Origin of the sequence: Streptomyces sp. NPDC001410, from assembly GCF_042895235.1 — a bacterium.
Lineage (GTDB): Bacteria > Actinomycetota > Actinomycetes > Streptomycetales > Streptomycetaceae > Streptomyces.
Genome location: NZ_JBIAWE010000020.1, coordinates 109,989 through 166,832 on the forward strand (window position 1 = coordinate 109,989; position 56,844 = coordinate 166,832).

Here is a 56,844-nt window from a genome sequence, read left to right on the forward strand (position 1 = left end):
AGCACGAAGAGGACGACCGAGCCGAGTGCAGCCCGCCACCACACGCCCGCCGGACGCCAGTTCCGCCTGCGGACGAGGCCGACCCAGAGGGTGGGCAGGAGCCCGAGGGCTGCCAGGCAGGCGACCGTAGTGCCGAGCGGCCACCCGAAGAGCACGGCGGCCGGTACGCCCCAGATGAGGGCGGGGACGACCGGGGCCAGCAGATGCCAGACCCACCTCGGGCCGGGAAGGCGCCGGCCCGCGAGCCGCGCGAGCACCACCGAGGGCAGGGTCAGCGCGAACGCCGACACCATGCCGAGGATCGGCAGCAACAGTGGCGCGAAGAGGAGGAAGCACAGCGCGCCGAGGGCCCCGCCCAGCCCGGCCCCGTAGTCGTCCTGCGTGGTGGTCTCGTAGATCCACCACAGCAGTCCGGCCGCCGGCAGCTGGGCGCCCCCGAGGGCCGCCGCCGCGCTCAGATCATCGGGTGCCCAGGTCAGCCTGGCACTCGGCTGCGTTCCATGCGTCTTTTCCCACCCCATGGGCGCAGCGTACGGGCGCGCTTTCGGCCATCCGCCGACCCCTTCCCATCTGACACACCGTCAGCTTCAATGGAAGGGTGATGGGACACGCAGGGGCGGCGGCCGCCGCCGTCCGTTACCTCAGGTCGGCTCCGGCACCAGGGCCCGTGGAGGCGCTGCCGCGCCCGGAGTTGCGGTGCGTGCGCGAGGACGAGCGGGCGCCGGTGGACCCGGCGGAGTTCCGGCGCGTGCTGGGGCACTTCGCGACCGGGGTGACCGTGATCACGGCACCGCCGGCCGACGGTTCGGCCTCCCCCGCCGGCTTCGCCTGCCAGTCCTTCTCCTCCCTCTCCCTCGACCCGCCCCTGGTCTGCTTCATGGTCGGCCGTACGTCGACGACCTGGCCGCGCATCGCCCGCGCGGGCGTCTTCTGCGTCAACGTGCTCAGCGCCGGGCAGGGCGGACTGTGCCGCGCCTTCGCGATCAGCGGCGCGGACAAGTTCGCGGGGGTGGCGTACGACACCGCAGCCTTCTCCGGTTCTCCGCGCCTCGCCGGCGCCGCCGCCTGGATCGACTGCACGATCCACGCGGTGCACACCGGCGGCGACCACCTCATCGTCGTGGGCCGGGTGGTCGCCCTCGGGGCCGCCGAGCAAGGGGATCCGCTGCTCTTCCATCGGGGGCGGTTCGGGCGGCTGGACGGCGACTCCTCATGAGCCGGGTCAGCTGGCACTCATTCCGCGTTCCGGCCAGCTGCCCCTCTCCTTGTACAGCGAGTTGATCTTCCGCGAGGCCTTGAGGAACAGGTGGTCGACCTCACCATCGGCCGGTTCCGATGAACGAGTGGCCGTGTTCAGGGAGAGTCGGCGATCCATCTCCGCCGGGTCGGCACCGAAGGAGTAGCAAATGACTCCTTGTTCTTCGGTCTCTTTCTTGAAGTAGACCAGTGCGGCCACTACCACTCACCTTCCAAATATTTCCCTCGCCCCATTCAGGACAGCGCGGGCACGGGAGCCGACGTGCGCCTGATCACCAGGGCCATCAGGGCCGCCGCCGCGCACAGGGTGCCGGAGGCGTACCAGACCATGTCGTAGGTACCGAAGACGTCGCGGGCGACACCGCCGAGGAAGGCTATGAGGGCCGCGCCGACCTGGTGGGAGGCGAGCACCCAGCCGAAGACGATGGCGCTGTCCTCGCCGTAGTGCTCCCGGCACAGGGCCAGGGTGGGCGGGACGGTGGCCACCCAGTCGAGGCCGTAGAAGATGATGAAGAAGATCATCGGGGGGTGGACGGACGGCCCCAGCAGCATGGGGAGGAAGAGGAGCGAGATGCCGCGCAGGGCGTAGTAGACGGCCAGCAGGCGGCGCGGTTCGAAGCGGTCGGTGAACCAGCCGGAGGCGATCGTGCCGACGACGTCGAACACGCCGATGACCGCGAGCAGCGAGGCCGCCGCCGTGACGGGCATGCCGTGGTCGTGGGCTGCGGGCACGAAGTGGGTCTGGATCAGGCCGTTGGTGGAGGCACCGCAGATCGCGAACGTGCCGGCGAGCAGCCAGAACGGACCGGTGCGCACGGCCGAGCCGAGGACCTTGAGGGTGCGGCGGGCGGCCCCGGTGACCGGCGCCGGCTTCGGCACGAACTCCTGGGCGCCGTACGGCTTCAGGCCCACGTCAGCCGGGTGGTCGCGCAGCAGGAGCCACACGAACGGGACGACGGCGAGGGCGGCGAGTGCGACCGTCACTGCGGCCGGGCGCCAGTCGTAGGACTCGACCATCCACGACAGCAGCGGCAGGAAGATCAGCTGGCCGGAGGCGGAGGCGGCGGTGAGGATGCCGCTGACCAGCCCGCGCCGCTCGGTGAACCAGCGGTTGGTGACCGTCGCGGCGAAGGCCAGGGCCATCGACCCCGAGCCGAGGCCGACCAGCAGTCCCCAGCACAGCAGCAGCTGCCAGGCCGCCGTCATCCACACGGTGAGGCCGGAGCCGAGCGCGATCACCGTCAGCGCCACGGCGACCACCTTACGGATGCCGAAGCGGTCCATCAGCGCGGCGGCGAAGGGCGCGGTCAGCCCGTACAGCGCGAGGTTGATCGAGACGGCCGCGCCGATCGTGCCGCGCGACCAGCCGAAGTCCTGGTGCAGGGGGTCGATGAGCAGGCCGGGCAGGGAACGGAAGGCGGCCGCGCCGATGATCGTGACGAACGTGACGGCGGCGACGAACCAGGCCCGGTGCACACGGTGGCGCCGGCCGGGCGGGGCCTGGACGGGAGCTGCGGCTTCGGTTGTCTGAGTCACGTCATAGAGGGTCCTGTTTCGGACCCCGCACATCGAGTGGCCCGAAGGCCAGCATTCGTTAGGATCGGGCCATGACTGCCGGCCAGGAGTTCCGTCCGCATCGGATCGTCGTCCTCGCACTGGACGGCCTGCTCCCCTTCGAGCTGGGCATCCCGCACCGGATCTTCGGCCGCCCGCGGGACGCCGAGGGCCGCTACCTGTACGAGGTCGTGACCTGCTCGGTCCGCCCGCCCGGCCCGGTCGAGACGGACGCCGACTTCGCGGTGCACGTCCCGCACGGCCCGGAGGCGCTGGAGACGGCCGACACGGTGATCGTCCCGGCGTCCTACGAACTCGGCCCGGTCTACGAGGAGGGCAGGCTGACCGAGGAGCTGACCGCGGCCTTCGCCCGCATCCGCCCCGGCACCCGCCTCGCCTCCATCTGCACCGGTGTCTACGTCCTCGCCGCCGCCGGCCGTCTGGACGGCCGCCCGGCGACGACCCACTGGGCGGACGCCGAACGCTTCCAGCGCATGTTCCCTCGGATCAAGGTGGACGCGGACGTCCTGTTCATCGACGACGGGGACGTGCTGACCTCGGCCGGCGTGGCCGCCGGGATCGACCTGTGCCTCCACATGGTGCGCCGCGACCACGGCACGGCCGTCGCCAACGACGTGGCCCGCCGCACGGTCGTCCCGCCCCACCGCGACGGCGGCCAGGCCCAGTACATCCACCGCCCCGTCCCCGACCCCCAGGTCGCCACCACCACCGCGGCCCGCGCCTGGGCCCTCGGCCGCCTGCACGAGCCGATCCAGCTGCGGGACATGGCCGAGCAGGAGGCCATGTCGGTCCGCACCTTCACCCGCCGCTTCCGCGAGGAGGTCGGCATCAGCCCCGGCCAGTGGCTCACCCAGCAGCGCGTCGAACGCGCCCGCCACCTCCTGGAGTCCACCGACCTCTCGGTCGACCAGGTCGCCCGCGACGCCGGCTTCGGTACGGCCCAGTCGATGCGCCAACACCTGCAGCAGGCCCTCGGGGTGACCCCGACGGCTTACCGGCGGACGTTCCGGGCGGGGGTCGACGACACGGGGGGCAACGACGGGGCGGGGACCCCCCGATGACGGAGCCGGCCGGAAGAGACCGGAGTAGACGGAGTAGATCGGAGTAGATCGGAGCAGATCGGAGCAGATCCGAGTAGAGCCGAGTAGAGCTGTCACGGGGCCGTGGGCATCTTGCTGCGGCCGCTTCCGTCGGCCACCCCGGCCTCCCTCCAACCCCTCGACCGCTCCCTGCGTATCTCGCCCCACCAGCCGATCCCGGTGAGGACCAACGTCAGCCCCACGCCTGCCAGGACCGCCGTGGAGGGGGCCGCCAGCTGCAGCAGAGCGCCCGCCAGGGAACCCGTGGCCGCGTATCCCGCGCCCACGGCCGCGTACATGACCGAGTAGCCCGCGGCCAGCGCACTCGGCGGGAGGGCCTCGCGCAGGGACAGGTTCCGGGTGAGCATCGCTGCGGACTGGAGCAGCCCCGCCACGGTCAGGGCGGCCGCGATGCCGACTGCGCCCGGTATCAGCGCGACCCCGGTCACCGCCGCCGACATCGCGCACAGCAGCACCACACTGCGGGTGGCGAGGCGGCCCGGCCAGGACCGCAGCCCGTACAGGAACGCGCCCACACCCGCGGCCGCCGACATGCCGAGGAGCAGCGGGCCGGACCAGCCGACGGCGATGCCGCGCTGTTCGAGCAGGGCCGGCAGGACGAGTTCGGCGAGGGCGAGCAGGGACAGGCCCGCGGCGCCGGTGACGTACGCCGGCCAGGCCCCGGCCAGAACGCGGAGCTTCGACGTCCCACCGGCCGTCCCTCCGGCCCGCTCCTGAGCCTGCCAGCCCTCGGGCAGCAGCCACAGGCCCGGCAGCGAGGCCCCCATCAGGGCCGCCGCGAGCAGCAGCGGCACGCCCGGGGCGACGCCGAGCGCGAGTCCGGTGACCGCGGCCGGGGAGAGCGCCCAGATGCCGGACGTCAGCATCGACTCCACCGAGAGCGCCTGCGCGGCCGCGAGCCCGGGCACCAACGAGGTGAGCAGGGCCCGCAGGCCCCCGGCGGCCGCCGCCGGGGCGGCACCGGCGAGGATTGCGAACATCCCGAGTATCACGGGGTGTGCGCCCGGCAGCGCGCCGAGCCCGGCGAAGCCGACTGCACCCGCGGCGAGGCCCACCGCCAGATGGGGACGGGCCCGCCGCGGGTCCAGACGCATGCCGAGGACGGGAGCGCCGAGGATCTCGCCGAGGACGTAGACCGCGGCGAGCGCGGCGCCCAACGAGTAGCCGCCCGGGCGTTCGCGGACCAGGAAGACCAGGGCGAGCGGCGCCATGGCCACCGGCATGCGGGCGCCGACGGCCACCAAGGCCCAGGTCAGGACCGGTCGGGAGACGACATCGCGGTAGCTCATGCGACGACGGTAGGGGGCGGCACGGACAATCGCCGCCGGATTTCCCGCCGCCTGTGGACAACTCGCGGAAGCACAGCCCGCGCAGCACTCACGAGGCTCGGACAAGCGAGCTCAGAACGTCAGCACCCCGCGCGCCACCCGACCCGCCTCCGCGTCCGCCCGCGCCTTCTCGAAGTCCTCCACCGGATAGGTCGCCGTCACCAACTCATCGAGAAGCAGGCGGCCTTGGCGGTACAGCTCGGCGTACAGGGGGATGTCCCGCTGGGGGCGCGAGGAGCCGTAGCGGCAGCCCAGGATGGCCTTGTCGAGGAACATCGAGGAGACGACGAAGGACGCCTCCGCGGTCGCCCGGGGCATGCCGAGCAGGACGGCCTGGCCGTGGCGGTCGAGGAGGTCGATGGCCTGGCGGATCAGCTCGACGCGGCCCACGCACTCGAAGACGTGGTCGGCGCCCGTCGGCAGGAGGTCCCGCACGCCCTCGGCCGTGGTGAGGAAGTCGGTCGCGCCGAACTGCCGGGCCACCGCCTCCTTCGCCGGGTTGGCGTCCACGGCCACGATCCTCAGGGCCCCGGCAAGACGCGCTCCCTGCAGGACGTTCAGGCCGATACCGCCCGTGCCGATGACGACCACGGTGTCCCCCCGGTCCACCCGGGCCCGGTTCAGGACCGCACCGACCCCGGTCAGCACCCCGCAGCCGATCAGCGCGGCCGACGACAACGGAATGTCCTTCGGGATGCGGACCGCCTGCACCGCCTTCACGACCGTACGTTCCGCGAAGGCCGAGTTGCAGGCGAACTGGTGGACCGGCCGGTCCCCGCGGCTGAAGGGCCGGCCCGGGCGGCCGATCGCCTGGCGGCACATGGTCGGGCGCCCCCGGTCGCACTCCGGGCAGGTCCCACAGTTGGCCAGCGTGGACAGGGCCACATGGTCACCGGGCGCGACATGCGAGACGCCCGCACCGACCGCCTCCACCACGCCCGCGCCCTCATGGCCCAGCACCACCGGCACCGGGAAGGGGATGGTGCCGTCCACCACCGAAAGGTCGCTGTGGCACAGCCCGGCCGCCGAGATCGCCACCAGCACCTCGCCGGGCCCGGGCTCCCGTACCGTCAGATCGTCCACCACCTGCACCTGCTTGCCGTCGAACACCACACCGCGCATCACACGACCCCCTTCGGCTCTCTCGGCAGACCGAGCACCCGCTCGGCGATGATCGTGCGCTGGACCTGGTCCGAGCCGCCGTAGATGGTGTCGGCCCGGGAGAAGAGGAACAGATGCTGGTCGGGGTCGAGTTCGTACGGCGAAGCCGGCGCCCAGTCGCAAGGCCCCGCGGAGGCCTCCGCACCGCGCACCTGCACCGCCAACTCCCCAAGGCGCTGGTGCCAGTTCGCCCACAGCAGCTTGGCCACACTGGGCGCGCCCGCGTCACCGGAGCCGCCGAGGGTGCGCAGGGCGTTCCAGCGCATGGCGCGCAGCTCGGCCCACTGCCGCACGAGCCGGGCCCGTACGACCGGGTCGTCGACGGCACCGGTACGCACGGCCGCCCGCACGACCCGCCCCAACTCCTGTGCGAATCCGATCTGTTGGGCCAGCGTCGACACCCCGCGCTCGAAGCCCAGCAGGCTCATCGCCACCCGCCAGCCCTGGCCCTCTCCGCCGACGACGTGCTCCGCGCGCGCCTGTGCCCCGTCGAAGAAGACCTCGTTGAACTCGCTCGTGCCGGTCATCTGGCGTATCGGCCGCACCTCGACACGCCCCGGCTGGTCCATGGGGACGAGCAGAAAACTGAGGCCCTGGTGACGACGGGACCCGGCATCGGTCCGGGCCAGCACGAAGCACCAGTCGGCCTCATGGGCGAGAGAGGTCCAGATCTTCTGGCCGGTGATCCGGTAGGACGCCCCGTCACGCACCGCCGACGTCCGCACCCCGGCCAGGTCGGACCCCGCACCCGGCTCGCTGTACCCCTGACACCACAGCTCCTCCCCGGCGGCGACCGGCGGCAGGAAACGGCTCTTCTGCTCCTCGGAGCCATGGATGATCAGGGTGGGGGCAAGCAGGTTCTCCCCGATGTGCCCCGAGCGCGGGGGCGCACCCGACCGCGCGTACTCCTCGGCCCAGGCGACCTGCTGGGTGAGGGTGGCGGTCCGATTGCCGTAGCCGTCCTCGGGCCAGCCGATCCCGATCCAGCCGGCTTTCCCGAGCGTACGTTCCCAGGTTCGACGGTCCTGCGCGCCGTCGGCATGCGCCGCGAGCCAGCCGCGAGCCTCGGTACGGAACGCCTCGTCCTCGGAGGTGAATTCAAAGTCCATGGGGCCTCCTCATCACGCCGGTCGCTGCAACTCCCTCAGGGGCGCTACTGGGCGTTGGGCCGAGCCCCACCCCGCGCCGCTTCTTCCATCGCCAGAAGCTGGGACAGCATCGGCATCGGATCCACCCCCACCGACCCCGGCAGAACCTCCGCGATCTTCTCCGGTGTCCAGGCGCCCTCCCCGTAAGCCGAACGGAGTTCCCGGGGCTGCGCCCACACCGCGATCTTCGGCCCGGCGATCGTGTACACCTGCCCGGTGACCCCCTGCTCCTTCGCCGCGTCGGACAGCAGGTACACCACCAGCGCGGCGACGTCCTCCGGCTCCCCGATCTCCTTCAGCTCCATCGGAACGTTCGCGGACATCCGCGTACGCGCCACAGGGGCCACCGCGTTCGCCGTCACCCCGTACTTGTGCAGCCCGAGTGCCGCGCTGCGGACGAGCGAGATGATGCCGCCCTTGGCCGCGCTGTAGTTGGCCTGGGAGACGGAGCCCTGGTGGTTGCCGCTGGTGAACCCGATCAAGGTCCCCGCCCGCTGCTTGCGCATCACGGCGGAGGCGGCTCGGAACAGCGTGAACGTGCCCTTGAGGTGGGTGGCGATCACCGGGTCCCACTCCTGCTCGGACATGTTGAACAGCATCCGCTCACGCAGGATCCCGGCCACACACACAACCCCGTCGATGCGGCCGTACGACGCCAGCGCCGCGTCCACGACCCGCTGCCCGCCCGCCATCGTGGAGATGTCGTCGGCCACGGCGATCGCCTCGCCCCCGGCCGCCTCGATCTCCTTGACGACGGCCTCGGCGACCTCGCTGGTCGGCGAGGTCCCGTCCATGGAGACGCCGTAGTCGTTGACGACGACCTTCGCGCCCTCGGCCGCGGCCGCGCGTGCGACCGCTCGCCCGATGCCCCGTCCGGCGCCCGTCACGGCGACCACCTTGCCTGCCAAGAAGTTCCCCACGTCCGGCCCCTTCCCGCGGTTTCTGACGGACCGTTAGATTTTATGGCGCGTCGGATGTGCGGACACAAGCCCCGGGGAGGCATCGGATGTCACTGCCCGCCGAGTTCCACGAGATCGCCAAGCGCGTGAACAACTGGGGGCGTTGGGGGGCGGACGACGAGATCGGCACCCTGAACCTGATCACCGACGAGGTCGTCCGCGAGGCCGCCGCCTGCGCCCGAACGGGCCGGCGCGTCCCCCTCGCCCTCCCGCTCCAGCAGGACGGCGTGCAGACCGGGATGATCCCGGGGCGGGTCAATCCGCTGCACGCGATGGTGCAGATCAACCAGGAGCTGTTCGGTCCTGGCACGGTGGCCTGCAGCGACGACGCGGTGACCATGGGTCTGCAGGCGGGCACCCACTGGGACGCGCTGACCCATGTCTCGCACTCCGGGAAGCTCTACAACGGCCGCCCGGCACACACGGTCACCCCGCACGCCGGCGCAGAGTTCAGCGGCATCGACAAGGCGCGGCACGTCGTCTCGCGCGGGGTGCTGCTGGACGTGGCACGCGCGCGTGGCGTGGACCGGCTGGCGGGAGGGCACGCGGTCACGCCGGAAGACCTGGAGGCGGCCGAGGAGTTCGGCGGGGTGCGCGTGCGGGCCGGGGACGTGGTCCTGGTGCGGACCGGGCAGGTGCAGGTGTATCTGGCCGGGGACAAGCACGGGTACGGCTATCCGTCGCCGGGCCTCTCGGTGCGCTGCCCGGAGTGGTTCCACGCGCGCGATGTGGCCGCGGTCGCGAACGACACGCTCACTTTTGAGATCTTTCCGCCCGAGATCGAGAATCTGTGGTTGCCGGTGCACGCGCTGGACCTGGTGGAGATGGGGATGCTCCAGGGCCAGAACTGGAATCTCGAAGAGTTGTCCACAGCCTGTGGAGAAACGAACGGGTACGCGTTCCTGCTGTCGGCGATGCCGGAGCCGTTCGTCGGCGCGACGGGGACACCCGTGGCACCGATCGCTGTTCTCTGAAGCCCGGTTGGCGGCGCGCCCCCCTGCGTCGATCACGCGCCGCCACCCGGCGCGACCCACACTCGACGAGGACCGCCATCACCCGGATCCTCGCCGTCCCCTCACGGCGAATCGTTGACCACAAGCGTGTTCAAACGGTCACAAGCCGTCAACGCCGATACGGCGATTCATGACGTACGCCCGATTCACGGTGGCCGCGCACGGATGCGCCCCCGGCGCACGCCACACGGGGACCTACACCGCTTCGAACGCGAGGTCCTCGTACGCGGACCGCCCGCCCCCGTACGCCACGGCTGCGCCCTCCCGGGGCTGCGAGCAGCGGTCCAGCTCGCACCAGATGCTCTTGCCGGCACCCTCGGGGCTCCAGCCCCAGCGGTCGGCGAGGCAGTCGACGAGCGCCAGGCCCCGGCCGCCGGTTGCGTTGCTGCCGGCGCAGCGCGGGACGGGTGCGCGGGGGCTGGTGTCGGCCACCTCGAGACGGACGGTGGCGGATTCGGCCGTGCCCGGGGGCAGGGACAGCCGCAGCACGGCCGGACGGCCGGTGTGCACCACGGCGTTGGTGACCAGTTCGGAGACGAGCAGGATCAGCGTTTCAGCGAGCGGCTCGTCGGCTTCTATACCGGACCCGAGCAGGCGTGAACGGGCCCATCTCCGGGCTCGCCCCACCTCCATGGGGTCGGGTCGGACTTCCAGTTGCACCTGAAGCACCTGCACCGCTCACACCATCCGAACCGGCGGACACATGACCCCGCGCCACGCACACGCCGCGACGAGGGCCACGATCGTAGCCATTCTCTGCATGGCCAGGACAACGGCCAGAGCAAGGGTCACGGAACGTGACTCCCTTACGAGACAGCATGGTTGACGTACAGTCACCCCAACAAGCGCTTCGGGCATATTCCAGCGCGAAGGATTACCCGTGCGGCATACTGTGCGACGCTCGCAGCGGGGAGTCGAACAGGCCTGTTCCGGCGTCACCCCGGGGGCATCACCGGCACGGCTCGGGCTCGCAGCCACTCGCATCCCACAGAAGGTACCGGAGTGAGGCGCCGACTCCAGGACGTGACGGGTCACGCGATGGACACAACCCGATATCGACGCTCCGTGATTCCGGTATGCCACGATCCGCGACATCTTGGGCCATGGCTTTGCGCACCGCCCAGACCAGCGCGTCGCCGTACGGTCAGGCCACCAGATCGACGGCCAACACTTCCTCACTCTCCGTACTCCCCCCGCCGCGCTGGGCCCGCGCCCAGGCCCGTTTGAGATGCAGATGGACCTCTGCTTCCCAGGTGAAGCCCATGCCGCCGTGCACCTGGAGGCAGTCGCGGGCCCCGCGCACGGCGGCCTCGTCGGCGAGCAGCCGGGCGGCGGCGATGTCCGCGGGGTCGGCGGTCACGGCGGCCGCGTAGACCGCCACCCGGGCCGTCTCGGCGCGCACCAGCAGGTCGGCGCACAGGTGTTTGACGGCTTGGAAGGCCCCGATCGGCTGCCCGAACTGCTTTCGCGCCCGGGCGTGTTGCACGGCCAGCTCGCACGCCCGCGTGGCCGTGCCGAGCTGCTCGGCGGCGGTGAGGAGCACGGCCTCCGGGTCCGGCCCGCCTGCGTCGTGCCCGGGGACGCGGTGCAGGGGCGTCAGCGGGTCGACCGACCGCAGGGGTACGGCACCGGAGGCGTCCCCGGTCACGGTGTCCGCCGCGTCCAGCCACTCCACCAGGGGGCCGTCCACGCGGGCCACCACGGTCTCCCCGGTGGCCGCCCCGGGTACGGTCCCGGCGGCGAGGTGGGTGGCCAGCACCGGCCCCGGCAGCAGTGCGCGACCGGTCTCCTCGAAGACCAGCACGGCCTCCGGCAGCCCGAGGCCGACCCCGCCCGCGGCCTCCGGCACCCGCAGCGCGAACAGGCCGGCAGCGCCCAGCTCCCGCCACAGGTCCCGGTCCAGGTGCCCGGGCCGGGCCACGGCCACCCGCAGCGCGTCCGCGCCGAACCGGCGCTCCAGCAGCTGCCGTACCCCGGCCCGCAACGCCCGTTGCTCCTCGGTGAGTCGGAAGCGCACGGTCACCGTCCCTTCGGCAGGCCGAGGATGCGCTCGGCGACGATGTTGCGCTGGATCTGCGAAGTGCCGGCGGCGATCGTGTACGACAGCGAGGAGAGCCGGTCGAGGACCCAGGGCCGGTCCAGGTCGAGACAGTCCGGGCCGAGCACCTCGGCGGCGGTGTCGTACAGCTCCTGACGGGCGTGCGAATACCTCAGTTTGAAAACCGAACCCCCGACGCCCGGTACTCCGCCGCCGGCCTCCGCCTCGCTCACGTTCCACTGGGTCAGCCGCCACAGCGCCCGGAATTCGGCATTGAGCCGCCCGAGCCGCCGGCGCAGTACGGGGTCGTCCCAGCGGCCGTTCTCCCGTGCGGTGCGGGCGAGTTCGCCGAGCACCCGGCGGCAGGCGACGACCTCGCCCACGAAGGCCGTGCCGCGCTCGAAGGAGAGCGTCACCATGGTCACGCGCCAGCCGTCGTTCTCCGCCCCGACCCGGTTGCCGACCGGCACCCGGACCTCGTCCAGGAACACCTCGGCGAACTCCGCCGACCCGGCGAGCGTGCGCAGCGGCCGTACGGTGACGCCCTCGGCGTCCATCGGCATGGCCAGCCAGGTGATGCCCTTGTGCCTGGGCGCCTCCGGGTCCGTACGGACCAGCAGTTCGCACCAGTTCGCGACCTCGGCGTGCGAGGTCCAGATCTTGGACCCGCTCACCACGTAGTCGTCGCCGTCCCTACGCGCGCGCGTGCGCAGCGCGGCGAGGTCGGACCCGGCGTCCGGTTCGCTGAACCCCTGGCACCACACCTCGTCCCCGCGCAGGATCGGCGGCAGCCAGCGGGCCTTCTGCTCGGTCGTGCCCTCGGCGGCGATCGTCGGCCCGGCATGCAGCAACCCGACGAAGTTCGCCCCCACATAGGGCGCGCCCGCCTTCTCCGTCTCCTCCAGGAAGATCAGGCGAACGCTCGGTGATCCGTCCCAGTGGACGTCGGCGTACCCGGCGTCGTACAGCATCCGCTGCCAGCCGAGGTCGTAGGCGCGGCGGCCGGGCCAGTCGTCCGGGGACGGCTTGGCGGGCAGGGTGGGCAGCACCTTGGCGAGCCACTCCCGCAGCCGGGCCCGGAACTCCTCCTCCTCGGGCGTGTACGAGACGTCCATCACTGGTCGAAGTCCAGGCCCAGCATGCGGATGGCGTTGCCCCGCATCAGCTTGTACACGGTTTCGTCGTCGAGGCCCTTCACATGGTCGAGGGCGACCTCCTTGGTGTGCGGGAAGGTCGAGTCGACGTGCGGGTAGTCGGTCTCGAAGGTGGCGTTGTCGCGGCCGACGACGTCCAGGGACGCGACCCCGTGCTTGTCGCGGAAGAAGCAGCAGAAGATCTGCCGGTAGTAGTACGTCGAGGGCGGCTCCGGGATCAGATCGCGCACCCCGCCCCAGGCGCGGTGCTCCTCCCACACGTCGTCGGCGCGCTCCAGGGCGTACGGGATCCAGCCCATCTGCCCTTCGGAGTAGGCGAGTTTCAGGGTCGGGAACTTCACCAGCACCCCGCTGAAGAGGTAGTCCATCATCGAGGCCATCGCGTTGTTGAAGCTGAGCGAGGCCTGGACGGCGGGCGGCGCGTCCGGGGAGGCGGCGGGCATCTGCGAGCTGCTGCCGATGTGCATGTTGACGACGGTCCCGGTCTCCTGGCACACCGCGAAGAACGGGTCCCAGTAGCCGGAGTGGATGGACGGCAGCCCGAGATAGGTGGGGATCTCGGAGAAGGTCACCGCCCGCACCCCCCGCGCGGCGTTGCGCCGGATCTCCGCGACGGCCAACTCCACGTCCCACAGCGGAATGAGGCACAGCGGGATCAGCCGTCCCCCGCTGCCCCCGCACCACTCCTCCACCATCCAGTCGTTGTAGGCGCGGACGCACGCGAGCGCGACCTCCTTGTCGTGCGCCTCGGCGAAGGTCTGACCGCAAAAGCGCGGGAAGGTCGGGAAGCAGAGGCTGGCCTCGACGTGGTTGAGGTCCATGTCCTCCAGCCGCGCCTTGGGGTCCCAGCAGCCACGGCGCATCTGCTCCCGTGTGATCCCCTCCAGGGTCATCTCGTCCCGGTCGAAGCCGACGGCGGCGATGTTGCGCTTGTACGGGAACTTCAGGTCCTCGTAGATCCACCAGTCCGTCGGCTGGCCCTCCGGGTCCATGGTGATCTGGTACTTCCCGCCGACGTACGCCAGCTCCCCGATCCCGGCGGTCAGCGGCTTGGGACCCCGGTCCCGGTACTTCGCCGGCAGCCAGGTCTCGAAGAGGTGGGCGGGCTCGATCACGTGGTCGTCGACGCTGATGATGCGGGGCAGTTCGGTCACGATGGTCCCCTCCGCCGGACAGCACTTATCTGATGGTCCGTCAGATAGCATGGCACCTGACGAGTCGTCAGCCAAGCAGGGGGCATACGTGAACGAGACCCCGCACTCCCTGAGTTCCTCCCGCACGCTGTGGGAGCTGGTCGCACGCCGCGCCGACCTCACCCCCGACCGCCCCGTCCTCCTCCAGGACGACCGCCGGCTGACCTTCGGCGAGCTGCGCGAGCGGGCCGAGCGGGTGGCTGCGGGCCTGTACGGCATGGGCGTCCGCCCCGGCACGGTGGTCGCCTGGCAGCTGCCCACGCGCATCGAGACAGCCCTGCTCTCCTTCGCCCTGGCCCGCCTGGGCGCCGTCCAGTCCCCGATCATCCCCTTCTACCGGGACCGCGAGGTCGGCTTCGCGCTGCGCGAGTCCAGGGCCGAGTTCTTCGCCGTACCGGGCGTCTGGCGCAGCCACGACCACACGGAGATGGCCCGCCGCCTCGGCGCGAAGGGCGTCTTCGAGGCGTACGACACCCTGCCCGAGGCCGACCCGTCCGCCCTGCCCGCACCGCCCGCCGAGGGCACTTCGGTCCGCTGGATCTACTGGACCTCGGGCACGACCTCAGACCCCAAGGGCGTCCTGCACACGGACCGTTCCCTGATCGCGGGCGGCTCCTGCCTGGCCCACGCCCTGCGCCTCACCCCGGACGACGTGGGCTCGATGGCGTTCCCGTACGCGCACATAGCCGGCCCGGACTACACGGTCATGCTGCTGCTGTACGGCTTCCCGGCGGTGATGTTCGAGCAGTTCGCCCTGCCGGACGCGCTGGAGGGGTACCGGCGGCACGGGGTCACGGTGGCCGGCGGTTCGACGGCGTTCTACTCGATGTTCCTGAACGAGCAGCGCAAACAGCCGGACACGAAGGTGATCCCCTCCCTCCGCCTCCTCGCGGGCGGCGGCGCCCCCAAACCCCCGGAGGTCTACCACTGCGTCGTCCGGGAGATGGGCGTACAGCTCACCCACGGCTACGGCATGACCGAGGTCCCGATGATCACCATGGGCGACCCCGAGGACACCCCCGAGAACCTCGCGACGACCGAGGGCCGCCCACCTCAGGGCATGGAGATACGGATCGTCGACGGCGAGGTCCGCCTGCGCGGCGAGGCCGTCTGCCAGGGCTACCTGGACCCGGGCCAGACGGCCGCGGCCTTCGACCCGGAGGGCTTCCTGCGCACCGGCGACCTCGGCCACGTCACCGACTCCGGGCACCTCGTGCTCACCGGTCGCCTGAAGGACGTGATCATCCGCAAGGGCGAGAACATCTCGGCCAAGGAGATCGAGGACCTGCTGGCCGCACATCCGGCGGTGGGAGACGTCGCGGTCATCGGCCTGCCGGACGCGGAACGAGGGGAACTGGTCTGCGCGGTGATCGAACAGCCGCCCGGCACCGAAGAGTTGACGCTGCCATCGGTCGTCTCGTACCTGCGCACGGAAGGGCTGTCCGTCCACAAGCTGCCGGAGCGGCTGGAGGTGGTGGACGCCCTTCCACGGAACGAGACGCTGCGGAAAGTGCTGAAGTACAGGCTGCGGGAGCGGTTCTCGCAGCCGCCGGACGCTACTCCGGGACGGTGAAGTAGCGCGCGAACGCCGGGATGATCTCCGCCTCGCCGACCCTGCCGTCGCCGTCCGTGTCGAGGGCGGTGGCGGTGGTGCGGGCGATGTCGGCCGGTACGTGGAAGACGCGCAGGACGCGGGCCGCGTCGGTGAGGGTGGCGTGGCCGTCCGAGTCCGGGTCGGCCACGGCCAGGGCCGCGTGCAGGAAGGGGCGGGCGATCTCGGCGAAGCGATCGGGGTTGTCGCGCAGGCGCTTGACCGCGCCGGTGACGAACTCCTCGCGGGTGATGCGCTGGTCGCCGTCCCGGTCGGCGATGCCCGCCATGCCCTGCCAGAAGGCCTCCGCACCGGCGTACAGCGCCTGGCCCTTGTCGGAGCGGGCGGCGACGGCGAACTCGGCGAGCAGCGCCTTGGCCGCCGCGTTGAAGTCCTCGCGGTCGATGTAGCCGTTGCCGTCCTGGTCGAAGGTGGCGAACCGGGCGGCGATCCTGCGCTCGTACTCGGTGCTGACCATGTCTGTTCGAGCCGCCTTACGTTGACGTGGGGGTGGATCTGGCAGGGAGCGTACGTCGCGGGAGGCGGTGAGGTGACGGAAAAGCGGGGGATGTGCCAAGACCGGGGGAATTCTGCGACAACCTTGTGGCATCGGCGCGGCGCGGCTCAGGCCGAGAGGGGTCCCGCCTCGTCGGTGGTGGCGGACTCGACGTCGGGGCGGACGTCGAAGAGGCGGCGGACGCCGAGCGCGCCGAGGACCCGGTTGACGTGCGAGCCCTCGTCGGCACCCCGGTCCGGCAGGATCAGCCGCAGCCTGCCCTGGCAGGAGCGGATCAGCCGGCGGGCGGCGATCAGGACGCCGACCCCGCTGGAGTCGCAGAAGAAGACCTCGGAGAGGTCCAGGATCAGGCTGTGGTGACCCTCGGCCACCACGTCATGGACCCGCTGGCGCAGCACCGGCGAGGTCATCAGGTCCAGCTCCCCGGACACCCGGAGCACGGCCCACTCGCCCTGTGCACCCTGTTCGGTGCTGGTCACCTTGAACGCCACGGCCACGCCCCTCCGCTCGCCGGATCTCCCGGAACCGCCCGGAAACGGAAGCAGTTCCTACGTTTCTCTCCGCGCGGCTGCCCAGCGGCGGTTCCCTGAAACTTCGGGCAACAAACCGCGAGCGATCGACAAGGGGCTTGTTTCAGTCACTACCGATCCTGTTCGATCGGAGTTGGACACGTTTTGAGTGAAGATTGTGTGAAGAGGGCACTATCACCTGCGGCGCCTCGGGGGGCGCACATTGACACAAAGGGGCGTGCGTAGTCAGGGGTGCCGACTACATTCGAGACGAGGGTGCAGAGACGCTGGACACGTCGGACGACGAGGGGAGGGGCAACATGGCGCAGAAGGACGTACCGCCCCGCTGGGACCGCAAGATGCAGCAGCGGCTCGCGCGCGGTGAGGCCGCCGCGCTCGGCGAGCTGTACGACCGGTTCGCCTCCCTCGTGCACAGCCTCGCCCACCGCGTCCTCGGCGACGAGCGGGCCGCCGACGGCGTCACCCGCGAGGTCTTCGCCCACGTCTGGGAACACCCCGACAGCTACGACCCCAAGGAGGGTCCGCTGCGCTCCTGGGTCGCCGCGGTGACCCACCGGCTGGCCGTGCAGCGGCTGCGCGCCACCGAGACCGCCGCGCTGACCGGGGGCGAGAGCGGCTCCGCGGAGGAGCTGGAGGGCCTGGAGAGCAAGGTGCACCGCGCCTCGGTCGCCGCCCGCGCCGACTACATCGTCCACTCCATGCCCGCTCCGCTGCGCGCCGCGCTGGAACTGGCCTATTTCCAGCGCCGCGACTACCGCCAGACCGCCACCGACCTCGGCGTCACCGAGGACGAGGCCCGCCGCCGGCTCCGCCTCGGCCTGCAACTGCTGTCCACCGCCCATGACGTCGGCACTCCGCCGGGATACGGGGGTGCGGTGTGAACTGGCCGGGAGGGTTCGAGGCGCACGACGGGGACGACAGGGACGACAAGTACGACGGTGGCGGCGGGGACGACGGGCACGACGCGTACGAGGGCGCCGCGGGGGCGGGCCCCGGTGACGGTTCGGCTTCGGGTTCTGGCTCGGGTTCCGGCCAAGGTTCCAGTTCGGGTTACGGCTCCGGCTTCGGTTCCGGTTCCGGTGACGGGCCGCCGGGTGGCGGTGGGTCCGGAACCGGCCGGTCGCCCCGGATACCGCTGCCCCGCGCCTCCGTCGAGGACAGCGGGTTGCCGCTGCCCGACCTCGCCGACCTGGGGGACCTTCCGCCCGTGCCGCTCGACCTGTCGCACGACGTCCTGAAGTCACTTCTCGGCGCCTGGGCCCTGGCCGCCTGCTCGGCGGCCGAGACGGCGGCCGTGGAGGAACACCTCGGCAGCTGCGGGTCCTGCGCCGAGGAGGCGCTGCGGCTGCGCGAGGCGGTCGGCCTGCTGCACCAGCCCGAGAGCCTCGACCTGGACCCCGCCCTGCGCACCCGCGTCCTGGACAGCTGCCTGGACCGCCGGCCGCCGCGCATCCCGGTGCCCGAGTGGGCGGCTCCCTACGACGCCGAGAGCGCGCGACTGGACGCGCTGCTGCAGGACTTCGGCGACGCGGAGTGGCATGCGCCGGTGCGGCTGCGGTGGTTCAGGGGCGACGCGCCGACGAGTCGTCGTACCACCGTGGCCGGTGTGATCGCGCATCTGCTGTCGGTGGACGGGCTGGTCGCGGTGGCGCTAGGTCTGGAGGATCCGCTGGCGGAGGTCTTCGCGAAGGGCGAGAAGAGCGAGGTCGGCGGGCAGGGTGCTGTGGGGCCGGCCGGGCGTACCGAGGCGTTCTGGCGGGCGTCCCACTTTCCGCCGACGCGGTCGGTGCGGGGGCCGTGGCGGGAGCAGAGCCACAACGTCGTACGGACGGTGTCCTTCACGGGCAGCACCGCCGGCGGGCTCGCGGTGCCGTACGGCCCCTTCGAACTGCCGTTGCACGACGCCATGCTGGACCGCGCCTTCGAGTGCTGGGTGCACGCGGAGGACATCGCGGAGGCGGTGGACTATCCGTACGAGCCGCCCGCGCCGCGTCACCTGAACAAGATGATCGACCTCGCGGCGCGGATGCTGCCGCTGGCGCTGGCCGGGCGGCGCCGGGCGGGGTTGTCCGCGCCCGGGCAGACCCCGCACCTCGTTCCCGCGGGCGCGCCCGGGCGCAGCCTGCGGCTGGAGATCGAGGGGGCGGCCGGCGGGGAGTGGCTGATCCCGCTGGACTCGCCCGGGGCGGTGGGCTCCGCGGAGTTCGAGGTGGCCCATGTCGCCCTGGACGGCGTGGAGTTCTGCCGGCTGGCCGCGGGGCACGTGCCTCCGGAGGAGGCTGCGGCGGGACAGGTCGGCGACCGCGAGGCGATCAGGGATGTGCTGTTCGCCGCGGCGGGGCTCAGCCGGATGTGAACTTGGCTGTGCAGCTTGCCGGTGTTGTTGCCGGGCGGGGGTGGGTTTCGCTTACCGGCGCTAGCAGAGTGCCGCTGCGCCCACCCTCCCCCAAGCTCTCGGCTTCGCTCGAGCAGGGGGGACCCCCATCGCCCCAGCGGCACGACTGCCCGCAGCTACGTGGGGACAGCCGGGGCCGCGGCTGTCTGCGGCTGCGTGGCTACGGCACCTATGCGGCCGACGGCACGGCAACTTCCTAGGGGCGCGGGGAACTGCGCGACCAGCCCCCACGCACCCGCAGCCGAAGAACGACCCAAACCGGCCCCCCGGCTCAGTGGACCGAGAACCCACCGTCCACGAAGATCGACTGCCCGGTGACATAAGCAGACGCACCGCTCGCCAGAAACACCACCGCCCCCGCGAAGTCCTCCGCCAGCCCGTTCCGGCCGATCATCGTGCGTGCGGCCAGTGCCGCCACCCGCTCCGGGTCGGAGGACAGCCGCGTGTTCAACGGGGTCATCACGAAGCCCGGGACAAGGGTGTTGGCGGTGACGCCGTGTGGGGACCACGCCTCGGCCTGGGAGCGGGCCAGTGACTCCAGTGCGCCCTTGGAGACGCCGTAGGCACCGCTGTGCACGAAGGCCCGGTGCGCCTGCTGGGAGGTGATGTGGATGATCCGGCCGTAGCCCCGCTCGGCCATGCCGGGACCGAACCGCTGCCCCAGCAGGTAGGGCGCCTCCAGGTTCACGGCCATGGTGGTGTCCCACACCTCCTCGCCCAGCTCCCCCATCGGCGGCCGCAGGTTGATCCCGGCGCAGTTGACGAGGATGTCGGGCTCCCCGAACTTCCCGGCCGCTTCCTCGGCCGCCGCGCGCACGCCCTCGCGGGTGCTCAGGTCGGCGCTGACCCAGGCGGCCCGGCAGCCGTCGGCGGTCAGCTCGTCGACCGTGGCGGCCAGCTGCTCCTTCTTGCGCGCCACGACCACCACGCTCGCCCCGGCCCGCGCCAGTGCCCCGGTGATGGCCCGGCCGATGCCGGAGCTGCCGCCGGTGACCACGGCGACGCGGCCGTCCAGCGAGAACAGTTCGGAGAGGTACGCCTGTGAGGTCATGCCGGAAGCCTAGAGGGCACGGCTCAGGCGAAGATCACCGTGCGGCGCCCGTTGAGCAGGATCCTGCGCTCGGCGTGCCACTTCACCGCGCGCGCCAGCGCCTGGCACTCCACGTCCCGGCCGATGGCGACGAGTTGGTCCGGCGTCACGCCGTGGCTCACCCGCTCGACCTCCTGCTCGATGATCGGGCCCTCGTCGAGGTCGGCGGTCACGTAGTGGGCGGTGGCGCCGATCAGCTTGACGCCCCGCGCGTGCGCCTGGTGGTACGGCTTGGCGCCCTTGAAGCTCGGCAGGAAGGAGTGGTGGATGTTGATGATCCGGCCGCTGAGCTGCTTGCACAGGTCGTCCGAGAGGACCTGCATATAGCGGGCGAGGACGACCAGTTCGACGTTCTGCTCGCGCACGATCTCCAGCAGCTGCGCCTCGGCCTGCGCCTTGTTCTCCTTCGTCACCGGGATGTGGTGGAAGGGGACGTGGTACGAGCCCACCAGCTCCTGGAAATCGGTGTGGTTGGAGACCACGGCCGCGATCTCCACCGGCAGGGCGCCGATGCTGGCGCGGAAGAGCAGGTCGTTGAGGCAGTGGCCGAACTTGCTGACCATCAGCACGATGCGCATCTTCTCGTCGGCCCGGTTGAGCTGCCAGTCCATGTGGAAGGTGTCACCGATCGCCGCGAAGCTCGCCCGCAGCTTGTCCACCGTCAGCGGCGCGTCCGCGGAGAAGTGGACGCGCATGAAGAACAGTCCCGTGTCGTGGTCGCCGAACTGCTGGCTGTCCTCGATGTTGCAGCCGGTCATGAACAGGTAGCTCGACACGGCGTGCACGATGCCCTGCTTGTCCGGGCAGGAGAGGGTGAGGACGTACTGGTCGGCCGGGGCGGCGGCCGGGGCGGACTGCTCGTTCATGCACCACAGGGTCCCATACGGCCACGCGCCGTGGGCAATCGTCCCGCGGGTCGGGACGGCCGGGACGGCCTGCCGTGCGGGCGCCGCCCCGGGAGGGTCCGGCCCCCGCCTACGCGGCCCTCGTCATGATCCGCAGTACCTCCAGGCTCCGCGGGGGCGCGTCGGGATCGTCGCCGTCACTCGCCGCGAGGCGTATGTGCGCGTCCCGGGCCGCCCGCACCGCCTCCGGCCACCCGTGGTGGTCGACGTAGGCGGAGACCGGCGCGTCCGGGCCGACCTGGTGCATGATCCGCAGCACCCGCAGGACGGCGGTGTCGACGAGCGCCGCCTCCTGCGAGTCCCGGAATATCGTGCCGACGTACTTCTCGGCGGACCAGTTGTCCAGCCAGGTGTCCTCCACCAGGCGGTACACGGCGTCGGTGACGTCGCCGTACCCGTCGACGCCGGCCAGCCAGACGTCGCGTTGGAACTCCGTATCGGAGAGCATGTGCAGCGCGGAGCGCACATTGCTGCGCCAGCGCCACCACGGCATGTCGTTCAGTGGCATGCCGCCCATGGTGGAGGAGCGACGGCCGCGACGGGAAGAGTTCTCCGAACCTTGCACGGTCATCGATCGTACGTTCCTCGCCACACGAGTCTCACCAGCCCCTGTAATTCACCTCAGTGTCACCTTTCGTTGACCAAGGGTCACTCCCGGGTTAGTGATGTGACGGAATCGTGCTTGTCATGACCGGCAGGCCACGCATCCGCAGCACCTTCCTCCCCTTCCTCTCCCGGCCCGTCAGAGCCACCGCCCTGTCGGCGGGTGCACTGGCCGCGTGTGCGTCGCTCACCGCCGGATGCGGGGCCATCCCCGGTGCCACGGGGGGCTCCGGGGATGGCCCGATCAAGGTGATGACCTGGGCGCCCCAGAAGACCGACTCCACCAACAAGCCCGGCATGCCCGCGATGGCCCACGCCTACGGCGAGTGGATCAACGCCCACGGCGGCATCAACGGCCGCAAGCTCGAGGTCCTGACCTGCAACGACCACAACGACAGCGTGGGCGCGGCGAAGTGCGCCCGGCGCGCGGCGGCCGAGGACGTGGTCGCGGTGGTCGGCTCCTACAGCCAGTTCGGCGACTCCTTCCTCGCCCCGCTGGAGAGCGCCGGCATCCCCTACATAGGCGGCTACGGCGTCACCAGCGAGGAGTTCACCGGCCCCATGGTGTACCCGGTCAACGGGGGCCAGCCCGCCCTCCTGGCCGGTCTCGGCAGGGCGCTGGCCGCCTCCTGCGGCCCGGTCTCCCTGGTCCGCCCCGACAGCATCGCCGGCGACCAGCTGCCCGCGCTGCTCAACTCGGGTCTGAAGGCGGGCGGGCACGCTCCGGCCGGCGACCAGCTCGCCGCCGAGAACGCCACCGAGTACGACGGCCAGGTCGACCAGGCGCTGGGGTACGCGAGCAAGGACACGCTCCGGAAGGGGTGCGTGGTGCCCGCGCTCGGGGACCGCACCGACACCTTCATGGACTCCTTCCGGCGGGCCCGCGCGGGCTACCCCGCAGTGCGGACGGCGACCGTGCTCGGCAGCGTCGACCAGACGGTGATCAACTCGACGGGCGGGGCGTCAGGGCCGTACGAGGGGTCGTACATCACCGGCTGGTACCCGGTGTCGTCCGACCCGCGCTGGGACCGGATGAAGAAGGTGATCAACGAGGAGGCCTTCGGCGACAACCGCATCGACCCCGCGGACGCCGGAGTGCAGACCACCTGGATCGCCTACACCGTGCTGAAGGCCGTCCTGGAGAAGATCGGCGGCGGCGAGGTCAGCTCCGACACCGTGCGGCGCACCCTCGACGACGGCCTGAAGGTGTCCACGGGCGGCCTCACCCCGCCCCTGCACTGGCCCTACGAGAGCAAGCTCGCCGGGGTCGGCTTCCCGCGGCTCGTCAACGCCGACGTGACCCTCCAGGTCGTCAAGGACGGCCGGCTGGTCGCGGCGAAGAAGACCGCGGGCTCGGGCTTCGACGGGATCACCGACATGACGGGCACGCTGGAGAACGCCGACCTGGGCTGACCCGGCCGCCGGGGCAGGCCCCGGCGGCCACCCGGCTCACAGCTGGGTCGGCTGGCGCTGGGTCAGGCCGTACTTCTGCGCGATGGTGTTCCACAGCCCCGCGGCCTTCACCTTCTCCGCGCTGGCGATACCGCTCTCCCGGTTGCCGGCCTGGGTCTGGGCGTTGCCGCGGGCCTGGCCCTTGTGGCAGCCCTTCCGGCCGCCGCCCACCTGGTCGGCCCAGGCCGCGTAGTGGTTGTCGGCGGCCGCGGACGCCTGCCAGGCCTTGGTGAGGGCGGCGGTCAGCGCAGCGTTGTTCGGCAGCTTGTCGACGGACAGCTTGCCGAGCCGGGTGACCAGGTCGGTGCGCTGCTTGGCCGCGTCGCGCAGGTTGGCGGCGGACTGGCCGAGGTTGTTGCACTGCCTGACGTTCGCCACCGCCTGGATCACCGAGGCGCGGCTGCTGCCGCTGTCGGCGAGCAGCTTGTCCAGGGCGGCCGCCTGCTGCTGGGCGGGGTCGGCGCCGGACGAGGCGGAGTCCTGAGTGGCCGGGGAGGCCGCGGCGACCGGCTTGTTGTCGCTGCCGTTGTCCCCGCCGCCACCGCTGAACATCGCACCGACCGCGACACCGACGACGACGATGCCGATGCCGACGGCGGCGATCAGCGGCACCCGCGAGCCGGTACGGCCGCCCCGGCGCCCGCCGTCGTCCTCGTCCATGTCGATGGGCTGGATGTACGACGGCTGCGCCGGGCCCGGGTAGCCGTTCGGCTGGATGCGCGGCATCTGCTGCGTGGCGCCGGCCGGGCTCTCCCCGCCCGCCGGCCCACCGCGGAAGAGGTTGTCGAACTCGGCGGGCGGCTGCCGCTCCCCGCCCGGCGCCTGGCCGGTGAACGGCGGGATGTACTGGGTGGCGTCGGCGTCGGAGGGGGCGGCCGGCTGGGGCACGCGCCCCAGGTACCGCGTCTCCTCGCCGGCGGACTCGGGCGGCAGCGCGCCGGGCGCCACCGGCGGTATGTACTGCGTGGCGCCCTCGTCGACGCCGGCCGCCGGGACCGGCGGTATGTACTGGGTCGCACCCTCGTCCACGGACGCGGGAGGCAGGGACCCGGCCGGGTACGCGTCCGGCACGGCAGGCGGCAGGGTCGCGCCTTGGGCGGCGGCACCGTGCGCCGCGTACGCGTCCGCGGGCGGCAGGGGCGCCGAGGGGGCGGGCGAGGCCGGGTACTGCTGCTGGTACGGGTCCGGGGCGCCGTAGGCGGGCGGCCGGCCCGCACCGTCCTGAGGCTGCTGGCCGCCGCCGTACTGGGACTGCTGCCCGGCGCCGTACTGCTGCTGATCACCGCCGTACGCCTGTGCCTGACCCGCGGAACCGTAGGCCGGGTCCTGGCCGGCGGAGCCGTAGGCCTGGTCGCCGTACGACGGAGCCGGTGCGCCCTCGGGAGGCAGCGGGCCGGGGCCGTTGCCCGTGGGCTGCTGGTCCGGGGTGCCCCACTGCTGGGCGGGCGCCGGGGGCCAGCCCTGGTCCGGCTGGGGTGCCTGCCGGCCGCCGGGGCCCCACGCGTCGCCCCAGGCCTGGCCACCGGTCGGGGCCGCCGGGGCGGGCGTGGGGGCGCTTGCCATGCCCGGCAGCACGGGCTCGCCTCCGTCGGAGGGCAGCACGATGCCTTCGTGCGCGGGTCGCGCCGAGGGCTCCTCGCCCTGTCCACTCTGCGTCACCGGGACTCCTACGAATGGGGGACCTTCGGAATCGTCGGCTCACGCTACCGGGTCCCCCGAGCCGGGTGCCACGCAGCTCAGGACGCGATCTTCCTCCCTGTGACACCAGTAACAAAACAGCCCCGCAGTTCGCTGTATATGGCAACCACTCCGGGTCCCGGTGTCGTTTCCCGTGCGTTCACGCAACCGCGGGGCCGTTGTTCAGGCGGCCTGCTGCAGGTCGAGACGGGCCCCGAACTCCCGCACGACCGCCTCGTCCCGGAAGGGCTCCAGACGCTGCTGGAGGTCCTCCAGATACTCGGCGCCCCGGTTGGAACGGAGCGTCTCCAGCAGCTCCACCGCCTTCATCCCGGTGCTGCAGGCCTGCTCGATCTCGCGCTGCTGCACCTGGGCCGTGGCGAGCAGCACATAGCCGATGGCGCGGCGCCGGGCCCGGGTCCCCGGGTGTCCGGCCAGCGACTGCTCGGCGTACCGCGCAGCCGCCTCGGCCTGTCCCAGGTCACGGTGGCAGTGCGCCAGCTCGTCCGCCAGATAGGCCTCGTCGAAGTGTGCGATCCACACCGGGTCGTCCCCGGAGGCCGCGTCCGCCTGTTCCATCGCCGAGACCGCCCGCCCGGAGGCCGCCTGCGCGGCCCGGACGTCACCGAGCAGGGCGTGCCCGCGGGCCTCGGCCGCGTGGAACATCGCCTCCGCGCGCGGGGTGACCCGCCCGCGCGCCCCTTCCTGCGCGGCCCGCGCCAGCTGGGCGATCTCGCGCGGGTTGCCGAGCTGCGCGGCGAGGTGGCTCATGGAGGCGGCCAGGATGTAACCGCCGTAGCCGCGGTCGCCGGCCGCCTGCGCCAGGCGCAGCGACTGGATGTAGTACCGCTGGGCCAGGCCCGGCTGCCCGGTGTCCACCGCCATGTACCCCGCAAGCTCGGTCAGCCGGGCCACGGTCGCGAAGAGGTCGCGGCCGACCGCCTCGCGGTACGACCCCGCGAGCAGCCCGGAGACGACGCTGTTGAGGTAGTGCACGACGACCGGGCGCACATGACCGCTGCCGTACTGGTGGTCGAGATCCACCAGCGCCTGGGTCATGGAGCGTACGGCGGCCACGTCGGACTGGCCCACGCGCGGGCCCGCCTGCCGGGCCACCTGGGCGTCCGGCGCGGAGATCAGCCAGTCACGGCTGGGCTCGACCAGCGCGGAGGCGGCGACGGAGGAGCCGGACAGGAAGTCCCGCCGCCCCACGTCGCTGCGCCACAGCTCGCAGACCTGCTCGATGGCCCCCAGTACCGTCGGCGAGAACTGGAGACCGACCCCCGAGGCGAGGTTCTTGCCGTTGGCCATGCCGATCTCGTCGATCGTGACCGTACGGCCGAGCTTGCGCCCGAGCGCCTCCGCGATGATCGCCGGGGCCCGGCCCCGCGGCTGCTGACCGCGCAGCCAGCGGGCCACGGACGTCTTGTCGTAGCGCAGGTCGAGACCGTGCTCGGCGCCGCACATGTTGACCCGCCGGGCCAGCCCGGCGTTCGAGCACCCCGCTTCCTGGATGAGTGCCTGCAGCCGTTCGTTCGGCTGCCTCGCAACGAGAGGCCTTGCGGCCATGAGCTACCCCCTGCGAACCCCTGGAGCGTGAAGATCCGGCCGGAAGGATCCGGTCCTGAAGATCACTGCCCAGCTGACATACCGTCAATGCGTGACATGTGCGGTTTGCCGGGGTAAAGGCTGTTGGCCACCCCCATCCCTGGCTACCCATCCCACGCCCCGCTTCCTCCCGCGCGCCCCCACTCGTGCACCCGTGCGCCCCGGCCGAGGAGTCGATGCTCCTCCCCTGCCCGCGCCCCGGCCGTAACTCCAGGTGAATGCGGGAGTTGAGTGAAACGTGGAAGAGACGATCGCCGGCACGCAAGCCGCTCAGATTCCGCAGCAGCGCGGGGAATCGCTGCTGGAAACCGCCGTACGCTACGCCGAGGAGCGCCACTGGGACGTGTTCCCGGGCGCCTGGCTGGAAGCCGTCGACGGGGTGCAGCGCTGCGCGTGCGGTGATGCCTCCTGCCCCGCGCCGGGTGCGCACCCCACGCGCCCCGACTGGGCGACACAGGCGACCGGCAGTGCGACCGTCGCGCGCCGGATGTGGCAGAAACAGCCGACGGCGTCGATCCTGCTGCCCACGGGGCGTACGTTCGACGCGTTGTCCGTGCCGGAGACTGCGGGGTTCCTGGCGCTGGCCCGCATGGAGCGGATGGAGTTGACCCTGGGCCCGGTGACGCTCACTCCTGACCGCCGTATGCAGTTCTTCGTGCTGCCGGGGGGCTCGGTGAAGGTTCCCGACCTGGTGCGGAAGTTGGGGTGGTCGCTGGCTTCGCTGGACCTCATGCCGCTCGGCGAGGGGAGCTACGTGGCCGCCCCGCCGACTCGCTTCGGCTCGCGTGGCGCCGTGCAGTGGGCCTGCCGGCCCACGCCGGCGAATCGATGGCTGCCGGACGCGGAGGAGTTGATCTCGCCGCTGGCCTATGCGTGCGGCCGGGATCGCTGACGTGCGCCCACGCGACGGAGCCGCATATCAGGCACAGTCCCCGCACCCCTGAAGGCGTTTGCCCACCGTAGGGTTTTGGCATGACCGAGGCTGCGGTTCGTGTGCGAGGGCTCGGGAAGCGGTTCGGGCAGCAGGTTGCCGTGGGCGGGATCGATCTCGATCTTCCCTCCGGGAAGTTCATCGGGCTGATCGGGCCCAACGGAGCCGGGAAGACCACCACGTTGTCCATGGTGACCGGGCTGCTGCGGCCCGATCATGGGTCCGTCGAGGTCGCCGGGCGCGACGTGTGGCGGGACCCGGTGGCCGTGAAGGCACGGATCGGCGTGCTGCCCGAGGGGCTGCGGTTGTTCGAACGGCTGTCGGGGCGGGAGCTGCTGGGGTACTCGGGGCGGCTGCGGGGGCTGCCCGGCGCCGAGGTCGACAAGCGGGCCGCACAGTTGCTCTGCTCCCCCGTGATCACGCTGGCAATCTGGCTGAACGTGACCGCGGACGGGGATGCGTGGAGGTGGCTGCTGCTGCCGGCGGGGGCGGGTTACGGCGCGACGCTGACCCTGATGAGCCTGAGACTGGCGGCCCCACGAACGGCGACCCGCCTACCGGAGATCCTGACGGCAGTGAGCAAAGGCTGACGGAATCTTTTCGACAAGGGGCCCCTGCAACCCCCAAGGGGCGCGGGGAACTGCGCGACCAGCCCCCACGAACCCGCACCCGCCAACGCACACAACCCACGCAGACGAGAAGGCGCTCACCCCGCCAGCACAGCCTCAAGAAACGGCTCCACAGCCAACCGCCAAGCCACCGGCTGGTCATAGTGGACAAGGTGCCCGGCGTCAGCCACCTCCGCATACTCCCCGCGAGGAAGAACCCGCACCATCTCCTGCGCCTCGGCCCGCCCCAACTCACCGTCGAGGCCACGAACGACCAGCGCCGGACACCGGACCTGGGCCAGCTCCTCCCAGTGCGCGTCGTACACCCAGCTCTCCCGGGTCGCAAGCATCTGCTCCGGCTCGAAGACGGGCCGCCAGCCGTCGGCGGACTCATGCATGACCTCGGCGTAGAAGGCACCGCGGGCGGGCTGGGGACGCTCCACCCAGGGATCGTCCTCGCCGAACCACTTGCGGACGTCGGCGAGGGTGGCGAAGGGGACGGGCCAGGACCGGAACCAGTCGGCCCACTCGCGCTGCGAGGCCGAGCCCAGCGCGGAGGCCCGCATGTCGCAGATGATCAGGCCGCGCACCAGGTCGGGGCGTTTCGCGGCGAGCTGCCAGGCGGTCAGGGCGCCCATGGCGTGGCCGATGAGGACGGCAGGGGCGAGGCCGAGCTGTTCGAGGGCGGCCTCGGCGTCCTCGACGTAGGCGTCCCGGGTGTACGCGGCCTGCGGCAGCTTGTCGCTCTGGCCGTGGCCGCGCTGGTCGAGCGCGACGGCGCGGTGGCGCTCGGCGAGCCAGCGGGCGGTGGACGCCCAGTGCGAGGCGCGGCCCATCAGGCCGTGGAGTAACAACACACCCGGAGCCCCGGGCTCCGCCCCCGGTTTGGGCGGGTCCGCGAACTCCCACGCGGCCAGGCGCACCCCGCCCGCTCCCGCCACATCGATACGCCGTGCCATCGGCCTGGCACCCCCCAGCTCCGCCTGCTTCGTACCGGTGTACTGCCGTGTCGCAGTCGTACTGTCGCTCGTACTGTCGCTCGTAATGCCGCCGCAGACTATCGAATACCTATTCGAAAATACTGCCTCTGCGGACAACACCCCTCATTCGAGTGACACCTCGCAATGAATGATCGCCGCCGCCGAGGGGATCTTTCTGGCGGGAGGCGGACCGCTCGGGGAAAAACGGTCCGAGGGGGATGACCCTGAGAGCTCGGGGCTCCGGGTCAGCACAGGGGAGGACAGGCCCCGGCGCCACACAGCGCCGGGGCCCTCCCATGCTCAGCGCTTGGCCACGAACACATGCGAGGCGACGTCCGCCTCCAGCTCGGCCGCCTCACCGCCACTGCCCACCAGCACACCGCCGGCCGACTCCGTCACGCTCACCACCGAACCGGGCTGCACGCCCGCACGACGCAGCGTGTACATCAGCTGGGCGTCCGTCTGGATCGGCTCACCGATACGGCGCACGACGACCGTCTTGCCGTCACTGCCCGGGTCCAGATCGGCCAGCGACACCATGCCCTCGTCCAGGAACGGGTCGGCCCCGTCCTTCTCGCCCAGCTCCTCCAGGCCCGGGATCGGGTTGCCGTACGGCGACTCGGTCGGGTGCCGCAGCAGCTCCAGCACCCGGCGCTCCACGGCCTCGCTCATCACGTGCTCCCAGCGACACGCCTCCGCGTGCACCTGCTCCCACTCCAGGCCGATGACATCGACCAGCAGACACTCCGCGAGACGGTGCTTGCGCATCACACGCGTGGCCAGTCTGCGGCCCTCGTCGGTCAGCTCCAGGTGCCGGTCGCTGGCCACCGAGACCAGACCGTCGCGCTCCATGCGCGCCACCGTCTGGCTCACCGTCGGCCCGCTCTGGTCCAGCCGCTCCGCGATGCGGGCGCGCATGGGGACGACGCCTTCCTCTTCGAGTTCGAGGATGGTGCGGAGATACATCTCCGTGGTGTCGATCAGTCCGGACATACGTGCCCCTCGATTACCTCTGCCGGAAGCTCGCCGCTCTCCGGCGCGTGCGCTGGCCCTGGATTCAATTCTGCCGGATACCACTGACAACCGTGCCGCACCGCGGAAACCACGCGGTGAAGACTGCCCCGGCGCATGGCCCGTCCGCGCACCCCCGTATTGACACCGCACTGGTCCAGACCGCACGGTGATCCGCGACACAGACGCTTGCGAAGGGGCACCGCATGAGCGACGGCACGCCTGCCGACCTGTTCTTCGACGCCGCCATCGGCCTGCTGCAACGGGTCCGGGAGGAGGAGGCCGAGGCGATCACCGCGGCCGGCACCCTGCTCGCCGACACCGTCGCCGCCGGCGGCCGCCTGTTCACCTTCGGCGCCGGACACTCCTCCCTGGCCGCCCAGGACGTCGTATACCGCGCCGGCGGACTCGCCCTCATGAACCTGCTCGCCGTCCCCGGAGTCGTCGGCGTCGACGTCACCCCGGCCACCCTCGGCTCCGCCCTGGAACGCGTCGACGGACTCGCGAGCGCCGTCCTGGACTCCTCCCCGCTCCGCGCCGGCGACGCCCTCGTGATCATCTCCCTGTCCGGCCGCAACGCCCTGCCCGTCGAGATGGCCCAGGGCGCCCGCACCCGCGGCGTGCACGTCATCGGCGTCACCTCCGTGGCCTATGCCGCGCAGACCGAGTCCCGGCACAGCTCCGGCACCTTCCTCAAGGACCACTGCGACATCGTCCTGGACTCGAAGATCGCCGTCGGCGACGCCGAACTCACCCTCGACACCATCCCGGCCCCCTTCGCCCCCGCCTCCACCGTGGTCACCACCGCCCTCCTGCAGGCCGTCATGGCCACCACGGCCGCCACCCTCGCCGACCGCGGCATCGAACCCCCGCTGCTGCGCTCGGGCAACGTCGACGGCGGCCACGACTGGAACGCACGCGTCATGACGGAGTACGGGGACCGGATCTTCTACCAGCACTGAGCACCGCCTACTGCCCCCGGCACCAGGCACCGGCTACTGCTCCGCCGGCTTCTCCCGCACCGCCTCCGCCAGGTCCAGCGCCGCCGCGATCCGTACGGCCACATCCTCCGCGTAGGCCGCGTCCGCACGCTCGAAACGGCTGCGGCCGGCCCCGCGCAGAAACGTGACCACGCCCAACGTCCGCCCCCGGCTGCGCAGCACCACGCACAGCGCGTGCACCGCGTCCTCCGGCCACTGACGAGCCAGCGCCCACTCACGCGCCCGCTCGGCCGGAATCGACCCGGCATCCGCACGCACGGTCCCGGCCCGCTCGACACTGGTCAACGCCGGATGCCCCTCCTCGTACCGCAGCGGCAGCCCGGCCGCCCCCGAGAGCAGACTCGGCCCCGGCGCACCCGCGGGCGTGGCCGCCAACCGCACCAGCCGCACCGGAACCGCCTCGTCCCCCTCCGCGCGCGGAGCACCCGCCACACGGTCGAGCAGGGCATGGTCGGCGAAACCCGCGAGCGCGAAATCGAGATGGACGGTGGCCGCCTCCGCCGCGTCCTCGCACTCGGCGGCGGCACGGGCCGCCCGGTGCAGCTGATTCGTACGGAACCGCAGCAGGGCCGCCTCCTGCTCGCCCTGCTTGGCCTCCGTGACGTCCTGGAACAGCCAGCCGACCCCGAGCGGCACGGGCTCCTCCGCCAGCGGCGAGGCCAACCGCACGAACCCACTGCGCCAGCAGCGCCGCTCCTCGCCCTCGGGCACCCGCACGGTCACCCACATCTCCGCGGGCGCGGGCGGCGCACCCTCGGCCAGAACATGGGTCAGCGCACTCTCCAGCTCCTCCACACCCTGCGCCAGCAACTCGCCGAGCGGCCGCCCGAGCGCGGACGTACGCCCGATACCGAGCGCCCGAGCCGCATGCGCGTTGACGACAGCGGGACGCAGATCGGCGTCGACCAGCACGACACCCCAGGACGCGTCCTCGAACAGCGCCTCGCTCAGCGCGATGGACCGCTCCAGATCGATCTGCGCATGCACCTCACTGAACGCGCAGTACAGACCCGCCGGCTTCCCGTCCGGCCCCCGGACGGCAGCGGACTGAGTCCGCACCAGAACCCGCCCGCCGTCCTTCGTGACCAGGGCGAACTCATGAACCTGCCGGCCAGGCGCATGCATGGCCGACATCAGCCGCGCCTGCACATCCTCGGCGTCCGCGCTGCGCACCGCCCACCCGGCGAACCCGTGCCGCCCGACCGCCTCCGCCGCGGTCCAGCCCAGAATCCGCTCGGCCTCCCGGTTCCAGTGCGTGACCACCCCGTCCGCGTCGAAAGCACACAGCGCCGCGTCCATGCCGTCCAGCAGCGCGGCGAGCAGATCGGAGCCCCCCGAATCGTCCGGCCCGTCGGGCCCGTCATGGCTCTGCGGACCATCGCGCTCGGGCTCGTCCGGCCCCAGCTCGTCGGTGGTCCCACTCCGCCGGGAAGCACTCACCTGGACCCCCTGGAGGCTGCGTCGGCGCATCTGTGGCGCTCGGTTCGCTCACTGGCCTTCATTCAACTGGAACGTGACGCAGCCCACATCCTGTTCCCGCAGATTGAAGGAATCAATGCCCGGCACCGGGCTCCGGCTCCAGCCGCAGGTCGACCCACTCATCGGTCTCCCCGTCCAGCACGTACCGCTCGATCTCCACGAACCCGCGCCGCTCGGCGAACCGCAGCCCGTCCTCGTTCACGGCCAGCACACACGTCTCGACCACCCCCGCACCCAGCACACGAGCACGGGCGAGCCCACTCTCGTACAGCGCCGTACCGAAGCCACGCCGCCGGAACTCGGGCAGCACACGCGCGATGACCGTCGCAACGCCCTCCTCCCCGACCGGCGGCCGCACGGTGGAACACCCGACGAGCACATCACCCAGATACGCGTTCTCCAGCCGGTACCGCTCACGACGCACCCGGGCGTCGTCCAGGGACATGGCGGCGGGCGGCACGATGACGTTGTGGAGGTGGCGCCATTGTTCGAGCTTGGGGTCGCTGTCTACGGCTTCGATTCGAAGATCGGTCACACTGGCAGCCAACCGGCCCTGCCTGCATCCGGTCAACCGCATAACTGATCGTCCAAGAATGACGTTCTGGGCCGGCTGTCCTGGACACCACCATGCACCCGTGGAAACCGGTGGCTGCACGGGACACCCCCCATAGGCTCAGCGCGTGTCAGATCATGATCACGCCAAGCAGCCCCGAGCTGTGGGCCCTGTGACGGGAGCTGCTGGAAGACCGCCGAGCACCTGGCCGACGGCCTCTTCTCCTACGCTGCCCAGCTGAGCCCGCAGACGCCCTCGGCCGCCACTCACGTGCCCGTCGTATGGTGACAGAAGGCGCCGGGCAAGCCCGCGAACGTGATCTTCACCGAGCGCGAGGGCGGCCCGGAGGGCATGGCACAGGTCCGACCAACACCGAACCCTGGGCATCTCTGCTCTGGGTGACCGGCCGAGGTGAGCTGCCGGGACGAGAGCGACTCACCCGGTGGAGGTGGGACAGCGCCCCTCGTTCACAACGTCGAGGCCGCCACCCAGGGCGGCTGGGCGTGCCGGCGGCTGCGCCGTGGAGAGGTCACGCGTCCGGGCCCTCAGAGGGGGACCACCTCGGCGCATTTCCTGTTGACCGCGGCGCCGGCATCCGCATCGGCCGGGCAAGCCAGTACCACCCTCACCGCTTACGCGTTCGGGAAAATCGACAGGTTCGCAAATCCGAGCGACTTACGCCTGATCTTCCCAGCCTCTCGGTCCTCGTTCATTAGCGTCGCCTGTGTACCGAAGAGGGGAGGCCGCTCGCTCCCCGGCCGCAAGGCTGTGGAGTGGCCAGCCCCAGTCATCAGGATCGGGCGATCAGGGAGGTGCCCCGATGACTACGTTTCCTGCAGGCGAGCAGACCCACCAGGCTGTGCTTCCTCAGCAGCCTGCTCTGGAACCCGTGAGAGCAGACACCCCCGGGAGCAGGGACGAAACGGCTCACGGACACCCCGCCACCGCGCGGGGCACCGGCAGGGAACATGGGCGAGGGGAGACCGACGGGTACGGCACCAGAACCCATCGGCGTCACGCCAAGCGCGCTGCCCAGGCAGCGCAGGCGGCAGAGAACGGGAGCGGTGACGCTCCCACGCACAACCCGTCGTACGCGGGCGGGACCGGCGCGAGCAGGGTCTTCGTCCTCTCCAAGGACGGACACCCGCTCATGCCCTGTCACCCTGCACGAGCACGAGAACTCCTCCGCAAGGGGCGAGCGGCAGTCGCACGTCAGGCGCCTTTCGTCATCCGCCTGAAAGACCGCACGCTGGCCGACTCAGAAGTCGACGGCGTGCAGTTACGCATCGACCCCGGCTCCAAGGGCACCGGTCTCGTCCTCACCGACGAGAAGAAGGAACCCGCCGAAGACGGCGCCACCGCGACTGTCCGACGCGGGCTCGTCTCGATCGAGCTCCACCATCGAGGCGCACAGATCTACAGCTGCATGCAACAGCGCGCGGGCTACCGACACAGGCGACGCTCGGCCAACTGCCGTTACCGGACTCCACGCTCACAGAACAGAGTCCGCCCCGACGGATGGCTGCCGCCCTCTCTACGCCACCGCGTCGACACCACCTTCTCCCTCGCCAACCGCCTGTGCCGTTACGCGCCCGTCACCCACATCCATCTGGAACACACAGCCTTCGACACCCACTCCATGAGCGCGGGCAGACCGCTCTACGGTGCGGAGTACGCGCAAGGCCCCCTGGCGGGAACCACTGCACGTTCCTACCTGCACGCCAGGCGGGACAGCGCCTGCGCCTACTGCGGGGCTACCGGCGTACCCCTGAACATCGAGCACGTACGCCCTCGCAGCCGACAAGGATCCAGCCGCATCTCGAACCTCGTCCTCTCCTGCATCCCGTGCAACAAAGCCAAGGGCAGCCGGTCCATCGAGTCCTTCCTCGCCCACCGGCCCGACCTCCTGGCCCGGATCCTCGAACAGACCAAAGCCCCGCTCCGCGACGCCGCTGCCATGAATGCGATCCAGTGGCAGCTCACGGAGGCGCTGGAGACGCTCGGGAGGCCCGTACACGCCTGGCCAGGCCATCTCACCAAGGCCAACCGCGACGCCATGGGCCTCGCCAAGACACACACCCTGGACGCCCTGTCCGTCGGTCACCGTGATCACGAGAGCGGAGACGTGATCGCTCGTTTCCCTGATCAGGTACTGGTTGTCAAAGCCACCGGTCGCGGCTCGTACGCCCGCACCACGCCGGATCGGTATGGATTCCCCCGGCTGCGGCGGGCCCGTAAGAAGCAGCACTTCGGGTACATCACCGGCGACCTTGTACGCGCTGTCGTGCCCTCCGGCAAGTGGGCAGGTACTTGGACCGGCCGTATCTCCGTCCGAGCCAGAGGCCAGCACAGCCTCACCACCTCGGTCGGCCGGATCAACGTCTCTCACTGGAATCTACGGCTGCTCCAGCGGGGCGAGGCTACAGCCTCCGCCCGGAAGCCGTTCCATCAGCATTTCCAAAAAACAGTTGAGCCCGTCTCGGCAGCTTCTTAGGGTGGGCGTTACGTAGGAAGGGAGGTGATCGGGTAAATGAGTGAAACCCGGACGCGCGAGGTGGCTGCGGGCTAGCGGCCCGCCACCACACCATGTGCGGTGCCGGACCAGCGTGTGAGAAACACGTAGCCGGCCTAATCCAACGCAGTCACCCGACCCGCGAGCTCGCCGGTACGTCCGGCCGGCTCCTCCGCCGACCAGGCGGAGGAACCCGAGCTCGCGGGTCGTCTGCGTTCAGGGAGGGTCCAGCGCCTTCAGGGGCTGAGCCGCTCCACATCCCACGCCCCGTCCCGCCGAGCCACATACCGCAGCCGGTCATGCAGCCGGCTCTCGCGCCCCTGCCAGAACTCGACCGTCTCCGGTGCGATCCGGAACCCGCCCCAGTGCGGCGGAACCGGCACCCGCTCCCCCTCCGGGTAGCGCGCGCCCAGCTCCTCGTACGCGGCATCCAGCTCGTCCCGGGACGAGAGCACCGAGGACTGCGCGCTGGCCCAGGCGCCCAGCTGCGAGCCGTGCGGGCGGGTACGGAAATACGCCGCGGTCTCGTCCCGGCCCGTGCGGCGCGCGACACCCGTGACGATCACCTGACGGGCGATCGGATGCCACGGAAAGAGCAACGAGACGTACGGGTTGTCGGCCAGCTCACGCGCCTTGCGGGAGTCGTAGTTCGTGTAGAAGACGAAGCCGTCGGTGTCGTACCCCTTCATCAGGACCGTGCGGGAACTGGGCCGGCCCGCCGCGTCCGCCGTGGAGACCACCATCGCGTTGGGCTCGTACAGCGTCCCGTGCAGGGCGGCCCTGGCGGCGTCCTCGAACCAGCGGGAGAACTGGTCCATGGGGTGCGCGGCGAGGTCCTTCTCGTCGAGGCCGGCGGCCCGGTACTGCTTGCGCATGGCGGCGGGATCGACGAGGGGGTCGGGGCTGAGGTCGCTGTCGGTCACGCGGTCATCCTGCCGTATCGAACGCGCGTGGCACTCAGTGTCGCGTGGTCTCCCCAACTATGGCACTCGGGGTTATCGTGCTGGTCTCCCTTGCGGTTTGGGTGACCACCGGCTGATCGGGGCATCACCGGGGTGACCGCCGCCGACACTTTCACGAGGAGCCGCCTGATGTCCGATTTCGTACCCGGGCTCGAAGGAGTCGTCGCGTTCGAGACGGAGATCGCCGAACCCGACAAGGAGGGCGGCGCCCTGCGCTACCGCGGCGTCGACATCGAGGACCTGGTCGGACACGTCTCCTTCGGGAACGTGTGGGGGCTGCTGGTCGACGGCGCCTTCAACCCCGGACTGCCGCCCGCCGAGCCGTTCCCGATCCCGGTCCACTCCGGTGACATCCGTGTGGACGTACAGTCCGCGCTGGCCATGCTCGCCCCGGTCTGGGGCCTGAAACCCCTCCTCGACATCGACGCCGACCAGGCCCGCGACGACCTCGCGCGCGCCGCCGTCATGGCGCTGTCGTACGTCGCCCAGTCCGCGCGCGGGCAGGGTCTGCCGATGGTGCCGCAGCGAGAGATCGACAAGGCGCACTCGGTCGTCGAGCGCTTCATGATCCGCTGGCGCGGCGAGCCGGACCCCAAGCACGTCGCGGCCGTCGACGCCTACTGGACGTCCGCCGCCGAACACGGCATGAACGCCTCCACCTTCACCGCGCGCGTCATCGCCTCGACCGGCGCGGACGTCGCCGCGGCCCTCTCGGGGGCGGTCGGCGCCATGTCCGGACCGCTGCACGGCGGCGCCCCCTCCCGAGTGCTCGGCATGATCGAGGAGATCGAGCGGACGGGTGACGCCGAGGCGTACGTCAAGAAGGCCCTGGACCGCGGGGAGCGGCTGATGGGCTTCGGCCACCGCGTGTACCGGGCCGAGGACCCCCGCGCGCGCGTGCTGCGCCGTACCGCCAAGGAACTGGGCGCGCCGCGCTTCGAGATCGCGGAGGCGCTGGAGAAGGCGGCCCTGGAGGAGCTGCACAGCCGCCGGCCGGACCGGGTGCTGGCCACCAACGTCGAGTTCTGGGCCGCGATCATGCTGGACTTCGCGGAGGTGCCGGCGCATATGTTCACGTCGATGTTCACCTGCGCCCGGACTGCCGGGTGGTCTGCGCACATTCTTGAGCAGAAGCGGACTGGGAGGTTGGTGCGGCCTTCTGCTCGGTATGTAGGACCGGGGGCGCGTAGCCCGCGGGAGATCGAAGGGTACGCGGACATCGCCCACTGAAGGGGTGCATAGGGGGCGCAGGCGGCTGCGGGCCGGTTGTGGCTGGTCGCGCAGTTCCCCGCGCCCCTGCGCCAAGCCTCCCTGCGTTCCTATACGGAGGCGTTCAATCGATTCCGTACGGTGGCGATCAGATCCTCTTCGAAGGAGGGGTCGACCCACTCCACGGACACATTGCACGGCCTGTCATCGACCCTGCGGAACGTAACGGAAGGCGGTCTTTCCCCGAAGCGCACCCTTGTGCTGTGTTCGTCCGCGTCCCACTTCGAGCCGCTGCTCAGAGTGAAGGACGTCGGAGAGCCATCCCCGAGCGAAAGGGTCACCTCGACGGCGGCCCCGTCGCAGCCGTCGGCGGATACGATCCCATTCCAGGAGACAACGGACTGTTCGTCCCGCGAGGATTCCAGAACCGCGTGCCGAGAGGAGCCCGCTGGAAGGCTCCACGTGTATCTCACCAAAGGCGGACAGGAGGTGAAGTCACCACTACAGACTGCCGGTTCCGACCGGGCACGGGGTTCCTCACCTTCGGCAACGTGCCAGGGGTTTCCGACCTGGCTGGCGATGTACATCACATACACGATCGCGACGCTTAAAGCCGGCACGATGAACTGCGCGAAGCTGGGGACGAAGGGGAGCAGGGAGGCGGTCCTCCGCCCTACCGAAAGCTTGGGCGTGTAGGCGGACCTGGCGCCTTGCATCGGGGAATCCGAGAGATGGTCCTCGAGGCGGGCGTGCCGGAACTGGTAGACCGTGCCAGCCTCACGCAGGACGCCGAGTCGGTGGGCGTCTCGCAGGAAGGCTGTCAGGCTCCGTGGGAGACGGCCCGTCACCCAGAACCAGAGATGCGACAGGAAGTACACGCCCCACGCGGAACTGAGCAGCGTCGCGCTTCCGCTAACCAGCCCGAAGATGCGGGCGTAGTACCAGGCCACGGTGGGATCGGCTCCCACCCAGACCAGGAGTGCACCTGTTGCCAGTGCGGTTGCGCCAGCGGCCGTGGCGCCGGAGAGGCAACCGATCCGGAAATAGCGGAACAGGCTTGAGCCCGGCCGATGCAGCCCGTCTTCCGTGATGTAGACCTGCTCGAGGTCCTTCCTGATCCCTCTGTGGAAGACAAAACCGACCATGCCGGTCGTCACCCCGATCAGCGCAGCCATGAAAGAACCCTGCAGTACGTGGAAAAGCCACCCCCACGCCGCGCCGAAGAGAAGACCGACGAGCACAGCGACCCCGGGAAAGCTCAGCTGCCACCACCCGAAGTCGCGGGTCTCGTCCCGGCGGACCTGGTCGGCGATCAGCGACAGATAGCGCTTCGCCTTCACCGGACTGAAGCGAGGGTGGTCGTCATAGATCGCAGGAAGGTATTTCTTGAGCAGGTGCGTCTCGATCTCGGCAACGGACTGAACGGTCAGCAGCTCTCCAGGGGTGCTGGAGGGAGGCCGGTACACCTCGCGGGCAAGGTAGAGCATGAGCGGGGAACGAAAAGCCCGTGACACGGCAGCGTCCGGTTGCGTGCTCAGCGCGGCGAACACCTTCTTCCAGCGGCCGACATCCTTGTTCGGCCCCTTCAGGTAGGTGATTGCCTGATCGACGTTCACCTCTTCGAGCTTCACCACTGCAGCGGAGGTGAACTCATGCCCGCTGCCTTTGCCCGCGTCATACTCGGTGGCACGACACGTCACGACCAGCGGAATGCGTTTCCCGATGGCCCTGTCGATGGCCTTGGTCGCGAGAACACGCAGCGCTTCCGGTAATTCGTCCAGACCGTCGAGAATCGGCATGATCAGCCCGTCACTGATCATATTGCCGGCGAGATTTCTTCGCATTCGGCGCCTGAGCCTCCCGAGAGCGGGGACGAGCGACACGGCGCGTTGCGCCATCCAGTCCTGCAGCTCGACCGTCGGTCTCCACGAGGACAGCGAGAGCACGATGGGTACCGGGTGGCCCGGCCGCCACGCCGAGAGCAACTCCCACGCCAGCAACCGGGCCAGGATGCTCTTGCCCGCCCCTGGCGCTCCCAGCACCACGAGCTGTCGTCGGTCACGGGGAAACGTCCTGAGAAGCTCCGGCAGCTGGGTCACGCTGCCTCGGGCCGGAAAGCGTGCGTCGTCCGCTGACACCGCTGATGGTCGGTAGGGAGGCTTGACGCATGACCAGGACACCGGGATGGGTGCGGGTTGGCCGAGCTTGTGCCGGTCGAAGTCCTCATCCAAATGGGCTTTCGCGGCTCTGCGGAGCGCGTCCAGGGCTCTGGACTCCGGCTTTGACGGCGGGGTGGCAGGTGCAGGGAACTGACTGTTGTGCAGGCCCTGACTCCTGTGCACGCCGTGACTTTTGTGGCTGTTGTCCACGTCGCCGGGGTCGCCGTTGCCGCTCTCGTTGCTCCGGCCGGGCGGCGGCAGCTGGGCGATCGTTGCGATGGTTGCCGCCGCCGCGTGCCTGGCGGCAAGCGGCTGGGTGTGCCTGTCGGAGTCGGGGCCCTTGGTGCCGTCGGCCCTGTCGCTGATGCCACGGATGATCAGGATGGGCAGTCTTTCAGAGAGGTGGGCGGCGTGAGCTGCGCCGGAACCCTCCATCTCGATCGCTGCCGCGTCCTGGTAGTGCTTGCGTAGACGACGGGCAGTGGGCGAGTCCGACGCGTTGAGGACAACGTTCCCGGCTGCGATGGGTTTGAAGTGGACGTTCGGTGCCGTCGCGGGCCGGTGGCCGGCCGGGACGCGTTGCATCCAGTCATCGGTGAGCAGGGCGAAATGGGCGGTCTGCTGAAGGCGCAAGGCGGTGTCCCATGTGTGGGCATGTCCGTGGAACCCTTCCGTGGATTCCTTACCGCCGGAGTAGTCGACCACCTTGGTGGCGACGACGACGTCACCGATGTCGATGTCGTCCTTGAGTCCCCCCGCGACGCCCGTAACGAACAGAGCATCGGGTTTGAGCCAGCTGTTGATCCGTTCGGTGAGCGCGGCGGCGCCAAGCGTGCCGGGACCGATCCATGCGACAGCGATCCGCCAGGGAACCCCCTCCACCGCTCCCACTTCGACGATCATCCCGCCGCCGTCGTCGTGGTCCAGCCGCTCCGGATCGGTGAGGTGCGCTCGTACGGCCATGTACTCCAACCGCAGCGCGGTCAGCACGACAGCGGTCCCCGTTGATGTCCGCATAGCCAAACTCTAGCGACTTCAGGGGCGTTGACAGCTGTCCACGCCCCTCAGGCTGTTGATCACGCCGGGCTCAGGAGGCTCGCGTGGTGCCGTTCCGCCACCAGCGGATGCGCCCTCAGCTTGCCCTTCAGCTCGTTGTAGCCGTACTCGGCGAACAGGGGGTTCGTCGGGTCGTCGGTGATGCCCGGGGCCTTCGACGCGTGAGGGAAGGGCAGGGGCTCCACCCTCGCATCCAGCCGGGGGTTGTAGAAGAAGGGCACGGAGAAGCGTTCCGTTGCGCCGGGCGGGCTGATGACGCGGTGGTTGGTGGCCAGCAGGTAGCCGTTGGTCGCCACCTCCAGGAGTTCGCCGAGGTTGACGACGAAGGCTCCCTCGATCGGCGGTACGTCGTGGAAGAGGCCGTCCTCGCGATGGACCTGGAGGCCGCCGACCGTGTCCTGGAGCAGGAGGGTCAGGAAGCCGTAGTCCTTGTGGGCGCCGACGCCCTGGTCCGCGCCGTCGGCCGCGCTGCCGGGGTAGCGGACGAGCTTGAGGTGCGGGTGGGCGTGGTCGCCGAAGACCGGGTCGTAGAAGTCGGCGGGGGCGCCGATGGCGGTGAGGAGTTCGTGCAGCAGTTTCCCGGCGACTCCGCTGAGCCTGTCGATCCAGGCGAGGGCGGCGGTGCGCAGCTCGGGGAGGGCAGCGGGCCACTGGTTGGGGCCCTGCAGCCACCAGTACGGGGGCTCGCCGGGGCCGGGGACGTGGGCGGGGCGTTCGGCGCCTATGTCGAGCTGGTCGCGCCAGTCGCGGGCGCCGCCGGTGCGTTCGTCGCCGGTACGGGTGTAGCCGCGGAAGTGCGGGGAGTTGACGTTGTCGAGGGCGAGGCGGTCGGCCTCGGGGAGGGCGAAGAAGGCGCGCATGGCGGTGAGCAGGGCGTCGGTCTCGGCCCGGGTCACGCCGTGTCCGACGAGCTGGAAGAAGCCGACGTCGTGGGCGGCGCTGTGCAGCTGGGCGTGGAGGAGGGCGCGGGCCTGGGGGCCGCGGTCGGCGGCGGACAGGTCGATGATCGGGAGCTGGTCGTACGACGGGGTCGTCGCGGAATGCGTCGTCATGGGAGCGTCCACAGGGTGTGTGGGCCACGGGCAGGGCCGCCGAGAGTGGGGCGGCGCCCGGAATGCCGTAAAAGGAAGAAAGGGGGCTGGGTCAGGCAGAAAGCCGACAGCCCATGCTCGTGACGCGCACGTAGTCCACGTGGCGACGGCGAACGAGCATCAGAGGCATGGGCCCAAGGGTAACGCGCTCCCGCGGTAACGCCCTCGGCCCGGTGTTTCCTCAGCCCAGGGATTCCTCCAGCAGCAGCGCCCACTGGGCGACCACGCGTTCACGGCGCGCGGTGTCGTCGGTGAGGAGGTTGGCGAGGCCCAGGCCGCGGGCCATGTCGAGCAGGCCCTGGACGGTTTCCCGGACGCCGGGGCGGGACTCGTCGGCGCCGAGCAGGTCGACGGCGATGCGGTGGGTCTCGCGGCCCACGCGGGCCTCCAGCTCGGTCACGCGCGGGCGCAGCTGCTCTTCGTCGGAGGCGGCGACCCACAGGTGGAGGGCGGCGCGGAAGAGGGGGCCGGTGTAGAGGTCGACGAGGGCGAAGACGACGGCGCGGCGGTCTGCGGGGCCGTCCGGGAAGAGTGCGCGCAGGGCGGTGGAGCGTTCTTCGGCGACGTACTCGACGGCGGCCGTGAACAGGTCCTCGCGGGTCGGGAAGTGGTGCTGGGCGGCGCCCCGGGAGACGCCGGCGCGTTCGGCGACGACGGCGACGGTGGAGCCTGCCCAGCCGTGCTCGGCCAGGCAGGCCACGGCGGCCTCCAGGAGCCGCTGCCGGGTGGCCCGGCTGCGGTCCTGCTTGGGTACGCGGTCGCGTTCCGCCGTACTCACACCACCCATGCCGCATCCCGTCTTTCCAGGAAGGCCGTCATCCCCTCCCGGGCGTGGGCGGTGGAGAACAGCCGGGCCGAGAGCGCGGTCAGCTGGGCCGCGTCCCGGTCGAACGTCTCCAGCACCCTAGCCGTGAGCAGCTGTTTCGTCTCGGCCAGGGCCTGTGGGGAGGAGCGGCGCAGGCCGTCGAGGACGGGGGCAAGGGCTTCGTCGACGTCGTCGGCGGTGGTGGTGAGCAGGCCCAGGCGTACGGCTTCGGCGGGGGCGAAGCGTTCGCCGGTGAGGTAGTAGCGGGCGAGGGCGCGGGGGTCGGTGCGCGGGATCACCGGGAGGGAGATCACCGCGGGGGCGACGCCGATGCGGACCTCGGTGAAGGCGAAGGTGGCCTGGGTGGAGGCGGCGGCGATGTCGCAGGCGGCGAGGAGGCCGAGGCCGCCCGCGCGGACGTGTCCGGTGATCCGGGCGAGCACGGGTCTGGGCAGTTCCACGATCTGCCGGAGCAGGCCCACCAGTGCGTCCGGGTCGGGTGGGTCGCGCAGGTCGGCGCCGGCGCAGAAGGTGGTGCCGGTGTGGGTGAGGACGACCGCCCGGACGTCCGGGTCCTTGCCGCAGCCGGTGAGGGCCTCGGCGAGTTCGGCGACGAGGGCGGCCGAGAGGGCGTTGCGGGTGTCGGTGGAGTCCAGGCTGAGGGTTTCGACGCCACGCGCGCGCGTGCGTCCGATCAGTGCGCTCACGTGTGCTCCCTGAGCTGTCGGCGCAGGATCTTCCCGCTGGCCGCGCGGGGGACGGTGTCGATGAAGGTGATCCGGCGGACGCGTTTGTAGGGGGCGACGCGTTCGGCGACGTAGAGCATGATCTCGTTCTCGCTGAGGTCGGCGGCGGTGGGCTGGCGGACGACGAAGGCGTGCGGGATCTCGTTGCCGTCCTCGTTGTAGGCGCCGACGACGGCGGCGTCGGCGATGCCGGGGTGGGTGAGCAGGAGGGCCTCCAGCTCGGCGGGGGCCACCTGGAAGCCCTTGTACTTGATGAGTTCCTTGACGCGGTCGACGACGAAGAGCCAGCCGTCGTCGTCGACGTGCCCGATGTCGCCGGTGTGCACCCAGCCGTCGGCGTCGATCATGTCGGCGGTGGCGTCGGGGCGGCCGAGGTAGCCCTTCATCACCTGCGGGCCGCGGATGAGGATCTCGCCGGGCTCGCCGGGGCCGAGGTCCTTGCCGGGGTCGTCCAGGGAGACGATCCGCATCCCGGTGCCGGCGATGAGCTTGCCGACCGTGCCGGGGGGCGCCTGGTGCAGGGCGTCGAGCGGGACGACGTGGGTGCCGGGCGACAGTTCGGTCATGCCGTAGGCCTGGCCGATCGGGGGCAGGCCGAGGCGTTCGGCGCAGGCGGCGGCGAGGGCGGCGTCCAGGGGGGCGGCGGCGCTGATGACGTACTTCAGGGACGAGAGGTCGTAGCGGGCGACCGCCGGGTGCTTGGCGAGGGCGAGGACGATCGGCGGGGCCACGTACAGGCCGGTAATGCGGTGGTTCTCGATGGCGGCGAGGAAGGTCTCCAGGTCGAAGCGGGGCAGGACGACGACCGTGGCGCCCTTGCGTAGGGGCGCGTTCATCAGGGCGGTGAGGCCGTAGATGTGGAAGAACGGCAGGACGGCGAGGATGCGGTCGCCGGGGCCGGTCGGGACGGGGGGTTCCAGCTGGGCGAGGTTGGTGGCGATCTGTCGGTGGGTGAGCATCACGCCCTTGGGGACGCCGGTGGTGCCGGAGGAGTACGGCAGCGCGGCGACGTCCTCGGCCGGGTCGAAGTCGATCTCCGGTTCGGGTGCGGCACAGGCGAGCATGTCGATCAGCGAGCGGTGTCCGGGTGCGTTGTCGCACACGAATATCTCCCGTATGCCGCCCGCGAGTTCGGCGGCCCGGCGGGCGGACTCCAGCAGCGGGGAGACGGTGACGATCCAGCGGGCGCCGCTGTCGCCGAGCTGTTTGGCGAACTCCTCGGGTGTGGCGAGCGGGTGCACGGTGGTGACGGAGGCGCCCGCGCGTGTGGCCGCGTAGAAGGCGGTCGGGAAGGCGATCGTGTTGGGGCTGTGCAGGGCGAGGACGTCGCCCTTGCGTACGCCGGCGTCGGCGAGCGCGGCGGCCAGCCGCCGGTGGAACCGGTCCACTTGTTCGTACGTGAGGGTCGTGCCGTCCGTGCCGTCGATGAGGGCGGGCTGGTCGCCGAAGTCGGCGGCGTGGCCCAGGACGGCCTCGTGGATGGGGAGTTCTACGGGCGGGACGTCTGCGTACTCGCTGCGGAACACGGTTCCTCCAAGCGGCTGCTGCGGCTGCGGCCTAGTACGACTTGGGCAGGCCCAGGGTCTGGTGGGAGACGTAGTTGAGAATCATCTCCCGGCTCACCGGAGCAATACGAGCCACGCGCGCGGCCGTTATCAACGAGGCGAGCCCGAATTCGCGCGTGAGGCCGTTGCCGCCGAGGGTGTGCACGGCCTGGTCGACGGCCTTCACGCAGGCCTCCCCGGCCGCGTACTTGGCCATGTTGGCGGCCTCGCCCGCGCCGATGTCGTCGCCGGCGTCGTACAGATGGGCCGCCTTCTGCATCATCAGCCGGGCCAGTTCCAGGTCGATGTGCGCCTGCGCCAGGGGGTGGGCGATCGCCTGGTGGGCGCCGATGGGGGCCTTCCAGACGGTACGGTCGCGGGCGTACTCGATGGCCTTGGAGAGCGCGTAGCGGCCCATGCCGATCGCGAAGGCGGCGGTCATGATGCGCTCGGGGTTGAGCCCGGCGAACAGTTGGAGCAGGCCGGCGTCCTCGTCGCCGACGAGTGCGTCGGCGGGGAGCCGTACGTCGTCCAGGACCAGCTCGAACTGCTTCTCGGCGGCGTTGAGTTCCATGTCGATGGGGTGTTTCTGGAAACCCTCGGCGTCCGTCGGGACGATGAACAGGCAGGGCTTGAGGCGTCCGGTGCGGGCGTCTTCGGTGCGGCCGACGATGAGGACCGCGTCGGCCATGTCGACGCCGGAGATGAAGACCTTCCGGCCGCTGAGGAGCCAGTCGGTTCCGTCTCGGCGCGCTGTGGTGGTGATGCGGTGGGAGTTCGAGCCGGCGTCCGGCTCGGTGATGCCGAAGGCCATGAGGCGGGTGCCGTCCGCTAGCGCGGGCAGCCAACGGCTCTTCTGGTCCTCGGTGCCGAAGCGGGAGATGATGGTGCCGCAGATGGCCGGGGATACGACGAGCATGAGCAGGGGGGAGCCTGCTGCACCCAGCTCTTCGAGGACGATGGAGAGTTCGGCTATACCGCCGCCTCCGCCTCCGTACTCCTCGGGGAGGTTGACGCCCAGGTAGCCGAGCTTTCCTGCCTCGGACCAGAGTTCGGCGAGGGGCTTTCCTTCGGCGATGGTGCGGGTGAGGTATTCGCGGCCGTAGCGCTTACCCAGAGCGGCCACTGCGGACCGTAGGGCCTTGTGCTCTTCGGATTCGATGTGGGTGGTCATGGGTCTCCTTCGGGCTGCGGGTGATCCGTGGCTGGTCGCGCAGTTCCCCGCGCCCCTAGGTTGGCTGCACTACCGCCAGCAACATGCCTGGCTCCACCTGTTGTCCCGGCTTCACCTGCAAGGCCGTGAGCGTGCCTGCGGCCGGCGCCGAGATCTGGTGCTGCATCTTCATCGCCTCCAGCCAGATCAGGGGCCGGCCCGCCTGTACGGTCGCGCCCTCCGACAGGCCCTCGGCGATGCGTACGACCGTGCCGGGCATCGGAGCCAGCAGGGAGCCGGGGGCGAGCTGGGCGGTGGGATCGGGGAAGCGGGGCAGGGCGGTGAGGCGGGACCCGTTGACGTACACCTGGTCGCCGTAGCGTGTGACGTCGAACTTGCGCTGTAAGCCGTCCACTTCGAGTACGACTCTGCGCGCGTCGGCGTGTGCGACCCGCACTCCGTCGGCCGCGAGGCCGTCCCTGGTGTGCCGGTAGTGGACCTCGTGCTCCTCGCCCGCCATCTCGTACCGCTTGACCTGCGGCTGGGAGGCCACGTTGCGCCAGCCGCCGAAGCGGGAGCGGCCGTGGGCGTCGGCGAGGGCGGCGGCGAGGGGGGCGTACGGGTCGGGTGCGGGCTCGGTCAGGTCGGTGAGGTGGCGGTCGTAGAAGCCGGTGTCCATGCGGGCGCTCACGAACTCGGCGTGCCGCAGGGAGCGCACCAGCAGGTCCCTGTTGGTGACCGGGCCGTGCAGTTCCGCTCGCTCCAGCGCGCCCGCGAGCCTGCGGATCGCCTCCGCGCGTGTGGGGGCGTGTGCGACGACCTTGGCGAGCATCGGGTCGTAGTGCACGCCGATGGTGTCGCCGTCGGTGTAGCCCGTGTCGAGACGGACGCCGGCGGGTACGGCGAGGCGGTGCAGGGTGCCGGTCTGCGGGGCCCAGTCGCGGGCGGGGTCCTCGGCGTACAGGCGGGCTTCGACGGCGTGGCCCTGTGCGCGGGGCGGTTCGGCGGGCAGGGGGTGGCCCTCGGCGACGCGGAGCTGTTCGGCGACCAGGTCGAGGCCGAAGACCGCCTCCGTGACGGGGTGTTCGACCTGGAGGCGGGTGTTCATCTCCAGGAAGTGGGCCCGGCCGTCGGCGACCAGGAACTCGACCGTGCCGGCGCCCACGTAGGACACGGAACGGGCCGCGCGCACGGCCAGCGCGTGCAGATCCGCCGTGAGCCCCTCGGAGAGGCCGGCTGCCGGGGCCTCCTCGATCACCTTCTGGTGGCGGCGCTGCAGGGAGCAGTCGCGGGTGCCGAGCGTCCAGACGGTGCCGTAGGTGTCGGCGAGGATCTGCACCTCGACGTGGCGGCCGCCCTCGACGTACGGCTCGACGAAGACCTCGCCGTCACCGAAGGCGCTCGCGGCCTCGGCGCGCGCGCCCTCCAGTGCGGACGGCAGCTCCTCCAGGCGGCGCACGATCCGCATCCCGCGCCCCCCGCCGCCGGCGGCCGCCTTCACGAGCACCGGCAGGTCGGCCTCGGTGACCTCGCCGAGGGGCGCGATCCCCATCAGCTCCTTGGCGCGCGTCTTGGACGCCATCGCCTCGATCGCCTCCGGCGGCGGCCCGATCCAGACCAGGCCGGCGTCGAGGACGGCACGGGCGAACTCGGGGTTCTCGGAGAGGAAGCCGTACCCGGGGTGCACGGCGTCCGCGCCGGCGGCCAGCGCCGCCTTCACGATCAGGTCGCCGCGCAGGTACGTCTCGGCGGGCGTCGCCCCCGGCAGCCGTACCGCCGTGTCGGCCACGCGCGCGTGGAGCGCGTTCTCGTCGGCGTCCGAGTGCACGGCGACCGTCCGGATTCCCAACTCACCGCAGGTGCGGAAGATCCGGCAGGCGATCTCGCCCCGGTTGGCGACCAGTAGAGTCGAAATCAAGGGACCCCTCACATCGGTCATGGCCGTCACATCCGGAAGACGCCGAAGCCGCCGCGCGCGCCCTCGTAGGGGGCGGTGTGGATCGCGGACAGGCACAGGCCGAGGACGGTGCGGGTGTCGCGCGGGTCGATGACGCCGTCGTCGTACAACCGCCCGGACAGGAACATCGGCAGCGACTCGGACTCGATCTGCTGCTCCACCATGGCGCGCAGGGCGGCGTCCGCGTCCTCGTCGTACGGCTGCCCCTTCGCCGCCGCCGACTGCCGGGCGACGATCGACAGCACGCCCGCGAGCTGCTGCGGGCCCATGACGGCCGACTTGGCGCTGGGCCAGGCGAACAGGAAGCGGGGGTCGTAGGCCCGCCCGCACATGCCGTAGTGGCCGGCGCCGTACGACGCGCCCATCAGCACCGACAGATGCGGGACCCTGCTGTTGCTGACCGCGTTGATCATCATCGCGCCGTGCTTGATGATCCCGCCCTGCTCGTACTCCTTGCCGACCATGTAGCCGGTGGTGTTGTGGAGGAACAGGAGTGGGATGTCGCGCTGGTTGGCGAGCTGGATGAACTGGGCGGCCTTCTGCGACTCCTCGCTGAACAGGACGCCCTGGGCGTTCGCCAGGATGCCGACCGGATAGCCGTGCAGGCTTGCCCAGCCGGTCGCGAGGCTCGTCCCGTACAGCGGCTTGAACTCGTCGAAGTCGGAGGCGTCGACCAGGCGGGCGACGACCTCGCGCGGGTCGAAGGGGATCTTCAGGTCGCCGGGGACGATGCCGAGCAGTTCGTCCTCGTCGTACTTCGGCGGGGCCGCCGGGCCCGGATCGCCGTGCGCCTTGCGGTGGTTGAGGCGCGCGACGACCCGGCGGGCCTGGCGCAGGGCGTCCTGCTCGTCCACGGCGAAGTAGTCGGCGAGGCCCGACACGCGCGCGTGCATCTCGGCACCGCCGAGCGACTCGTCGTCGCTCTCCTCCCCGGTCGCCATCTTCACCAGCGGCGGCCCGCCGAGGAACACCTTCGCCCGCTCCTTGACCATGATCACGTGGTCGGACATGCCGGGGATGTACGCCCCGCCGGCGGTGGAGTTGCCGAAGACGACGGCGACGGTCGGGATACCGGCGGCGGACAGCCGGGTCAGATCCCGGAAGATGGCCCCACCGGGGATGAAGATCTCCTTCTGGGACGGCAGATCGGCTCCCCCGGACTCCACCAGGCTGATGCAGGGCAGCCGGTTGGCGAGCGCGATGTCGTTGGCGCGCAGGGCCTTCTTCAGGCTCCAGGGGTTGCTGGCGCCGCCGCGCACGGTCGGGTCGTTGGCGGTGATCAGGCACTCCACGCCCTCGACCACGCCGATCCCGGTGACCAGGGAGGCGCCGACCGTGTAGTCACTCCCCCAGGCGGCCAGCGGGGACAGCTCCAGGAAGGGCGTGTCCGGGTCCAGGAGCAGCTCGATGCGTTCCCGGGCGAGCAGCTTGCCCCGCTTCCGGTGCCGCTGGACGTACTTCTCACCGCCGCCCGCGAGCGCCTTGGCGTGCTCGGCCTCCAGGTCGGCGAGCTTGGCGAGCATGGCCTCGCGGTTGGCCTGGTAGTCGGGGTGCTGGGTGTCCAGGGCCGTCTCGAGAACGGTCACAGCAGGGCCTCCGGAATGTCCAGGTGGCGGGAGCGCAGCCATTCGCCGAGGGCCTTGGCCTGCGGGTCGAAGCGGTGCTGGGCGGCGACGCCGGCACCGAGGATGCCGGTCACGACGAAGTTGACGGCGCGGAGGTTCGGAAGCACGTGCCGGCTGACGGGCAGCCCCTCGCTCTCGGGGATCAGCTGCCGGAACCTGTCCACGGTCAGCTCGTGCACGAGCCACCGCCAGGCCTCCTCCGACCGCACCCACACCCCCACGTTGGCGTTCCCGCCCTTGTCCCCGCTGCGGGCTCCGGCGACGAGCCCGAGGGGGGCACGGCGGACGGGCCCGGACGGAAGCGGCTCAGGCAACGGTGGCTGGGGCAGTTCGTCGGTTACGAGGGTGTCCTGGGCCGGTACCGCCGCCACGATCACCCGGCGCCCGTCATGGAGGACCGCCACATGGTCGACGGCACCATGGGGGACGTACACATCCTCGAAGACCCCATAAGGTGCGCCCTTTCCAGGTGGCGCCAGCACATGGAACCCGGGGTAGCTGGCCAGCGCCAGCTCGATGGCGGCTCCGCTCAGCGCACGCCCGACGACCTGCTGGTCCGGGTCCCGTACGACGAGCCGCAGTAGCGCGCTGCCCGTCTCCTCGGAGTCGGCATCGGCCCGGTCGGTACGGACGAGATCCCAACGGACCTCATTGGGCGGAGACTTGGCGAGCGCGTCACCCAGCTGCTCCCGCACAAGATCCGCCTTGGCCTCGATGTCGAGCCCGGTGAGTACGAAGGCGACCTCGTTGCGGAAGCCGCCGAGCCGATTGAGTCCGGCCTTGAGCGTCGGCGGGGGCGCCTCCCCGCGCACACCCTCGATCCGCACCCGGTCCGCCCCGTCCTGGCTCAGCCGTACGGTGTCCAGCCGGGCGGTGACGTCGGGGCCGAGGTACCGGGCGCCACCGGTCTCGTAGAGCAGCTGCGCGGTGACCGTGCCGACGTCCACGAAGCCGCCGGTGCCGGGGTGCTTGGTGATGACGCTGCTGCCGTCCGCGTGGATCTCGGCGAGCGGGAAGCCGGGACGGCGTACGTCACCCTCGCGGAAGAAGGAGTAGTTCCCGCCGGTCGCCTGCGTCCCGCACTCCAGCACATGCCCGGCGACGACGGCCCCGGCGAGGCGGTCGTACTCCCCCGGCTGCCAGCCGAAGTGGGCGGCGGCGGGCCCGGTGACGAGCGCCGCGTCGGTCACCCGCCCGGTGATCACGACGTCGGCACCGTCCCGCAGGCACTCGGCGATCCCGAAACCACCGAGGTAGGCGTGGGCGGCTAGGGCGCCGGGATGCTGGGCGGTGAGGTCATCACCCTCGACGTGGGCGACCCGCACGGGGATACCGAGCCGCTCGGCCAACTGCCGCACGGCGACAGCAAGTCCGGCCGGATTCAGACCACCCGCGTTGGTGACGATCCGCACCCCGCGCTCGTGGGCGAGGCCGAGGCAGTCCTCCAGCTGCCGCAGGAAGGTACGGGCGTACCCGGCGGCCGGGTCCTTCAGCCGGTCCCGGCCGAGGATCAGCATGGTCAGCTCGGCGAGATAGTCGCCGGTGAGGACGTCGACCTCGCCGCCGGTGAGCATCTCGCGCAGGGCGTCGGCGCGGTCGCCGTAGAAGCCGGAGAAGTTGCCGATGCGGAGCACCGTCACGCCGGTTCCTCCTTCGCCTTGCGGCCGGTGCCGGGCGGGCCCGCGAAGGCCTGCGCGATGTCGAGCCAGCGGTCGGCGTCCGAGCCCTCGGCATGGAGGGCTAGGTCGGCACGGTGGGCGCGCTGGGTGACCAGAAGGCAGAAGTCGAGGGCGGGGCCGGTGACGCGTTGCGGGGCGTCTTCGGGGCCGTACGTCCACAGGGCGCCGGAGGGCGCGCGAACCTCGACGCGGAACTCCTCCGCCGGCACGGGCAGCCCCCGTACCCCGAAGGCGAAGTCCCGGGCGCGCACCCCGATGCGGACCACATGCCGGAGCCGGTCGGTGGGTGCGCGCACCACACCCAGAGCGTCCGCCACGTCCTGGCCATGGGCCCAGGTCTCCATAAGACGCCCGGTGGCCATTGAGGCGGCCGACATGGGCGGCCCGAACCAGGGGAAGCGGGCTCCCTGTGGTGCCGCCCGCAGTGCCCTGTCCAGTGCGGCCCGTCCCTCCCGCCAGCGGGACAGCAGCTCGGCGGGTGCGAGCCGGGCGCCTTCCTCGGCGGCCTCGTCGACGAAGGAGTCGGGGGACTTCAGCGCCTTCTGGACGACCTCCCCGAACCCGTCCTCGTCCGTGACGGCGAGCAGGGCGGCCCGGTCCGTCCAGTGCAGATGGGCGATCTGGTGGGCGATGCTCCAGCGCGGCGCGGGCGTGGCGAGCGCCCACCGCTCCTCGGTCAACTCAGCCACCAGGTGGTCGAGTTCTTCACTTTCCTCGCGCAGGTCGTCAAAGACGGGCGTCGGCTCGGACATGGCAGGGAGCATGGCAGTGGCACGAGAAACAATCAAGCACGCTTGCATGACTTTGTTTTCCACAGGCTGACTCCTGTGCGCACGCAAGTCGCTACCCTCGGTTAACGGAGGTGGTGACGGTGAACATCCGCAAACTCGATCCCAGTGCATCACCGTTGGACTACTACGGTTATGAGCTGCGCAGGGCACGGGAAGCGGCCGGCCTGACCTTGGCCCAACTCGGCTCGATCGTCTTCTGCACGGGGTCTTTGATCGGGCAGATCGAGACGGCGGCGAAGGTTCCGCAACGGGAGTTTTCCGAGCGGGTGGATGCGGCGCTGGGGACGGATGGGTTGTTCTCCAGGCTGGTCGGGCTGGTGTTACGGAGCCAGCTGCCTAGTTGGTTTCAGCCGTATGCGGAGATGGAGGCGAAGGCGGCATACATCTCCACGCACCAGGCGCAGTTGGTCTACGGGCTTCTCCAGACAAAGGCTTACGCAAGAGCGGTGCTCGGCATCCGGGACGACGGCAATCTCGACGGCAAGGTGGCCGCTCGCCTGGATCGCCAGCGCATCCTGGACCGTGATCAACCTCCGGTCGCGTGGGTGGTACTGAGCGAGGCGGCGTTGCATCAGGAGGTCGGCGGCCGGGAGGTCATGCGGGAACAACTGACGTACCTGCTGGATACGCAGAAGCGCACCTGGCTGGACATCCAAGTGCTCCCGTTCGAGGCCGGGGCGCACACAGGGTTGATGGGTTCGTTCAATCTTCTGCGCTTCGAGAAGGACCCCGACATCGTCTACACCGAGGACTTCGTCCAAGGCCACATGACGGCCAATCCGCAAGCTTTCAAGGAGGGTTCGGTCCGTTACGATCACCTGCAGGCGGCCGCTCTCTCCGTGGACGACTCGGCGGCCCTGATCGCCCGCGTGATGGAGGAACGGTATGGGAACGACCCTGAACCTGACGGGCATAGCGTGGCGTAAGTCGTCGTACAGCGGCGACACCGGCGGTGACTGTGTGGAGGTGGCCGATCTCACCCCCTGCACAGCCGTCCGCGACTCCAAGAATCCGCAGAGCCCCGCTCTCGTGTTCCCGGCCGGTGCCTGGTCGGCGTTCGTGGAGTCGGTGAAGGACTGACCTACGGCTGACGGCGCTACTCGGAGCCGGCCACCCGCCACCTGCGCACCAGGTCCGCCTCCGTGGTCAGCCAGGTGCCGTGGCCGAGGGCAAGAGGATCGGGGCAAGTGGTGCCCGGGTGGTCGAGTACGAAGACCGGCTGGAGCGTGCAGCCGTCCAGGATCAGGTGACGGTTGTCCTCCCCGCCCTCCTCCTCGGCGACGGCCACGACGATGCGGTCCCGGTCGAGGAAGCCGGGGCGTTGGCCGACGAAGCGCAGGCCCTCGGGCAGGACGTCCTCGGCTTCGACCAGGACCTCGTCCGAGCCGGCCTCGCAGCGACTCATCCACTCGCCTCCGACGTCCAGCTGGAGGACCGCGCCGCCGAGGCTCACTCCGGCGAACGGCTCGTCGTCGCCGAAGGGGTCGGCGCGGACGGTGTCGCCCTCCAAGGTCAGCACGCGGGAGTAGAACGTGTCGCCCTGCAGGGCGTCGAGGAAGATCTGCGCGGGATCCGTGAGCGACTGCTGGAAGATGTAGCCCGCGCTCGCGGAGGGCAGGGTCGTGTGCGTGACGGTCCGGCCGTCGCTCAGCTCCAGGACGACACACCGGTCACCGGGATAGGGGCGGTCCGTCATGCCGGGCCCGGTGGTCGTGACGAGCAGGCGGCTGCCCCCGCCGTCGGTGACGCATGCGGGGCCTCCGGTCTTCGCGTAGGACCACGGCTCGAACTCGTGCGTCCACCGCACCCGCGCATCGGCGTCGTACACCGTGACACGCCCGCCCGCGGCCACCGCTAGCCCGCCGTCGGGCAGCGGCGACACGAATCCCCGTGACGCGCCGGCTTCGGTGGAGGGGAGGCGGCGGCGCTCGGCGAAGACCCGGGAGCTGTCCGCGGCCACCCGGCCCGCCACGATCTCGCCCCCGTGCTCCGCGACCAGCCAGCAGGCCTGGTGGCGCACCAGGAAGGCGTCGAGGTTCTCGCGGGCGCGGGCGGTCAGCCCCGGGAGTTCTTCCTCCGCGAGGAGTTCGGCGTTGGTATGGGCGTAGTCCATGGTGGTGGTGAGGGGGCCCGCGTGGCTCGATCAGGTTGCGCTGTCTCCCGTGACCCGTTCCCAGGCGTCACGGACCGCTGCGGGGATGCGGCCCCGGAGAGGAACGTCGTAGCCGTTGGCCCTGGCCCATGCGCGGATGTCGTCAGGGTTGACGGGCGGACGAACGCGAGGCATGGGCGGCACTCCTTCGCTCGGAACGGAAGCCGTGAAGCCGATGTCTCCCTGAAGGAGGTCCTTCGGGAACATGGGTACGGCCGTCTCTCCGCTCAGAACGGCCACGAGGAATGCGGTCAGTGTGCCGGCGAAGGTGAACCAGCGGGGCCCTCGGGCTTCGTTGACGGCGATCTGCCAGGCATCTGGGGAGTCCGGCGGAGCGGTGACCCAGAAGAGTTCCTCGCCGTTGTCGGTGCCGCCCATGGGAAACAGGAGCTGCGAGTCATATGGCACGGGATGCGTGCCCTGGTCGTAGTCCTTCTTCAGTTGTTCCCGGATACGGGCAGACATGGGGCCGGTGAGGTCGACGTACTGGGTGTATCCGTGTGGATGGTGGATGTGGATGAAATCGGCGAAGCGTCCAGGGCCGTATGCGGTCGCAAGCTGCTTGTAGTCCTCGGGCAGCCGAAATCCGAGCGTGGCCTCGACAGCGCGCCAGTCGACCAGGGGCGGATCGGCCGGGGGCGGGCACAGACGAGTCAGATGGTCGATGCTGGTCACAGGTGGTGTAAGGCATGAATCACGCCCCACCGTTGGCCTCGATCCAGGCGTCGATGATCGCCGCGGGGACGCGCCCACGAGGAGGGATGTCGTAGCCATTGGCCCGGGCCCACTCGCGGATGACGTTGGTGTCAGCCGGGAGCCGGGCTGGGCTGGCAGAGGGAACTGACCTTTGAGGGGGAGAGGGGATGAAGGTGGTGGCCTCTCGCCGTAGGCTTTCAGGGAACTGCGGTACGGCGGTCTCTCCGCTCAAGACGGAGACGAGCAACTCGGTCAGGGTTCCGTTGAAGGTGAACCAGAGCGGGCCGCGCGCTTCATTGATGGCGATGCGCCAGGCGTCCGGGTCGTCCCGCGGGTCCATGATCCAGAAGAGGTGCTCACCGTTGTCGGTCACGCCCATGGCGAGCAGGCTCCGGGGATCGTACGGGACGGGCCGGCCTCGATCCCGGTCGCTCTGCAGTTGCTCCTGCATGGCTGCGGGCACCGGTCCGGTGAGGTCGACCCATTCAGTGAGCCCGCGCGGGTGGAAGACACGGATGAACCCGGCGAAGGCACCCGGGCCGTAGGCGGCGGCGAGCTGCTTGTAGTCCTCGGGCAGCCGGAATCCGAGCGTGGCCTCGACTGCGCCCCAGTCGACCGTGGGCGGGTCGGCGGGGGGCGGGCAGAGTCGAGTGAGCTGGTCGATGCTGGTCACAGGAATCCTTGGCGGTGTAGCTGTTATCTCGGGGCTGTTCGTCGGGTTCTGAGTGATGGTGAACAGGTCAGAAAACCACGCGCGTGGCGGGCCGTCGCCGCAGTACCGTCGGCCGGTGCTCGATGAAGACGGTTACTTCGGAGAAGCGGTCGCGGCGCGGTACGACGAGTCGTCGGGGGAGATGTTCGACCCGGAGGTCGTGGACCCAGCCGTCGACTTCCTGGCGGAGCTGGCGGGTGAGGGCGGCCGGGCCCTGGAACTCGGCATCGGTACCGGGCGGATCGCGCTGCCGCTGGCGCGACGCGGGATCGAGGTGCACGGTATCGACCTGTCCCGGGCGATGGTGGAGCGGCTGCGGGACAAGCCCGGCGGTGACGCGATCGGGGTGACGATCGGGGACTTCGCGACGACGCGGGTGGACGGGGGCTTCTCCGTCGCCTACCTGGTCTTCAACACGATCATGAATCTGACGTCACAGGACGCCCAGGTGGACTGCTTCCGCAACGCCGCGAACCATCTCGAGCCCGGCGGCTGCTTCGTCGTCGAGGTCACGGTGCCCGACCTGCGCCGGCTGCCGCCCGGGCAGAACGCGGTGCCGTTCCGCGTGGAGGAAGGGCGGCTGGGCTTCGACCTGTACGACGTGGTGACGCAGTCGATGAGTTCGCACCATGTGCGGGTGGTGGACGGCGACGCCACGTACCTGTCCGTTCCGTTCCGGTACGTGTGGCCGGCGGAGCTGGATCTGATGGCCCGGCTCGCGGGGCTGCGGCTGCGCGAGCGGTGGGACGGCTGGAGCAGGGAGCCGTTCACGAGCGAGAGCCGGCAGCACGTGTCGGTGTGGGAGAAAGCTGACAACTGAGCGCGGTGCGGGAAAAGCCGGGTGACTGAGCCCGGCGGGAGAGTGGCCAGGCGGCTCAACCCGGCCCGGGAGCCCCGGGCGACTGAGCCCGCCCCGGCAGCGGAGTGAGTGTCAGGCCTCCGGGGTCTGCGCCCGCGCCTTCCCCCGGCCCACCTGAGTCCGCACCGCGCCGATGCTCGCCGCGATGACCAGGGCGATCGCGGCGGCCTCCGTGGCGGACAGGGCCTGGCCGAGGATCAGGAAGCCGGCTGTGGCCGCGATGGCCGGTTCCAGGCTCATGAGGATGGCGAAGGTGGAGGCGGGCAGGCGGCGCAGGGC

51 protein-coding genes and 1 pseudogene (2 of these 52 running past the window's edge) are annotated in these 56,844 nt (G+C 70.8%); 15 read left to right on the forward strand and 37 right to left on the reverse strand.

The features are described 5' to 3' along the window. A protein-coding gene (locus tag ACFY3C_RS35995; RefSeq protein ID WP_390773808.1) for a hypothetical protein crosses the window boundary here: on the reverse strand, positions 1–521 show its 5' portion. The gene continues 409 nt to the left of window position 1, outside the view; 521 of the gene's 930 nt are visible here — the first part of the coding sequence; it begins with the start codon at positions 519–521; its stop codon lies beyond the left edge, outside the window. Positions 522–601: 80 nt separating this feature from the next. Between ACFY3C_RS35995 and ACFY3C_RS36000 the strand changes: the two genes are divergently transcribed. Beyond that, complete coding sequence (locus ACFY3C_RS36000) at positions 602–1,216, forward strand: flavin reductase family protein (RefSeq protein WP_390773809.1); 615 nt, start codon at positions 602–604, stop codon at positions 1,214–1,216. Between the two features lie 6 nt (positions 1,217–1,222). Here ACFY3C_RS36000 and ACFY3C_RS36005 read toward each other — a convergent pair whose 3' ends face one another. Both ACFY3C_RS36005 and ACFY3C_RS36010 read right to left on the reverse strand, forming a co-directional pair. Then, a complete protein-coding gene (locus tag ACFY3C_RS36005; protein WP_386573507.1) occupies positions 1,223–1,456 on the reverse strand; it encodes a hypothetical protein in 234 nt (77 codons plus the stop codon). Positions 1,457–1,491: 35 nt separating this feature from the next. Then, positions 1,492–2,793, reverse strand: a complete 1,302-nt coding sequence (locus ACFY3C_RS36010) for an MFS transporter (protein WP_386573508.1) — start codon at positions 2,791–2,793, stop codon at positions 1,492–1,494. A 71-nt stretch (positions 2,794–2,864) separates the two neighbouring features. Here ACFY3C_RS36010 and ACFY3C_RS36015 point away from each other — a divergent pair, with 71 nt between their 5' ends. Then, positions 2,865–3,893, forward strand: a complete 1,029-nt coding sequence (locus ACFY3C_RS36015; protein ID WP_390773810.1) for a GlxA family transcriptional regulator — start codon at positions 2,865–2,867, stop codon at positions 3,891–3,893. A gap of 92 nt (positions 3,894–3,985) precedes the next feature. Here the strand turns inward: ACFY3C_RS36015 and ACFY3C_RS36020 are convergent, their stop codons facing one another. The 4 genes from ACFY3C_RS36020 to ACFY3C_RS36035 all read right to left on the reverse strand — a co-directional run bounded on the left by ACFY3C_RS36020 (position 3,986) and on the right by ACFY3C_RS36035 (position 8,489). Next, entirely contained in the window at positions 3,986–5,221 is a 1,236-nt protein-coding gene (locus tag ACFY3C_RS36020; protein WP_390773811.1) for an MFS transporter, read from the reverse strand. Between the two features lie 111 nt (positions 5,222–5,332). Continuing rightward, complete coding sequence (locus ACFY3C_RS36025; RefSeq protein ID WP_390773812.1) at positions 5,333–6,382, reverse strand: Zn-dependent alcohol dehydrogenase; 1,050 nt, start codon at positions 6,380–6,382, stop codon at positions 5,333–5,335. Then, positions 6,382–7,530 (reverse strand): acyl-CoA dehydrogenase family protein, encoded by a 1,149-nt coding sequence (locus ACFY3C_RS36030; protein WP_390773813.1) that lies wholly within the window; start codon positions 7,528–7,530, stop codon positions 6,382–6,384. The genes ACFY3C_RS36025 and ACFY3C_RS36030 overlap by 1 nt, the downstream gene beginning before the upstream one ends. 44 nt (positions 7,531–7,574) lie before the next feature. After that, the gene (locus ACFY3C_RS36035; RefSeq protein WP_390773814.1) at positions 7,575–8,489 is read right to left on the reverse strand and encodes an SDR family NAD(P)-dependent oxidoreductase; all 915 of its coding nucleotides are present in this window, start codon (positions 8,487–8,489) and stop codon (positions 7,575–7,577) included. A gap of 86 nt (positions 8,490–8,575) precedes the next feature. Between ACFY3C_RS36035 and ACFY3C_RS36040 the strand changes: the two genes are divergently transcribed. After that, positions 8,576–9,502 carry a cyclase family protein gene (locus ACFY3C_RS36040; RefSeq protein ID WP_390773815.1) on the forward strand — a complete coding sequence of 309 codons (927 nt, stop codon included), beginning with the start codon at positions 8,576–8,578 and terminating at the stop codon, positions 9,500–9,502. Positions 9,503–9,736: 234 nt separating this feature from the next. On the opposite strand, the gene ACFY3C_RS36045 is transcribed toward ACFY3C_RS36040, so the two are convergent. From ACFY3C_RS36045 to ACFY3C_RS36060, 4 genes are all read right to left on the reverse strand, one after another. Then, positions 9,737–10,201 carry an ATP-binding protein gene (locus tag ACFY3C_RS36045; RefSeq protein ID WP_390773816.1) on the reverse strand — a complete coding sequence of 155 codons (465 nt, stop codon included), beginning with the start codon at positions 10,199–10,201 and terminating at the stop codon, positions 9,737–9,739. Between the two features lie 484 nt (positions 10,202–10,685). Then, a complete protein-coding gene (locus tag ACFY3C_RS36050) occupies positions 10,686–11,558 on the reverse strand; it encodes an acyl-CoA dehydrogenase family protein (RefSeq protein ID WP_390773817.1) in 873 nt (290 codons plus the stop codon). A gap of 2 nt (positions 11,559–11,560) precedes the next feature. Then, a complete protein-coding gene (locus ACFY3C_RS36055) occupies positions 11,561–12,694 on the reverse strand; it encodes an acyl-CoA dehydrogenase family protein (RefSeq protein ID WP_390773868.1) in 1,134 nt (377 codons plus the stop codon). Further along, a complete protein-coding gene (locus tag ACFY3C_RS36060; protein WP_390773818.1) occupies positions 12,694–13,887 on the reverse strand; it encodes an amidohydrolase family protein in 1,194 nt (397 codons plus the stop codon). Before ACFY3C_RS36060 ends, ACFY3C_RS36055 begins: the two co-directional genes overlap by 1 nt. An 88-nt stretch (positions 13,888–13,975) precedes the next feature. Between ACFY3C_RS36060 and ACFY3C_RS36065 the strand changes: the two genes are divergently transcribed. Then, entirely contained in the window at positions 13,976–15,499 is a 1,524-nt protein-coding gene (locus tag ACFY3C_RS36065) for a class I adenylate-forming enzyme family protein (protein ID WP_390773819.1), read from the forward strand. On the opposite strand, the gene ACFY3C_RS36070 is transcribed toward ACFY3C_RS36065, so the two are convergent. Both ACFY3C_RS36070 and ACFY3C_RS36075 read right to left on the reverse strand, forming a co-directional pair. Beyond that, positions 15,483–15,995, reverse strand: coding sequence for an EF-hand domain-containing protein (locus ACFY3C_RS36070; RefSeq protein ID WP_390773820.1), 513 nt, complete (start codon positions 15,993–15,995; stop codon positions 15,483–15,485). The genes ACFY3C_RS36065 and ACFY3C_RS36070 overlap by 17 nt on opposite strands. Before the next feature lie 146 nt (positions 15,996–16,141). After that, positions 16,142–16,531: an STAS domain-containing protein gene (locus ACFY3C_RS36075; RefSeq protein WP_386573525.1), complete on the reverse strand. Its 390-nt coding sequence runs from the start codon at positions 16,529–16,531 to the stop codon at positions 16,142–16,144. A 332-nt stretch (positions 16,532–16,863) separates the two neighbouring features. On the opposite strand from ACFY3C_RS36075, the gene ACFY3C_RS36080 reads away from it, so the two are divergent. Both ACFY3C_RS36080 and ACFY3C_RS36085 read left to right on the forward strand, forming a co-directional pair. Then, positions 16,864–17,445 (forward strand): RNA polymerase sigma factor, encoded by a 582-nt coding sequence (locus ACFY3C_RS36080; RefSeq protein WP_386573526.1) that lies wholly within the window; start codon positions 16,864–16,866, stop codon positions 17,443–17,445. Further along, complete coding sequence (locus ACFY3C_RS36085) at positions 17,442–18,920, forward strand: zf-HC2 domain-containing protein (protein ID WP_390773821.1); 1,479 nt, start codon at positions 17,442–17,444, stop codon at positions 18,918–18,920. The genes ACFY3C_RS36080 and ACFY3C_RS36085 overlap by 4 nt, the downstream gene beginning before the upstream one ends. 310 nt (positions 18,921–19,230) lie before the next feature. Here ACFY3C_RS36085 and ACFY3C_RS36090 read toward each other — a convergent pair whose 3' ends face one another. The 3 genes from ACFY3C_RS36090 to ACFY3C_RS36100 all read right to left on the reverse strand — a co-directional run bounded on the left by ACFY3C_RS36090 (position 19,231) and on the right by ACFY3C_RS36100 (position 21,525). Then, positions 19,231–20,010: an SDR family NAD(P)-dependent oxidoreductase gene (locus ACFY3C_RS36090; RefSeq protein WP_386573529.1), complete on the reverse strand. Its 780-nt coding sequence runs from the start codon at positions 20,008–20,010 to the stop codon at positions 19,231–19,233. Between the two features lie 23 nt (positions 20,011–20,033). Continuing rightward, positions 20,034–20,915, reverse strand: a complete 882-nt coding sequence (gene purU, locus ACFY3C_RS36095) for a formyltetrahydrofolate deformylase (protein WP_386573530.1) — start codon at positions 20,913–20,915, stop codon at positions 20,034–20,036. Between the two features lie 109 nt (positions 20,916–21,024). Beyond that, complete coding sequence (locus ACFY3C_RS36100; RefSeq protein WP_386573531.1) at positions 21,025–21,525, reverse strand: hypothetical protein; 501 nt, start codon at positions 21,523–21,525, stop codon at positions 21,025–21,027. 116 nt (positions 21,526–21,641) lie between these two features. Between ACFY3C_RS36100 and ACFY3C_RS36105 the strand changes: the two genes are divergently transcribed. Further along, complete coding sequence (locus tag ACFY3C_RS36105; RefSeq protein ID WP_390773822.1) at positions 21,642–22,970, forward strand: ABC transporter substrate-binding protein; 1,329 nt, start codon at positions 21,642–21,644, stop codon at positions 22,968–22,970. Between the two features lie 36 nt (positions 22,971–23,006). Here ACFY3C_RS36105 and ACFY3C_RS36110 read toward each other — a convergent pair whose 3' ends face one another. After that, positions 23,007–24,668 carry a hypothetical protein gene (locus ACFY3C_RS36110; protein WP_390773823.1) on the reverse strand — a complete coding sequence of 554 codons (1,662 nt, stop codon included), beginning with the start codon at positions 24,666–24,668 and terminating at the stop codon, positions 23,007–23,009. Between the two features lie 201 nt (positions 24,669–24,869). Next, positions 24,870–26,255 (reverse strand): transcriptional regulator, encoded by a 1,386-nt coding sequence (locus ACFY3C_RS36115; protein ID WP_390773824.1) that lies wholly within the window; start codon positions 26,253–26,255, stop codon positions 24,870–24,872. Positions 26,256–26,532: 277 nt separating this feature from the next. Here ACFY3C_RS36115 and ACFY3C_RS36120 point away from each other — a divergent pair, with 277 nt between their 5' ends. Together ACFY3C_RS36120 and ACFY3C_RS36125 are read left to right on the forward strand one after the other, a co-directional pair. Next, positions 26,533–27,186, forward strand: a complete 654-nt coding sequence (locus ACFY3C_RS36120; protein WP_386573535.1) for a bifunctional DNA primase/polymerase — start codon at positions 26,533–26,535, stop codon at positions 27,184–27,186. Positions 27,187–27,266: 80 nt separating this feature from the next. Beyond that, positions 27,267–27,629 (forward strand): annotated as a pseudogene (locus ACFY3C_RS36125) (ATP-binding cassette domain-containing protein); the annotation flags it as partial. Positions 27,630–27,931: 302 nt separating this feature from the next. Here ACFY3C_RS36125 and ACFY3C_RS36130 read toward each other — a convergent pair. Further along, the gene (locus tag ACFY3C_RS36130; protein ID WP_390773825.1) at positions 27,932–28,792 is read right to left on the reverse strand and encodes an alpha/beta fold hydrolase; all 861 of its coding nucleotides are present in this window, start codon (positions 28,790–28,792) and stop codon (positions 27,932–27,934) included. A gap of 321 nt (positions 28,793–29,113) precedes the next feature. After that, the gene (locus tag ACFY3C_RS36135) at positions 29,114–29,806 is read right to left on the reverse strand and encodes a metal-dependent transcriptional regulator (protein WP_067120881.1); all 693 of its coding nucleotides are present in this window, start codon (positions 29,804–29,806) and stop codon (positions 29,114–29,116) included. Positions 29,807–30,030: 224 nt separating this feature from the next. Here ACFY3C_RS36135 and ACFY3C_RS36140 point away from each other — a divergent pair, with 224 nt between their 5' ends. Continuing rightward, the gene (locus ACFY3C_RS36140) at positions 30,031–30,786 is read left to right on the forward strand and encodes an SIS domain-containing protein (protein ID WP_390773826.1); all 756 of its coding nucleotides are present in this window, start codon (positions 30,031–30,033) and stop codon (positions 30,784–30,786) included. A 33-nt stretch (positions 30,787–30,819) separates the two neighbouring features. On the opposite strand, the gene ACFY3C_RS36145 is transcribed toward ACFY3C_RS36140, so the two are convergent. Further along, positions 30,820–32,265, reverse strand: a complete 1,446-nt coding sequence (locus tag ACFY3C_RS36145) for a PAS domain-containing protein (RefSeq protein WP_386573539.1) — start codon at positions 32,263–32,265, stop codon at positions 30,820–30,822. Positions 32,266–32,377: 112 nt separating this feature from the next. Beyond that, the gene (locus ACFY3C_RS36150; RefSeq protein WP_390773827.1) at positions 32,378–32,839 is read right to left on the reverse strand and encodes a GNAT family N-acetyltransferase; all 462 of its coding nucleotides are present in this window, start codon (positions 32,837–32,839) and stop codon (positions 32,378–32,380) included. 838 nt (positions 32,840–33,677) lie between these two features. Between ACFY3C_RS36150 and iscB the strand changes: the two genes are divergently transcribed. Next, complete coding sequence (gene iscB, locus ACFY3C_RS36155; RefSeq protein WP_390773828.1) at positions 33,678–35,351, forward strand: RNA-guided endonuclease IscB; 1,674 nt, start codon at positions 33,678–33,680, stop codon at positions 35,349–35,351. Positions 35,352–35,605: 254 nt separating this feature from the next. Here the strand turns inward: iscB and pdxH are convergent, their stop codons facing one another. Then, positions 35,606–36,292, reverse strand: a complete 687-nt coding sequence (gene pdxH / locus ACFY3C_RS36160) for a pyridoxamine 5'-phosphate oxidase (protein ID WP_390773829.1) — start codon at positions 36,290–36,292, stop codon at positions 35,606–35,608. Between the two features lie 168 nt (positions 36,293–36,460). Here pdxH and ACFY3C_RS36165 point away from each other — a divergent pair, with 168 nt between their 5' ends. Then, on the forward strand, positions 36,461–37,561 hold the full coding sequence (locus tag ACFY3C_RS36165; protein ID WP_390773830.1) for a citrate synthase 2: 1,101 nt from the start codon (positions 36,461–36,463) through the stop codon (positions 37,559–37,561). 89 nt (positions 37,562–37,650) lie between these two features. Here ACFY3C_RS36165 and ACFY3C_RS36170 read toward each other — a convergent pair whose 3' ends face one another. From ACFY3C_RS36170 to ACFY3C_RS36215, 10 genes are all read right to left on the reverse strand, one after another. After that, a complete protein-coding gene (locus ACFY3C_RS36170) occupies positions 37,651–40,689 on the reverse strand; it encodes a hypothetical protein (protein ID WP_390773831.1) in 3,039 nt (1,012 codons plus the stop codon). Between the two features lie 86 nt (positions 40,690–40,775). Next, positions 40,776–41,807 carry an isopenicillin N synthase family dioxygenase gene (locus tag ACFY3C_RS36175; protein WP_390773832.1) on the reverse strand — a complete coding sequence of 344 codons (1,032 nt, stop codon included), beginning with the start codon at positions 41,805–41,807 and terminating at the stop codon, positions 40,776–40,778. A gap of 220 nt (positions 41,808–42,027) precedes the next feature. Continuing rightward, positions 42,028–42,633 (reverse strand): TetR/AcrR family transcriptional regulator, encoded by a 606-nt coding sequence (locus tag ACFY3C_RS36180; protein WP_386573545.1) that lies wholly within the window; start codon positions 42,631–42,633, stop codon positions 42,028–42,030. Next, positions 42,621–43,358: an enoyl-CoA hydratase family protein gene (locus ACFY3C_RS36185; RefSeq protein ID WP_390773833.1), complete on the reverse strand. Its 738-nt coding sequence runs from the start codon at positions 43,356–43,358 to the stop codon at positions 42,621–42,623. Before ACFY3C_RS36185 ends, ACFY3C_RS36180 begins: the two co-directional genes overlap by 13 nt. Next, positions 43,355–44,923 (reverse strand): 4-coumarate--CoA ligase family protein, encoded by a 1,569-nt coding sequence (locus tag ACFY3C_RS36190; protein WP_390773834.1) that lies wholly within the window; start codon positions 44,921–44,923, stop codon positions 43,355–43,357. The genes ACFY3C_RS36185 and ACFY3C_RS36190 overlap by 4 nt, the downstream gene beginning before the upstream one ends. A gap of 31 nt (positions 44,924–44,954) precedes the next feature. Next, a complete protein-coding gene (locus ACFY3C_RS36195) occupies positions 44,955–46,115 on the reverse strand; it encodes an acyl-CoA dehydrogenase family protein (RefSeq protein WP_386573548.1) in 1,161 nt (386 codons plus the stop codon). 55 nt (positions 46,116–46,170) lie between these two features. After that, positions 46,171–48,012, reverse strand: a complete 1,842-nt coding sequence (locus tag ACFY3C_RS36200; RefSeq protein ID WP_390773835.1) for an acetyl/propionyl/methylcrotonyl-CoA carboxylase subunit alpha — start codon at positions 48,010–48,012, stop codon at positions 46,171–46,173. A 26-nt stretch (positions 48,013–48,038) separates the two neighbouring features. Next, the gene (locus ACFY3C_RS36205) at positions 48,039–49,637 is read right to left on the reverse strand and encodes an acyl-CoA carboxylase subunit beta (protein WP_386573550.1); all 1,599 of its coding nucleotides are present in this window, start codon (positions 49,635–49,637) and stop codon (positions 48,039–48,041) included. Further along, positions 49,634–51,316 (reverse strand): acyclic terpene utilization AtuA family protein, encoded by a 1,683-nt coding sequence (locus tag ACFY3C_RS36210; RefSeq protein WP_390773836.1) that lies wholly within the window; start codon positions 51,314–51,316, stop codon positions 49,634–49,636. Before ACFY3C_RS36210 ends, ACFY3C_RS36205 begins: the two co-directional genes overlap by 4 nt. Further along, on the reverse strand, positions 51,313–52,107 hold the full coding sequence (locus ACFY3C_RS36215; protein ID WP_390773837.1) for a TIGR03084 family metal-binding protein: 795 nt from the start codon (positions 52,105–52,107) through the stop codon (positions 51,313–51,315). Before ACFY3C_RS36215 ends, ACFY3C_RS36210 begins: the two co-directional genes overlap by 4 nt. Before the next feature lie 119 nt (positions 52,108–52,226). Here ACFY3C_RS36215 and ACFY3C_RS36220 point away from each other — a divergent pair, with 119 nt between their 5' ends. Together ACFY3C_RS36220 and ACFY3C_RS36225 are read left to right on the forward strand one after the other, a co-directional pair. Beyond that, positions 52,227–53,072: a helix-turn-helix domain-containing protein gene (locus ACFY3C_RS36220; RefSeq protein WP_390773838.1), complete on the forward strand. Its 846-nt coding sequence runs from the start codon at positions 52,227–52,229 to the stop codon at positions 53,070–53,072. Then, complete coding sequence (locus tag ACFY3C_RS36225; protein WP_390773839.1) at positions 53,032–53,226, forward strand: DUF397 domain-containing protein; 195 nt, start codon at positions 53,032–53,034, stop codon at positions 53,224–53,226. The genes ACFY3C_RS36220 and ACFY3C_RS36225 overlap by 41 nt, the downstream gene beginning before the upstream one ends. A 16-nt stretch (positions 53,227–53,242) precedes the next feature. Here the strand turns inward: ACFY3C_RS36225 and ACFY3C_RS36230 are convergent, their stop codons facing one another. The 3 genes from ACFY3C_RS36230 to ACFY3C_RS36240 are packed head-to-tail and all read right to left on the reverse strand — an operon-like array spanning position 53,243 to position 55,667. Continuing rightward, complete coding sequence (locus tag ACFY3C_RS36230; RefSeq protein ID WP_390773840.1) at positions 53,243–54,259, reverse strand: hypothetical protein; 1,017 nt, start codon at positions 54,257–54,259, stop codon at positions 53,243–53,245. A 30-nt stretch (positions 54,260–54,289) separates the two neighbouring features. Next, complete coding sequence (locus ACFY3C_RS36235) at positions 54,290–54,973, reverse strand: histone-like nucleoid-structuring protein Lsr2 (RefSeq protein WP_390773841.1); 684 nt, start codon at positions 54,971–54,973, stop codon at positions 54,290–54,292. Between the two features lie 19 nt (positions 54,974–54,992). Beyond that, entirely contained in the window at positions 54,993–55,667 is a 675-nt protein-coding gene (locus ACFY3C_RS36240) for a histone-like nucleoid-structuring protein Lsr2 (RefSeq protein ID WP_390773842.1), read from the reverse strand. Between the two features lie 115 nt (positions 55,668–55,782). On the opposite strand from ACFY3C_RS36240, the gene ACFY3C_RS36245 reads away from it, so the two are divergent. Continuing rightward, the gene (locus tag ACFY3C_RS36245) at positions 55,783–56,526 is read left to right on the forward strand and encodes a class I SAM-dependent DNA methyltransferase (RefSeq protein ID WP_390773843.1); all 744 of its coding nucleotides are present in this window, start codon (positions 55,783–55,785) and stop codon (positions 56,524–56,526) included. A 111-nt stretch (positions 56,527–56,637) separates the two neighbouring features. Here ACFY3C_RS36245 and ACFY3C_RS36250 read toward each other — a convergent pair whose 3' ends face one another. After that, positions 56,638–56,844: the final stretch of a DMT family transporter gene (locus ACFY3C_RS36250; protein ID WP_390773844.1), read on the reverse strand. 732 nt of this gene lie beyond the right edge of the window; 207 of the gene's 939 nt are visible here — the last part of the coding sequence; the start codon falls outside the window, past its right edge; its stop codon occupies positions 56,638–56,640.

What these genes read in the sequence shown, in the direction of transcription:
- ACFY3C_RS36000 (WP_390773809.1), top strand. Translation starts at nt 602, where the DNA reads ATGGGACACGCAGGGGCGGCGGCCGCCGCCGTCCGTTACCTCAGGTCG.
- ACFY3C_RS36015 (WP_390773810.1), top strand. Translation starts at nt 2,865, where the DNA reads ATGACTGCCGGCCAGGAGTTCCGTCCGCATCGGATCGTCGTCCTCGCA.
- ACFY3C_RS36020 (WP_390773811.1), bottom strand. Translation starts at nt 5,221, where the DNA reads ATGAGCTACCGCGATGTCGTCTCCCGACCGGTCCTGACCTGGGCCTTG.
- ACFY3C_RS36025 (WP_390773812.1), bottom strand. Translation starts at nt 6,382, where the DNA reads ATGCGCGGTGTGGTGTTCGACGGCAAGCAGGTGCAGGTGGTGGACGAT.
- ACFY3C_RS36030 (WP_390773813.1), bottom strand. Translation starts at nt 7,530, where the DNA reads ATGGACTTTGAATTCACCTCCGAGGACGAGGCGTTCCGTACCGAGGCT.
- ACFY3C_RS36040 (WP_390773815.1), top strand. Translation starts at nt 8,576, where the DNA reads ATGTCACTGCCCGCCGAGTTCCACGAGATCGCCAAGCGCGTGAACAAC.
- ACFY3C_RS36055 (WP_390773868.1), bottom strand. Translation starts at nt 12,694, where the DNA reads ATGGACGTCTCGTACACGCCCGAGGAGGAGGAGTTCCGGGCCCGGCTG.
- ACFY3C_RS36070 (WP_390773820.1), bottom strand. Translation starts at nt 15,995, where the DNA reads ATGGTCAGCACCGAGTACGAGCGCAGGATCGCCGCCCGGTTCGCCACC.
- ACFY3C_RS36080 (WP_386573526.1), top strand. Translation starts at nt 16,864, where the DNA reads ATGGCGCAGAAGGACGTACCGCCCCGCTGGGACCGCAAGATGCAGCAG.
- ACFY3C_RS36090 (WP_386573529.1), bottom strand. Translation starts at nt 20,010, where the DNA reads ATGACCTCACAGGCGTACCTCTCCGAACTGTTCTCGCTGGACGGCCGC.
- purU (WP_386573530.1), bottom strand. Translation starts at nt 20,915, where the DNA reads ATGAACGAGCAGTCCGCCCCGGCCGCCGCCCCGGCCGACCAGTACGTC.
- ACFY3C_RS36100 (WP_386573531.1), bottom strand. Translation starts at nt 21,525, where the DNA reads ATGACCGTGCAAGGTTCGGAGAACTCTTCCCGTCGCGGCCGTCGCTCC.
- ACFY3C_RS36105 (WP_390773822.1), top strand. Translation starts at nt 21,642, where the DNA reads ATGACCGGCAGGCCACGCATCCGCAGCACCTTCCTCCCCTTCCTCTCC.
- ACFY3C_RS36115 (WP_390773824.1), bottom strand. Translation starts at nt 26,255, where the DNA reads ATGGCCGCAAGGCCTCTCGTTGCGAGGCAGCCGAACGAACGGCTGCAG.
- ACFY3C_RS36130 (WP_390773825.1), bottom strand. Translation starts at nt 28,792, where the DNA reads ATGGCACGGCGTATCGATGTGGCGGGAGCGGGCGGGGTGCGCCTGGCC.
- ACFY3C_RS36135 (WP_067120881.1), bottom strand. Translation starts at nt 29,806, where the DNA reads ATGTCCGGACTGATCGACACCACGGAGATGTATCTCCGCACCATCCTC.
- ACFY3C_RS36140 (WP_390773826.1), top strand. Translation starts at nt 30,031, where the DNA reads ATGAGCGACGGCACGCCTGCCGACCTGTTCTTCGACGCCGCCATCGGC.
- iscB (WP_390773828.1), top strand. Translation starts at nt 33,678, where the DNA reads ATGACTACGTTTCCTGCAGGCGAGCAGACCCACCAGGCTGTGCTTCCT.
- ACFY3C_RS36165 (WP_390773830.1), top strand. Translation starts at nt 36,461, where the DNA reads ATGTCCGATTTCGTACCCGGGCTCGAAGGAGTCGTCGCGTTCGAGACG.
- ACFY3C_RS36175 (WP_390773832.1), bottom strand. Translation starts at nt 41,807, where the DNA reads ATGACGACGCATTCCGCGACGACCCCGTCGTACGACCAGCTCCCGATC.
- ACFY3C_RS36180 (WP_386573545.1), bottom strand. Translation starts at nt 42,633, where the DNA reads ATGGGTGGTGTGAGTACGGCGGAACGCGACCGCGTACCCAAGCAGGAC.
- ACFY3C_RS36195 (WP_386573548.1), bottom strand. Translation starts at nt 46,115, where the DNA reads ATGACCACCCACATCGAATCCGAAGAGCACAAGGCCCTACGGTCCGCA.
- ACFY3C_RS36215 (WP_390773837.1), bottom strand. Translation starts at nt 52,107, where the DNA reads ATGTCCGAGCCGACGCCCGTCTTTGACGACCTGCGCGAGGAAAGTGAA.
- ACFY3C_RS36225 (WP_390773839.1), top strand. Translation starts at nt 53,032, where the DNA reads ATGGGAACGACCCTGAACCTGACGGGCATAGCGTGGCGTAAGTCGTCG.
- ACFY3C_RS36230 (WP_390773840.1), bottom strand. Translation starts at nt 54,259, where the DNA reads ATGGACTACGCCCATACCAACGCCGAACTCCTCGCGGAGGAAGAACTC.